48 protein-coding genes and 1 tRNA gene (2 of these 49 running past the window's edge) are annotated in these 57,671 nt (G+C 46.0%); 24 read left to right on the top strand and 25 right to left on the bottom strand.

Going from position 1 to position 57,671, the window contains the following annotated elements:
* Positions 1-886: the final stretch of a PAS domain-containing protein gene (locus GO755_RS41310; protein WP_157582958.1), read on the top strand. The gene continues 2,084 nt to the left of window position 1, outside the view; only the last 886 of its 2,970 coding nucleotides appear in the window; the start codon falls outside the window, past its left edge; its stop codon occupies positions 884-886.
* A gap of 214 nt (positions 887-1,100) precedes the next feature.
* Positions 1,101-1,547, top strand: coding sequence for a response regulator (locus GO755_RS02350; protein WP_157582957.1), 447 nt, complete (start codon positions 1,101-1,103; stop codon positions 1,545-1,547).
* Between the two features lie 102 nt (positions 1,548-1,649).
* Here the strand turns inward: GO755_RS02350 and GO755_RS02345 are convergent, their stop codons facing one another.
* On the bottom strand, positions 1,650-1,847 hold the full coding sequence (locus GO755_RS02345) for a hypothetical protein (RefSeq protein WP_157582956.1): 198 nt from the start codon (positions 1,845-1,847) through the stop codon (positions 1,650-1,652).
* Positions 1,848-2,274: 427 nt separating this feature from the next.
* Between GO755_RS02345 and GO755_RS02340 the strand changes: the two genes are divergently transcribed.
* Positions 2,275-2,601, top strand: coding sequence for a hypothetical protein (locus GO755_RS02340; protein ID WP_157582955.1), 327 nt, complete (start codon positions 2,275-2,277; stop codon positions 2,599-2,601).
* Between the two features lie 119 nt (positions 2,602-2,720).
* On the opposite strand, the gene GO755_RS02335 is transcribed toward GO755_RS02340, so the two are convergent.
* Positions 2,721-3,287, bottom strand: a complete 567-nt coding sequence (locus tag GO755_RS02335; protein ID WP_157582954.1) for a GIY-YIG nuclease family protein — start codon at positions 3,285-3,287, stop codon at positions 2,721-2,723.
* A gap of 67 nt (positions 3,288-3,354) precedes the next feature.
* Here GO755_RS02335 and GO755_RS02330 point away from each other — a divergent pair, with 67 nt between their 5' ends.
* Positions 3,355-3,603 (top strand): helix-turn-helix domain-containing protein, encoded by a 249-nt coding sequence (locus GO755_RS02330; RefSeq protein WP_157582953.1) that lies wholly within the window; start codon positions 3,355-3,357, stop codon positions 3,601-3,603.
* A gap of 91 nt (positions 3,604-3,694) precedes the next feature.
* On the opposite strand, the gene amaB is transcribed toward GO755_RS02330, so the two are convergent.
* Positions 3,695-5,230, bottom strand: coding sequence for an L-piperidine-6-carboxylate dehydrogenase (amaB, locus tag GO755_RS02325; protein WP_157582952.1), 1,536 nt, complete (start codon positions 5,228-5,230; stop codon positions 3,695-3,697).
* A gap of 137 nt (positions 5,231-5,367) precedes the next feature.
* Between amaB and GO755_RS02320 the strand changes: the two genes are divergently transcribed.
* The 6 genes from GO755_RS02320 (at position 5,368) to GO755_RS02295 (ending at position 12,715) form a co-directional block, all read left to right on the top strand.
* Positions 5,368-6,345 (top strand): fasciclin domain-containing protein, encoded by a 978-nt coding sequence (locus GO755_RS02320; protein ID WP_157582951.1) that lies wholly within the window; start codon positions 5,368-5,370, stop codon positions 6,343-6,345.
* A 216-nt stretch (positions 6,346-6,561) separates the two neighbouring features.
* Entirely contained in the window at positions 6,562-7,113 is a 552-nt protein-coding gene (locus tag GO755_RS02315) for a sigma-70 family RNA polymerase sigma factor (RefSeq protein ID WP_317165776.1), read from the top strand.
* Between the two features lie 12 nt (positions 7,114-7,125).
* A complete protein-coding gene (locus GO755_RS02310) occupies positions 7,126-7,959 on the top strand; it encodes an anti-sigma factor (RefSeq protein WP_157582950.1) in 834 nt (277 codons plus the stop codon).
* Between the two features lie 335 nt (positions 7,960-8,294).
* Complete coding sequence (gene msrB / locus GO755_RS02305) at positions 8,295-8,786, top strand: peptide-methionine (R)-S-oxide reductase MsrB (RefSeq protein WP_157582949.1); 492 nt, start codon at positions 8,295-8,297, stop codon at positions 8,784-8,786.
* Positions 8,787-9,051: 265 nt separating this feature from the next.
* Positions 9,052-11,628: a penicillin-binding protein 1A gene (locus tag GO755_RS02300; protein ID WP_157582948.1), complete on the top strand. Its 2,577-nt coding sequence runs from the start codon at positions 9,052-9,054 to the stop codon at positions 11,626-11,628.
* Between the two features lie 115 nt (positions 11,629-11,743).
* Complete coding sequence (locus GO755_RS02295; RefSeq protein ID WP_157582947.1) at positions 11,744-12,715, top strand: alpha/beta fold hydrolase; 972 nt, start codon at positions 11,744-11,746, stop codon at positions 12,713-12,715.
* 48 nt (positions 12,716-12,763) lie between these two features.
* On the opposite strand, the gene GO755_RS02290 is transcribed toward GO755_RS02295, so the two are convergent.
* From GO755_RS02290 to tsaD, 4 genes are all read right to left on the bottom strand, one after another.
* Positions 12,764-13,156 (bottom strand): VOC family protein, encoded by a 393-nt coding sequence (locus GO755_RS02290; RefSeq protein ID WP_157582946.1) that lies wholly within the window; start codon positions 13,154-13,156, stop codon positions 12,764-12,766.
* Positions 13,157-13,236: 80 nt separating this feature from the next.
* Positions 13,237-14,079 carry a UbiA prenyltransferase family protein gene (locus GO755_RS02285; RefSeq protein ID WP_157582945.1) on the bottom strand — a complete coding sequence of 281 codons (843 nt, stop codon included), beginning with the start codon at positions 14,077-14,079 and terminating at the stop codon, positions 13,237-13,239.
* A gap of 51 nt (positions 14,080-14,130) precedes the next feature.
* The gene (locus tag GO755_RS02280; protein ID WP_157582944.1) at positions 14,131-15,003 is read right to left on the bottom strand and encodes an MOSC domain-containing protein; all 873 of its coding nucleotides are present in this window, start codon (positions 15,001-15,003) and stop codon (positions 14,131-14,133) included.
* Between the two features lie 100 nt (positions 15,004-15,103).
* Positions 15,104-16,102 carry a tRNA (adenosine(37)-N6)-threonylcarbamoyltransferase complex transferase subunit TsaD gene (gene tsaD, locus GO755_RS02275; protein ID WP_317165775.1) on the bottom strand — a complete coding sequence of 333 codons (999 nt, stop codon included), beginning with the start codon at positions 16,100-16,102 and terminating at the stop codon, positions 15,104-15,106.
* A 132-nt stretch (positions 16,103-16,234) separates the two neighbouring features.
* Between tsaD and GO755_RS02270 the strand changes: the two genes are divergently transcribed.
* The 8 genes from GO755_RS02270 (at position 16,235) to GO755_RS02235 (ending at position 25,527) form a co-directional block, all read left to right on the top strand.
* Positions 16,235-20,920, top strand: a complete 4,686-nt coding sequence (locus tag GO755_RS02270) for a translocation/assembly module TamB domain-containing protein (RefSeq protein ID WP_157582943.1) — start codon at positions 16,235-16,237, stop codon at positions 20,918-20,920.
* Positions 20,921-21,324: 404 nt separating this feature from the next.
* On the top strand, positions 21,325-21,666 hold the full coding sequence (locus tag GO755_RS02265; protein ID WP_157582942.1) for a DUF6686 family protein: 342 nt from the start codon (positions 21,325-21,327) through the stop codon (positions 21,664-21,666).
* A gap of 23 nt (positions 21,667-21,689) precedes the next feature.
* Positions 21,690-22,043, top strand: a complete 354-nt coding sequence (locus GO755_RS02260) for a DUF6686 family protein (RefSeq protein WP_157582941.1) — start codon at positions 21,690-21,692, stop codon at positions 22,041-22,043.
* A gap of 66 nt (positions 22,044-22,109) precedes the next feature.
* On the top strand, positions 22,110-22,343 hold the full coding sequence (locus GO755_RS02255) for a hypothetical protein (RefSeq protein ID WP_157582940.1): 234 nt from the start codon (positions 22,110-22,112) through the stop codon (positions 22,341-22,343).
* A 115-nt stretch (positions 22,344-22,458) separates the two neighbouring features.
* Positions 22,459-22,950 carry a Fur family transcriptional regulator gene (locus tag GO755_RS02250; protein ID WP_157582939.1) on the top strand — a complete coding sequence of 164 codons (492 nt, stop codon included), beginning with the start codon at positions 22,459-22,461 and terminating at the stop codon, positions 22,948-22,950.
* Between the two features lie 68 nt (positions 22,951-23,018).
* Complete coding sequence (locus tag GO755_RS02245; protein ID WP_157582938.1) at positions 23,019-24,086, top strand: glycoside hydrolase family 43 protein; 1,068 nt, start codon at positions 23,019-23,021, stop codon at positions 24,084-24,086.
* Positions 24,087-24,140: 54 nt separating this feature from the next.
* The gene (locus GO755_RS02240; protein ID WP_157582937.1) at positions 24,141-25,283 is read left to right on the top strand and encodes a glycoside hydrolase 5 family protein; all 1,143 of its coding nucleotides are present in this window, start codon (positions 24,141-24,143) and stop codon (positions 25,281-25,283) included.
* A gap of 167 nt (positions 25,284-25,450) precedes the next feature.
* Positions 25,451-25,527 (top strand) — tRNA-Asp (locus GO755_RS02235).
* 312 nt (positions 25,528-25,839) lie between these two features.
* Here the strand turns inward: GO755_RS02235 and GO755_RS02230 are convergent.
* The 5 genes from GO755_RS02230 to GO755_RS02210 all read right to left on the bottom strand — a co-directional run bounded on the left by GO755_RS02230 (position 25,840) and on the right by GO755_RS02210 (position 36,477).
* A complete protein-coding gene (locus GO755_RS02230; protein ID WP_157582936.1) occupies positions 25,840-26,037 on the bottom strand; it encodes a hypothetical protein in 198 nt (65 codons plus the stop codon).
* A 247-nt stretch (positions 26,038-26,284) separates the two neighbouring features.
* Positions 26,285-29,191, bottom strand: a complete 2,907-nt coding sequence (locus GO755_RS02225; protein WP_157582935.1) for a glycosyl hydrolase — start codon at positions 29,189-29,191, stop codon at positions 26,285-26,287.
* Between the two features lie 331 nt (positions 29,192-29,522).
* Entirely contained in the window at positions 29,523-32,033 is a 2,511-nt protein-coding gene (locus GO755_RS02220) for a glycoside hydrolase family 2 TIM barrel-domain containing protein (RefSeq protein ID WP_198174730.1), read from the bottom strand.
* Between the two features lie 236 nt (positions 32,034-32,269).
* Positions 32,270-32,650 (bottom strand): hypothetical protein, encoded by a 381-nt coding sequence (locus GO755_RS02215; RefSeq protein WP_157582933.1) that lies wholly within the window; start codon positions 32,648-32,650, stop codon positions 32,270-32,272.
* A 47-nt stretch (positions 32,651-32,697) separates the two neighbouring features.
* A complete protein-coding gene (locus tag GO755_RS02210) occupies positions 32,698-36,477 on the bottom strand; it encodes a ThuA domain-containing protein (RefSeq protein WP_157582932.1) in 3,780 nt (1,259 codons plus the stop codon).
* A 129-nt stretch (positions 36,478-36,606) separates the two neighbouring features.
* On the opposite strand from GO755_RS02210, the gene GO755_RS02205 reads away from it, so the two are divergent.
* Complete coding sequence (locus GO755_RS02205; protein ID WP_157582931.1) at positions 36,607-37,383, top strand: NUDIX hydrolase; 777 nt, start codon at positions 36,607-36,609, stop codon at positions 37,381-37,383.
* Here the strand turns inward: GO755_RS02205 and GO755_RS02200 are convergent.
* Positions 37,380-37,739, bottom strand: a complete 360-nt coding sequence (locus GO755_RS02200; RefSeq protein WP_157582930.1) for a T9SS type A sorting domain-containing protein — start codon at positions 37,737-37,739, stop codon at positions 37,380-37,382. The two genes, GO755_RS02205 and GO755_RS02200, sit on opposite strands and share 4 nt — an antisense overlap.
* A 69-nt stretch (positions 37,740-37,808) precedes the next feature.
* On the opposite strand from GO755_RS02200, the gene GO755_RS02195 reads away from it, so the two are divergent.
* The gene (locus GO755_RS02195; protein WP_157582929.1) at positions 37,809-37,994 is read left to right on the top strand and encodes a hypothetical protein; all 186 of its coding nucleotides are present in this window, start codon (positions 37,809-37,811) and stop codon (positions 37,992-37,994) included.
* Between the two features lie 834 nt (positions 37,995-38,828).
* On the opposite strand, the gene GO755_RS02190 is transcribed toward GO755_RS02195, so the two are convergent.
* From GO755_RS02190 to GO755_RS02165, 6 genes are all read right to left on the bottom strand, one after another.
* Positions 38,829-39,383 carry an RNA polymerase sigma factor gene (locus GO755_RS02190; RefSeq protein WP_157582928.1) on the bottom strand — a complete coding sequence of 185 codons (555 nt, stop codon included), beginning with the start codon at positions 39,381-39,383 and terminating at the stop codon, positions 38,829-38,831.
* 517 nt (positions 39,384-39,900) lie between these two features.
* On the bottom strand, positions 39,901-41,997 hold the full coding sequence (locus GO755_RS02185; RefSeq protein WP_157582927.1) for a BatA domain-containing protein: 2,097 nt from the start codon (positions 41,995-41,997) through the stop codon (positions 39,901-39,903).
* A 185-nt stretch (positions 41,998-42,182) separates the two neighbouring features.
* The gene (locus GO755_RS02180) at positions 42,183-42,887 is read right to left on the bottom strand and encodes a metallophosphoesterase (protein ID WP_157582926.1); all 705 of its coding nucleotides are present in this window, start codon (positions 42,885-42,887) and stop codon (positions 42,183-42,185) included.
* A 246-nt stretch (positions 42,888-43,133) separates the two neighbouring features.
* Positions 43,134-46,601, bottom strand: a complete 3,468-nt coding sequence (gene infB, locus GO755_RS02175; RefSeq protein WP_157582925.1) for a translation initiation factor IF-2 — start codon at positions 46,599-46,601, stop codon at positions 43,134-43,136.
* 184 nt (positions 46,602-46,785) lie between these two features.
* Positions 46,786-48,030, bottom strand: a complete 1,245-nt coding sequence (gene nusA, locus GO755_RS02170) for a transcription termination factor NusA (protein WP_157582924.1) — start codon at positions 48,028-48,030, stop codon at positions 46,786-46,788.
* A 108-nt stretch (positions 48,031-48,138) separates the two neighbouring features.
* Positions 48,139-48,651: a ribosome maturation factor RimP gene (locus GO755_RS02165; protein WP_157582923.1), complete on the bottom strand. Its 513-nt coding sequence runs from the start codon at positions 48,649-48,651 to the stop codon at positions 48,139-48,141.
* 189 nt (positions 48,652-48,840) lie between these two features.
* Between GO755_RS02165 and GO755_RS02160 the strand changes: the two genes are divergently transcribed.
* Entirely contained in the window at positions 48,841-49,959 is a 1,119-nt protein-coding gene (locus GO755_RS02160; RefSeq protein WP_157582922.1) for an endonuclease/exonuclease/phosphatase family protein, read from the top strand.
* 65 nt (positions 49,960-50,024) lie between these two features.
* On the opposite strand, the gene GO755_RS02155 is transcribed toward GO755_RS02160, so the two are convergent.
* The 5 genes from GO755_RS02155 to GO755_RS02135 all read right to left on the bottom strand — a co-directional run bounded on the left by GO755_RS02155 (position 50,025) and on the right by GO755_RS02135 (position 52,944).
* Positions 50,025-50,435, bottom strand: coding sequence for a molybdenum cofactor biosynthesis protein MoaE (locus GO755_RS02155; protein WP_157582921.1), 411 nt, complete (start codon positions 50,433-50,435; stop codon positions 50,025-50,027).
* Between the two features lie 32 nt (positions 50,436-50,467).
* Positions 50,468-50,716, bottom strand: coding sequence for a molybdopterin converting factor subunit 1 (moaD, locus tag GO755_RS02150; protein WP_157582920.1), 249 nt, complete (start codon positions 50,714-50,716; stop codon positions 50,468-50,470).
* A gap of 135 nt (positions 50,717-50,851) precedes the next feature.
* On the bottom strand, positions 50,852-51,133 hold the full coding sequence (locus GO755_RS02145) for a hypothetical protein (protein WP_157582919.1): 282 nt from the start codon (positions 51,131-51,133) through the stop codon (positions 50,852-50,854).
* A 111-nt stretch (positions 51,134-51,244) separates the two neighbouring features.
* Complete coding sequence (locus GO755_RS02140; protein ID WP_157582918.1) at positions 51,245-52,258, bottom strand: S1C family serine protease; 1,014 nt, start codon at positions 52,256-52,258, stop codon at positions 51,245-51,247.
* A gap of 98 nt (positions 52,259-52,356) precedes the next feature.
* Positions 52,357-52,944, bottom strand: a complete 588-nt coding sequence (locus GO755_RS02135) for an RNA polymerase sigma factor (RefSeq protein WP_157582917.1) — start codon at positions 52,942-52,944, stop codon at positions 52,357-52,359.
* A gap of 175 nt (positions 52,945-53,119) precedes the next feature.
* Between GO755_RS02135 and GO755_RS40825 the strand changes: the two genes are divergently transcribed.
* On the top strand, positions 53,120-53,275 hold the full coding sequence (locus GO755_RS40825; protein ID WP_198174729.1) for a hypothetical protein: 156 nt from the start codon (positions 53,120-53,122) through the stop codon (positions 53,273-53,275).
* Between the two features lie 189 nt (positions 53,276-53,464).
* Here the strand turns inward: GO755_RS40825 and GO755_RS02125 are convergent, their stop codons facing one another.
* Positions 53,465-54,469: an NAD(P)H-dependent glycerol-3-phosphate dehydrogenase gene (locus GO755_RS02125; protein WP_157582915.1), complete on the bottom strand. Its 1,005-nt coding sequence runs from the start codon at positions 54,467-54,469 to the stop codon at positions 53,465-53,467.
* 234 nt (positions 54,470-54,703) lie between these two features.
* On the opposite strand from GO755_RS02125, the gene GO755_RS02120 reads away from it, so the two are divergent.
* Both GO755_RS02120 and GO755_RS02115 read left to right on the top strand, forming a co-directional pair.
* Positions 54,704-57,163, top strand: coding sequence for a DUF2339 domain-containing protein (locus GO755_RS02120; RefSeq protein WP_157582914.1), 2,460 nt, complete (start codon positions 54,704-54,706; stop codon positions 57,161-57,163).
* A protein-coding gene (locus GO755_RS02115; RefSeq protein WP_157582913.1) for a hypothetical protein crosses the window boundary here: on the top strand, positions 57,160-57,671 show its 5' portion. The gene runs 733 nt beyond the window's last position; 512 of the gene's 1,245 nt are visible here — the first part of the coding sequence; it begins with the start codon at positions 57,160-57,162; its stop codon lies beyond the right edge, outside the window. Before GO755_RS02120 ends, GO755_RS02115 begins: the two co-directional genes overlap by 4 nt.

Genomic DNA, 57,671 nt, shown 5'->3' with positions numbered 1-57,671 from the left:
GCAGCATATGCTGGAGAGGCAGGTGCAGGAGCGTACCGAAGAATTGGAAGCCATCAATGAAGAGCTAGCCGCTAATAACGAAGAACTAGCAGCTGCCAGTGAAGAAGTCGAGGAGGCAAACCGAGGGCTTGAAGAGGCCAATTTACATCTAACTCGTTCGAATCAAAACCTGGAGCAGTTTGCCTATATTGCTTCCCATGATTTGCAGGAACCCCTGCGCAAAATTCAACAGTTTGGCGATTTGCTCAGGAGACGCTATACCAATTCATCCGACGAGGAATTACTTTATCTGGAGCGGATGCAGTCAGCTGCCAGCCGGATGTCGCTGTTGATTAAGGACCTGCTCAGCTTCTCACGAATTTCAACCCGTCAGGTAGAACCTTATTCTGTAGCGCTTAACAATGTGATAGAGGAAGCGCAGGATAATTTGTCGGTCATTATTGAGGAGAGTAATGCGCACATCCAAGTCGGTATTTTACCCACCGTGCAGGGTGATAAGATCCAGTTAAGTCAACTCTTCCAGAACTTGCTCTCGAATGCGATTAAGTTTAGTCGAAGGGCTCAGGCCAGTGCACCAATGGTCCCTCAGATTATCATCCAGGCCAGCCAACTACGGACCGAAGATTTGCCAGCCAGTGTGAAGCCTACCCGGCAAACGCGGATGTACCATCACATTGAGGTAAAAGACAACGGGATTGGCTTCGATGAGAAATATACCGACCGTATCTTTCAGGTCTTCCAGCGTTTGCATAGTAAGAACGAGTTTGCTGGAACGGGAATAGGGCTGGCTATCTGTCATAAAGTAGCGGCCAATCATGGAGGAGCCATTACCGCCACTAGTCAGCCAGGGCAAGGGTCCACGTTTAGTGTATATCTACCAATCTGAAAGTCGGACAAATAAGCGATTATAGGTTTCCACTTGTATCTGGAGCAGTTCCGGATTATCCTGTCCGACCAGTCTATTTTCCTAATAGTACTTATTTTGTTTAAGCACTAGTTCAGTAGTGTTACTATAAGCCATACCGTTTAGTATCTTTTTGGAACTTACTATAGTATCCTGTACTAGCTGTTTTAGCTTTGTTTCAGTCTATAAGCAAGGTATGCCTCTCCAAACCAACCTATTCTACGAAGTCTTTCTCGTCGATGATGACGAAGAAGATGGCTATCTGTTACTAAATGCATTCCAATCGTATTCCGATCAGATCAATCTGCGCCAGTTTACTGATAGCGCCAGCCTACTCGCTTCGTTAGAAACAGCGCAGACTTTGCCTAGTCTATTACTTCTGGATATGCATATGCCCGGCATGAATGGCCTTGAGGTCCTGAGTTGGCTCAATCAGCATCAGTGGTACACTCGTATTCCTGTGGTGATCTGGTCGGGCTGGCTAGCCGAGGAGGAGACAAATCAATGTTATGAAGCCGGGGCCAGTTCTGTCATTCTAAAATCGACGGATTATGCTAGTTTACGGCGAACGATCACAAGTTTGTGTGACTATTGGTTTGGAGCAGTTCAGTTACCTAGCTCCGTCAGATCGTCCGGGCACTAAAGCCGTATGAATTGCTCACAGAAGCTGAGTCTGGAAAAGATGTACCCCCTTAGCTAAAAGCAACTAGTATACAAAAAGGGCTCCTTCACGTCTGAGGCTTTATCAGGCTTGTTCCGCTAATAAATCCTTGATCAATCGTAATGTCTTAAGGCTAGATTCATTGCCATTTTTGGCTCCGCGCATGGCCAGATTTATGCAGTTTCGGAGGGTTTTGGAGTTAGTCCAATGGGACGATTGCGATGTTGTTTGGGGTAGTTGTTGAGACCCGTAGAAATCAAGAAGTTCGCTGATGTCGCTCATAGTCGGTACTATAAATTTAAAAACTCATAGATTAAAACAGTAGCCTGGCTTCTAAACGGTAGGTGACGGTTACCACAAAAGCCCCTTCCTCACGGTCGGGGCTTTGTGCATAGGTTAGTACTCTTATGGCTTAGACTATTGGCTCCTATTTCTTAGATAACAGAAGTCTGATATGGTCACAAAAAAATGTTAACTATATGAGATCCAGCACTTGCGCATGATGTGCTAACAGATGAGTAATGAGGCAAGATGTAGTCATGAACATAGTGAAAGTAAATCATAGTTTATCATTGATCTAAAGGAGTAAACAACAGATTTACAGTTTTTTAGCTACCTCAAAATTCATGACAATTTTTCGCTCATTCATGCCATAAAATCGCAAGTTGGCAAGGTTTTGGCATTGTTTTCATGTATGAAAACTATACCCATGAGCGCTCCAAAAAACATCTATCTACTGAAAGAATATATCAAAACGTTGATCGCAACGGAGATAGTCTTTCCCGGTATTCTGCCCCGGCAGTGGGGTACGGCGTTTAGCCAGTCAGAACTAAACGCAATTTACTTTGGGCTAAAATTTGTCGTCAAAAAAGCTCATCCGCTTCGGGATATCAACATGATCAGTGCCTTTGAGTGGGTCGAAGAGTCGGAGCCACTAGGGCTGCACTGGTTCTTGAGCGACTACTGGCGCGAACTGGTATCCATTTTAAGACTCTACCCCGATTGGGCAGATAGCTATCTGACCAGCATGAATTAACTACGAATTTACTCCTGTGGATCAAGAGCAAAACGCAGTTTTGATAGGCTGACGTTTTGCTCTTGATCCGCACTATTCCTACATATGAGTAGGGATAACAGGTAGTACGATTTCCCCACTTATTGTTTGGTATAAACCTGAATTAGTTTGGTTCGGGTACTGATGCCTACTGCCACATACGTAGGCCTGGCCTGTAGCACATACCTCCCCGACCCCAGTAGCGCTTTGAACCGCTTAACCCAAGCCTCCACATCTTCGGGTTTGTAGTATTTCGTATTCCCAAATGCACTAATCGGATATAGTCGAAAAGCTTTCCGAAGCTGTTCAAAGGCAAGCGGTGTGATATTGTATTTCAGGCAGATCAACTGCTTGCTTAGGCACCCGGATGTCGATTTAGTTTTTGGCAGTTGATTAAACCGAGGTTTAAACCGAGCAAGGGCCTCCTGCTCCAGTCGATCCAGGTCGCTTGCTTCGCATGTATGAAAGCGAACCCGAACGAAGTTTATGCCCGCAACTCTATGCTCTAGTAGTCGGGACTGGAGATTTACCGTTTGTCCTATATAGACAATTTCGTGCGCGGCATCCATCAAATAATAGATACAGGGATGGGGCGTTACCAGCGCTACACTATCCAGAATCTGGCCTAAATCAAGGCACTTTTGAGGTGTTTTTTCGGTGATTTTCATGTATTAAATATAATACAAACAATACTTATATACAACAAAAAATACATATATTTTTTATCTTTGTTTTATGGCTGGAAGACGAGAAAAAAAGAGCAGTATTCAGGGAAAATGGCTCAAAGAAGCCTTAGCCGCACAAGACATGTCGGTCTACAGACTAGCAAAAGAATTGGGATATAGTAGGGAAAAATTTTACCGGCATATAGGCAATAAAACCTATTTGAGCAGTGAGTCACTGGCCGAAATAGCGGGCAAATTCCCGACTATGAATATGCGCTATGTACTTACAGGAGAAGGAGCTCCAATGATGGGGAAGTGAGTGAAGTAGTAAGTTATAAAGTAGTAAGTGGCTGTGGTATTAACAGGACTGACTCCGGCCACTTACTACTTTATAACTTACTACTCATTGCTTACAATTCAAACGTAATGCCCTGAGCCAAAGGCATGGTGGTACCGTAGTTGATCGTGTTGGTTTGGCGACGCATGTAGGCTTTCCAGGCGTCAGAGCCCGACTCCCGGCCACCACCGGTTTCTTTTTCGCCCCCAAATGCCCCGCCAATTTCAGCGCCTGATGTCCCAATGTTTACATTGGCAATCCCGCAATCAGATCCAGCCATCGACAGAAACCGTTCGGCTTCGCGCAGATTCAGGGTGAAAATAGCCGATGATAAGCCCTGTGGTACGCCATTCTGCTGAGAAATAGCGTCCTCTAACGTCGTGTATTTAAGCAGGTAAAGAATAGGGGCAAAGGTTTCTCGTTGCACAACTGGCCAGCTGTTTTTAGCTTCGGCAATACACGGGCGAACGTAACAGCCTGACTCAAAACCTAATCCGTCAATCACCCCTGGCTCAACCACAAATCGCCCACCTAATTCCCGTATCTCGTTAACGGTTACTAGATAACCATTGACTGCCTGCTGATCAATCACAGGTCCTACATGAAATGACTCATCGAGCGGATTGCCGATACGAAGTTGAGCATACGCTTTTTTAAGTCGGTTTTTCACATCGTCATAAATACTTTCCTGCACAATGATCCGGCGTGTTGTTGTGCAGCGTTGGCCAGCTGTACCTACCGCCCCAAACACGATGGCAGGAATCGCTAAATCCAGATCGGCGTGTTCCGAAACAATAATGGCATTGTTACCACCCAATTCGAGCAGGCTCTTGCCCAATCGACCAGCTACTGCTTCGGCTACAGCTTTACCCATACGTGTACTTCCCGTAGCCGACACCAACGCCACACGCGGGTCACGAGCCAGCCACTCACCGGCATCGTGCCCACCCGTAACCAGACACGACACCCCTTCGGGTACGTCGTTGTTACGCAGAACTTCGCCAATGATTTGCTGGCAGGCCAATGCCGTTAAGGGTGTTTTTTCGGATGGCTTCCAGATGCAAACATCCCCACAAACCCAGGCGATCATCGCATTCCAGGACCAAACCGCCACGGGAAAATTAAAAGCAGAAATAACTCCAACAATTCCCAGAGGGTGCCATTGTTCCAGCATTCGATGGGCAGGCCGTTCGGAGTGCATCGACAAGCCATAGAGCTGGCGCGATTGCCCAACGGCAAAATCGCAGATGTCAATAATTTCCTGCACTTCGCCTAAGCCTTCTTGAAGTGATTTGCCCATTTCGTAGCTCACCAGCGTGCCTAGTTCGCGTTTGTAGCGCCGAAACTGCTCCCCCATCTGCCGAACAATTTCACCCCGGCGCGGAGCCGGAACCAACCGCCATTCGGCAAAGGCTGTTTGCGCTGTTTCAACAACACGGTCATAATCGGCGCGGGTCGATACATGAACGCGGGCAATCAATTGCCCATCGGCTGGCGAATAAGAAGCAAGAGGTTGATGACTACTGGTTGTTTCGGTGGGCCAGAAGTTCTGCCCTGTGCTGGTACCCGGCTTAATGGGTTGAGTTGGCAGCGGAAGAATAGACTGCATAGATCCGTTTGTGGTTTGCTGAGACGCGGGCAAATCTACCCGCCTTTACCCAAACAATGTATATCAAACGGCAAACTTTTTACCGTCACGTCGGTTAAAACTGAACACTCAATTAATCGTACATACGATACAACGTTATGAAAATCAATCCATCTGTTGGCCTGTTTGCGTTGGGAATCGCGCTGGCCATTACCACCAGTTGGGCACAAACAACTCCCACCGGAACGGTTTCATCAACGACCTATCCACAAGGAGCCATTGCCCCCGACTCAATATCGTCAAAAGCCGCAGCACGCAACCAAAAACGAGCGATAAAGCAGTCACGACGAATGATGAATCAAAACGCCAGGGCTGGCAACAATAGCACAACCAACACCTCGCCCCAGGATGCCCGTTATCGGCAAAGTTCGACCAGCGATGGCACCACGATGAATAATAGTAATCTAACGAATTACAATACGAATAATGCGACCAATGCACCGACGGGTGTGGGCAGCAATCCGAACACACCAGGAACTACACCGAGTCAGTCCACTGGCCAGCAAACGACGAACACTGCTAATTCGAACGCTGGGGTTGAGGAAGCTATAAAGGGGGCTAAAATGACCGAAACGCCTGCTGTAAAAGCGGGAAGCACGGTTCGTAATACAAGCATTGGCGATTTTATGGCCTCATCGCCTAATTACAGTACACTTCAAAATACCCTTCAGTCGTCTGATCTCTTCGATATGTTTAAAGGCACTGGACCCTATACCCTATTTGCACCTACGAACAACGCGTTCAAAAAGTTACCTCCTGCCATACAGGCTGGTTTACTGGATGGCACCAATCGGGAAGCGGTAAAACAGTTGTTATCTTATCATGTCTTAACTGGTTCGTTAACGAGAGAAGATCTGATCCAGCAAATTAAAGCAGGCAATGGAAAAGCGAATCTTAAGACTGTTTCAGGAGGTACGCTTACGGCTTCACTTGATGCCGACGGGCAGATTTTCCTGACCGATGAGCAAGGCGGTACGGCCCATCTTGATCGTACTAATTATGGTCAGTCCAATGGAGTCGTTTATGGCCTGGACAACGTGCTTATGCCCAAAAGTGGCGTATCAGCTTTTCGATAAAAAAAGTGCTAAACGAGAACATAATTGCATTTACAAAGCATAAATACGTTATAGTTGTATAAAAATCGGTGCAAAGCATTTTGCACCGATTTTAGCGTATGATTTAATTTACTCACCAAAGACTATTTTTCGAATTTAATCCATGATCGTTGACGTATACCTGTCCGTTCATTTTTTAAAATTCTCTCTATATTTGACCAACTTAATACCTTCTGCGTGAAACGCCAGTCCTCTTTAGTGTCAGAAAGTGTTCTGATCGAAAAGCTTATCCAGCGCGATCAGCAGGCTTTTCAGTGGCTCTACGATCAGTATTCACCGGCTCTGTATGGTGTTGTGTTGCGCATCGTGCGCGATGATGAACAGGCCGCCGATCTCCTACAGGACATTTTTGTTAAAATCTGGAAAAATTTAGATGGATACGATTCCAGCAAGGGACGTTTGTTTACCTGGATGTTGAATGTTGCCCGCAATTCGGCTATCGATTCGTTGCGTGCCCGTAAAACTCAACCCTCCAATGCAATCCGAACTGATGAGGAGAACGTACATATTGTTGATCGGCAGCATAATACGGAACAACCGAATCCTGAGCATATCGGAATTAAGGATATAGTGGATCAGTTAAGACCTGAGCGCAAACAACTTATTGACCTGGTGTACTTCGGAGGGTACACTCACGAAGAAGCCGCCGAAAAATTAAATCTGCCCCTTGGAACGGTAAAAACCCGGGTAAGGGCTGCCTTACAGGAACTGAAACAACTATTTAAATAGTGAATGTAATTTATGAACGTCACGGAATACATAGCGTCTGGTATCTTAGAGTCTTACGTCATGGGCGCGGTGAGCGACCAGGAGCGACGCGAGGTCGAGTGCCTTTCGTCTATTTATCCTGATATAAAGCAAGAACTTGATCAGTTATCAGAAGCGCTTGAAAACTATGCCTTACTGCACAGCGTTGAACCACCTGCTTCTGTAAAAGACAAACTGCTCCAGCAACTTGATTTTGAGAAGCCCCAGGAAAAAGAACCAATTATTCGACCAATGCCGGTCGATATGACTACAAGCGATGCCACTACAGGATTAGCGTTTCGGACTACATGGGTGGTAGCGGCATCAATGGGCTTATTGTTATTGCTATTTTCCTTCTTTCTGTTATCGCAATTACGAACAAATCAGAAAACGCTGGCCGCAACCCGAACGACCAATGAAACGTTACAGTCGGAGATGCGTCAGCTACGCGATAATCAAAGCCAGGCCAATCAGGCATTGGCCATGTTGCGTCAGCCTGGTTTGCGAACGATAGAATTACAGGGCAATGAGAAAGCTCCGCAAGGCAATATGCTTGTTTTCTGGAATACACGCACTCATCAGGTAGCAGTCGATGTTCGCTCATTACCCGCCTTGCCTGCTGACAAACAGTATCAGCTTTGGTCGATGGTTGATGGTAAGCCAGTTGATGCAGGTGTTTTTGAAGCAACCAACGGAAATGCGTTAGTACAACGCCTGAATCGTTCCATCAGTCGGGCAGATGCCTTTGCGGTAACGATTGAAAACCGCGGAGGAAGCCCCACACCTACTATCACTACGCTACTTGCTCTGGCAACGGTCAATGCCTAAACGAGCTTCTTTATTTTCTTATTTTATACCGCAAGTGTAACTCTAGTTGGGAAGACTCGCCATTACTTATTGGCATTTGCCTCTGCGAAGGTGCGCCAGGTAAATACAGCGTAATGTGTCTCGTTGTAGCTTATAGGTTCCTCACATTGTTATTCTGAGGGTATTTGCCAAGTATCGACAGAGAGATTTATCACGAATTTATAACAAATCATCCTCCTGCCAGACATTTAAAACTTATAGGATAGTATTAGTTGTTTAACTAGTACGCAGTGTTGTCTCGTGAACAATCCAATAGATTAAAGACTGATAATCAACCCCTTTTAACTCATAAACCAATGAAAAATATCCTGCTCTTTTTATTACCTGCCTGTTTACTAACAAGCGTTGCATTCAAAAATTCTCGTTCATCTGATCGAGTACTGGATGATACTCCTCCTAAAAAGGTTGTGAAAACGAATGCAGAATGGAAGAAAATTCTGACTCCCGATCAGTATGCGGTATTGCGTGAACATGGTACCGAACGGGCTTTCACCAGTCCGCTAAATGACATTCACGACCACGGCACGTTTTATTGCGCTGGTTGCCACAACCCATTGTTCTCATCTGATACGAAGTTTAATTCGGGTACAGGCTGGCCAAGTTTTTATGCGCCTATCTCGAAAACCGCCGTGCAAGAAGACACCGACAAATCGTATGGCATGGTTCGCACAGAAGTTTTGTGCAACGTTTGTGGAGGTCATTTAGGCCACGTTTTCAATGATGGCCCTAAACCTACCGGACTTCGATATTGTATGAATGGAGTGGCCATGACATTTGAGAAAAAATAGTACTTCAATTAGTCTATTTACGGATTCGTCTACCGTTCATCGGCCAATTGTACCGTTTATATCGACCGTAAAATCTTATTTCCTAATAACTAGCCGGGCTGCACACACAGCCCGGTTTTTGTATATCACATCGGCCAAAAATACGTTATCTTTGACACCCCGTCCGGTCTGACCCGGCTAGGGTCAATTTTCTTCCGTTTAGGAAGCTACCTGTCGTGAGACGGTTACTTGTATCGCTAAGTAGAGTATTCTTAGAAAAAAAAGCATGAGTCAATATAGGGAGCGATTCCGCGCTGTTCGGCACGCTTTTGGAGCATTTCGCCAACGGATTCGACAACGCCAGATGATGGGCAATGTCAAACGCGGAGTAGGCCGACAAATCGCAAAAATCGCTGGTGAAGATCGTGTCAACTCGTGGGTGGCCGCCTACCGCGGCTATCGAGATCGCCTTCGCTCGTTTGTTCATCAGTATATCGATCCTGATTCCTGGTATTATCCCTATCTTAAAAATGGTATTAAGGGGTTTCTCTGGGCATTTTTGGCGCTGGGTATCTACGTCTTCATCCTTAACTATAACTTCCTTTACTTAACAGGCGCTATGCCCAGTGTAGAGGAGTTAAAAAATCCGAAACTCAATCAGGCATCGGAAATTTACTCACAGGATGGCGTGATGATTGGGAAGTTTTATGCCGAAAACCGGACGCCGATTAAGTACGAAAATATTCCAAAACAGCTCATCAATGCGTTGGTTGCGACTGAAGACGTGCGTTTTTACGATCACGGCGGAATAGATCCCCGTGCTATTGGGCGGGCAGTGATTACATTTGGACGTGATGGAGGTGGTTCGACTATCACGCAACAATTAGCCAAAAACCTGTTCAAAACGCGCCGAAAAACCAATACCGGGCTGCTAACCCGCATTCCATTTATCCGGAAAGTTATTTATAAGTCCAAAGAATGGTTGATGGCTCTTAAGCTAGAACGAAATTTTACAAAAGACGAAATCATCACGTATTATTTCAATACGGTGGATTTTGGCAGCAATGCCTTTGGTCTGAAAACAGCCGCCCGAACGTTTTTCAATAAAGCTCCCGACAGCCTGAACGTACAGGAAGGTGCAGTACTGGTAGGCTTACAAAAAGCGACAACGAGCTATAATCCTCTCAAAAACCCAGATCGCTCCCGCGAACGCCGAAATGTGGTACTTGGTCAAATGGCCAAGTATAAATACCTCACCAAAAACCAGGCAGATTCGATCAGCGCTTTGCCCTTAGTAACCGATTTCACTCCCGAGAACCCTTATTCTGGCCCTGCCAGTTACCTTAAGAACGCGGTTCAGGATTATGTAAAAAAGTGGGGTGAGGAAAACGGATACGATCTTAATACAGACGGATTGCGAATCATTACTACCATTGACTCGCGCATGCAGCGATACGCCGAGGATGCGACGGACGAGAAAATGAAGCAGTTGCAACACACATTCGATAATCATTGGCGCGACCGTAAACCCTGGACAGATGAAGACGGCAAAGAGATACCAGCGTTTATCGACTCAGTAGCCCGACGCACCGAACGGTATAAAACCCTGAGTCGGCGTTTTCTGCCGCTTTACCCGGACTCAATTACGTACTACATGAAGAACGTGAAGTACAAGATGCGCGTGTTTAGCTGGAATAATAAACGTCATTATGATTCTACCCAAATGACCCCCTATGATTCCATTGCCTATTACAAGCATTTTCTGCAGTCGGGAATGGTAGCTATGGACCCTCGCACAGGCTACATCAGGGCCTGGGTGGGTGGTTTAGACTACGACTATTTTAAATACGATCACGTAAAGCAGGGTAAACGTCAGCCAGGTTCTACCTTTAAGCCATTCGTTTATACGACAGCTATTGACGACACGCTTAGCAACCTCAGTCCCTGCGACCGCATTCAGGATAAGCCTTTCCGTAAAGAATACCGCGAAAATGGGGAGGATAAGATCTGGGAACCCCGCAACTCAACTGGCTTTTACTCCTATTCGAACATGACTCTGCGCCGGGCAATGGCGCGTTCGGTAAACTCCATTACGGCGCAATTAACGGACCAGGTTGGCCCCGAACGCGTAGCAGCATATGCACACCGAATGGGTATTAAGAGTCAATTACAAGCCGTACCTTCCATTGGCCTGGGATCGTCGGATGTGTCGCTGTACGAATTGGTAGGTGCCTATTGCACGTTCGTCAACGATGGAGAATCGACTGAGCCTATTATTGTTCAGCGGATCGAAGATCGGGACGGGAATGTAATCGAAACCTTTACCAGTCAACACAAACGGGCCATTAGTACAGAAACTGCTTTCCTGATGCGCTATATGCTTCAGGGAGGTTTGCAGGAATCGGGCGGCACATCGCAAAATTTATGGTCATTTGATTTGTTCAAGAACCACAATGAAATGGGTGGCAAAACCGGTACGACATCGAACAACTCCGATGGGTGGTTTGTTGGCGTTTCCAATAATTTGGTCGTTGGCGCCTGGGTAGGCGGAGACGACCGAAGTATCCACTTTCGATCAACCGATTTGGGCGAAGGAGCAAAAACCGCACTGCCTTTAGTCGGACGTTTTTTGGAGAAAGTCTATGCCGATCCGAAGTTTAAAAACCTACAGGGACCGTTTCCAAAGTCAGATGGAAGTATTACGAAGAATTACTTAAACTGCGGTCCTTCAGACGATGAAGAAACAACGGACGAGTCTGATTCAACCGATGTTTCTGGTGAATTTGGTGACTCAACGCTTGTGCCTGTGGCCCCGACACCTGATGTAACCACTCCGCCCGATACAACAGGCGGTCAACGGTAAGGTTGCAAAAAAATTGATCCGTTAAACTTCTCATACCGTTTTTGAGTTTCTCTCAATACGATATGAGAAACTTTTGGCCAATAATTTGCAGGGGAATTATCCACACTACATCGTTATGAAACGCTTTGCCCGAATCCTTAGCTGGACCTTACTAACGCTATTCGTCTTGGCGGCTGGTACAGTTGTGGTTGCCTGGTTTGTTGATTCCCGACAGACAAATGAAGAATTAACCGAAGAATTTGAAGGACAGCGCATTCGCCCAACAGTTCATTCGTATCATGTTGGTAAACAAGGCTTTCCAGGAGAACCCCGAACCATCCGCTTCATCGAAACGCCTGCTCTTGCTGGTGATTCAGCTTTGCCCGTTGTCCTGTTTGTACATGGAGCCCCCAGTTCATTATCGTTTTTCAAAGAATTTTTTAAGGATACAATGCTGCTTAACCGAGCTCAGTTAGTCGCTGTAGATCGGCCAGGTTACGGATATTCAGATTTTGGGCGGGTTGAAACATCAATCATTCGGCAGGCAGAGTTGTTACAGCCGCTCATTGACCGGTATCGGAATGCACCCTACTTAATGATTGTTGGCTCATCGTACGGTGGGTCTGTATCGGCGCGATTAGCGATGAATAACCCTGACCGAGTCGATCATGTCGTCTTTGTTTCATCGGCACTGGGGCCAGGTCTCGAGCGAACTTATCCCATCAGTTATTTTGCCGACAGCCCACTTATTCATTGGGGTGTGCCTCCACTACTTCGGCTGGCAAATGACGAAAAATTAGCGCACCGGAAGGCATTGGAAGCTATTTTGCCCGATTGGCCCAAAATTCGAGCGAACATCACCATGCTGCATGGGCAGCGGGATGAATTGGTATATCCGACAAATGTGTCGTTTGCTCAGCATCATTTAGTCAACGTACAGGTAAAACAGTTTTTACTCCCCGAGAATCGCCATGATATCGTGTTTAACAAACGCGAGTACATGACTCAAATCATCCTTGATATTTTGAACCGACGTGAAGTGAAAGAAACGGGGAAAGTAAAGGCAATGGCGGTGAAGTTAAAAGTGGACGAGACAACCCGGCTCTAATCGAATTGCTGTAGTGGGTATTTACTCGTGCCAGTTTTCCGGCTTTTTTTAAGCTGTTATCTCAAGCTGATTACCTTCCGGGTCTAGTATAACGCTTTCATAATAGCCATCACCCGTTCGGCGGGGTTCACCTGCAATTGTATAACCATCAGTTCGAAATCGTTCGGTAAGCTCATCGACGGCATTTTCACTACCTACCGAGAAAGCGAAATGAGTCAAGCCCATATATTGAGTAAGACCGTCGGTTGAATACGCTTCTATTCCCGGCATCTGCATAATCTCCAGGCGCGGACCATTGTCGGGGAATGTCAGGAAATAGGACGAAAAACCTTTTCTGGGGTTGATGTATTTATCATTGGCCGTAGCGCCAAAATACGTTTCATAGAAGAGTCGCATCTTTTCCAGATCGCGAACCCAAATGGCAAGGTGTTCGATATACATAGTGCAAAGATTGCGCTTCTACTGTATATGAAGCTACAGCTTGGTTATCCTAAACAACCACTGTATCTACCCATTGAAAATTATAACACCAAAGCTGGCATCCAGAATACCCCATCGCCCAGCCACCGGTACCGTTCGTTTTTGAGGAAGTAGGCAGGATATCGTTGAATGCCGTACAATGTCAGGCTCATGAGCGCAAGCATCAATGCCGAACGTTGGGCAAACCGATCCTTAGCCAGGAAACAAAGGGCAAGACCGGTAGCGATAATCACAAACGTAAGCCAGCGCAAAATCATATCACAACGATCAGCCCCCCACTCGCTCGCTAACGAAAACATGGGTTTTCGGGGAGACTCCAATTGCTCCATCACAGCAAACAAAAGCAGATTCTGAAAGGCAATCCCCGTAAACATCAGGCATTCAGCAATATCGACATTGCTTATGGTTGGGCGTTGTACCCACACACTGCCCCAGATACCAGCCGAATAAAGTGTGGCTACAAGCGGTTCTTTTAACAGCAAAGCTGGGTGATACGCCGGAAGTCGAAAAACGGCACCAACATAGGCAACGCAAACACCTCCCAGTACAATACCGAATTTCACCACACTACTCGGCAGAAAAAACGTTAGGATGACCGCTAAAACCGCACTACCAATTACCAAACGCCACAATACAGGCGCATGCTCGCGATGAAATCGATGCCGTGCCGTTAAGGGCTGCCCAGTCGCATTAATTTCATCTTTCTGAACATCAAGCAATCGGTCGACGGTATAGATAATAAATACCGCTAAAGCCAACACGATGGGAGTAGCCCAATGAATAGGATCAACGTCGGACAGTCGGGCCGCCATCTTATTCGACAGCACAGCCCCGATGACGACCGGAAAACTCAAATAGTAAAGATTTCGGATATAAGTGAACAAAGGATATAAATTGAATAAGTAGGCATTTCGGGTACTAACAAATAGTGACGATTATACATTTACTACGGGAGGAGCCAGCCAGGCTTCCTGATAGCGTAACACGTCGACAGTTTGCCCAACTTTCAGCGTTCCCAGAGTAGTATTGCCCGTCGATTTAGCTAACACATTCTGACCGAACAGGATTTTTGCATTCCATTTTCGATAGGTAGTTAGCGTGCGCAGGGGCTCTTTACCTTTCTCTCCCGTTTCGGGATCAATCGTGGTCAACACGCAACGGGCACAAGGTTTAACCCCATAAAAATCCAGATCACCCATACGAAATTCAGCCCAACTGTCCTCTTCATAGGGTGAACTCCCTTCCACAACCACATTCGGCCGAAACCGAAGCATCGACATTGGCTCTGTGAGTCGTTCGTTAAGCGTATCGAGAGATGCCTGGCTAATAAGCAGGTACGGATAGCCATCGGCAAAACTAACCGCATCGTCATCGCGTGCGTACTTGGGGTCAACAGTCCGATGCGTAGTTTCGGGCATAAACACCAGTCGGCAGGCAGTACCCAGAACATTCGAGAACCATTGATCAGCTTCAGCGCTAACCATCTGTGCCGGAACGTCTTTACTATCCCAGATATTCACTAACATCGTTTCGGTTGACGTCCCTCCCGTTAACGGCAGTTCCAGTACATCATCAGGCCGATGCCGATGCCACACCCGCAACAGGTCATCCGAAACGTCGGACCGCTGAATCGCCACATCGATTAGGGCCATCTGATGGTAAGTCCGCTGCGTTATAAACTCTCCTTCTGGCGTAACCAGCATAAACCGTCGGTCGTTTCGAAAGCCTTTCTCATCGACAATAACCTCCGGCACAGAGATACCACTCAGCGATTTGATGGGATAAATGTAGAGTTCAGAAATAGTCATAGCAGTCAAGTTAGTAGGTTGTAAGTTGGTAAGTGGCTGAGTACATGAATTGCTTTCGCGTCAGCCACTTACCAACTTACAACTTACTAACTATTTTATTTTAAAAACTCATTCTCGGCATTGGACTAACGGTTTGCGCCGTAAACTCAGCCTGTTCGTATTTAAACTGGGCTGCCATGGCAATCATGGCGGCATTATCGGTACAGTATTCAAATCGCGGAATATACACGTTCCAGCCCTGCGCTTCGCCAAGCTGGGCCAATGCAGTCCGCAAGCCACTGTTGGCCGATACCCCCCCCGCAATAGCAATCTCACGAATACCCGTTTCGCGTGCTGCCCGCTTTAGTTTCGTCAGCAACATTTGAATCAATGTATGCTGAATGCTGGCACAAATATCTGCCAGATTCTCGGCAATAAAAGCAGGATTATTTTTTGTGTTATCCCGCAGGAAATACATAATCGCCGTTTTAATGCCACTGAACGAAAAGTCCAGGTTCGGCATTTCGCTCATCGGGAATCGAAAAGCCAGCGGATTACCCTCCTTTGCATACTTATCAATTAGTGGACCACCCGGATACGGTAAACCTAGCAATTTCGCCGATTTATCGAAGGCCTCCCCTACAGCATCATCCATTGTTTGACCAATAACCGCCATATTGAGCGGTCCATCCACACGTACAATCTGTGTATGCCCTCCGCTGACGGTCAGACATAGAAACGGGAACGCAGGCTTTGGGTTTTCGATGAAGTGAGCCAGCACATGCGCCTGCATATGGTTCACTTCGATGAGTGGAATGTTGAGACCTAATGCCAGCGCTTTTGCAAACGAAGCCCCTACCAGCAGCGACCCAAGCAATCCAGGTCCACGGGTAAAAGCAACGGCTGATAACGCATTTTTTGGTAAATTTGCATCGGTTAATGCCCGTTCAACGACAGGCAAAATATGCTGTTGATGCGCTCTTGAGGCCAATTCGGGAACAACTCCTCCATATTGTTCGTGAATTAACTGGGTGGCAATTACGTTCGACAAAATATGCCCGTCGACTAAAACAGCCGCCGAGGTTTCGTCGCAGGAAGATTCAATGGCTAAAATATTCACTTTACAAAACTAATGGATAATGATTTCTCCCAGAATAGACAATGGAAGTTGCGACTAAACCGTTCCCTCAGTTAGTAGTCTAAACTACATTCCATTTTGTTATTCATTGTACATTAGGCATTTCCGCACTGGATGCGTCAGTTTTTCGCCATATTCCTTAAAACACTACTTTACCTCATTCTGACGGTATTGGTATTGGCATTGGGGATTTTGCTGAGTCTGCAAATTCCGGCGGTCCAAACGCGTTTAGCACAAAAAGGTGCTGAATGGCTCTCTTCCAAACTTTTGTTTCCTGTTGATATCGAGGGCGTTTCCATCAAATGGTTCGATTCAATAACCCTTGAGAAACTTACAATCAAGGATTATCAGGGACGACCCATGATTCGAGTAGGGCGACTCGATGCGGATTATCATCTCCAGCATCTCCTCGATTCGTCGGCTCATAACATCCATATAGACGAAATTGTACTGTATCGACCTGACGTTCAGATGATTAAAAATCCGAAGAATGGCGACACAAACCTCGACGATTTTATTGCCCGGATTGAACAATTAACCTCCGATCCAACCAAGCCTAGTGTGCCGAATCAGAATGTTCCGTTCACCGTCGGCCACATTCATTTAGTTGATGGTGCTTATACGCTCGAAGATCCACGCGAGCCGTTTATGCACGACAAAAAAAGTTTCGACCATAATCATTTTACGCTCCAGCATTTAACCGCCGAAGTCAGCAATTTTTTAGTGCTTGGCGATACGATCGCGTTCGATGCCAAAGGATTATCGGGTGTTGATCGCGACTCACGAATAAAAATTCGACAATTAGATACACGCTTTCTGTATTGCAATACCAAAATGGAGTTAGGGCGTTTGTATGCCCATATTGGGAATTCCATTATTCGGAATGAACTAGTCTTTCATTACGACAAACCGTCTGCATTTGGCGATTTTAACAGCCGCGTACTCATGCAGGCCCGGTTCCGCGACAGCAAGGTTCAGTCAGCCGATTTAGGCTATTTCTCGGATTATCTGCGCGGCCTGAACGAGACCTGGGTACTGACCACCAACTTCACCGGGACAGTTAATGATTTCCGGCTTCGTAACACTGACCTCCGCTTTGGGGCCAATGGGCGTAGTCGGTTAGCCGGCGATATTGCCTGGAAAGGATTGCCCGATATGGATAAAACGACGGTCAATTTTGCCTTTACGCCCTCCGTTGTCAACATGGCCGATATCCGGCAATATTATCCAGATTCCTCCTTCAACAAGACCATTCAGAAACTGGGTACAGCGTCTTTCGACGCGACTTTTGTCGGGGCTTTCGATGATTTTAAAACGAAAGGTACGTTCCGAACAAGCATCGGCAACGTAACGGGCGATTTGGCACTAAAGCTGGCCGACAAAACCGATCAGACAACCTATACAGCCAATTTAAAAGCCGATAATCTTGACCTTGGTCAGCTGATTAACGATCCCGACGAGTTCGGAAAACTCGATGGCGAAGGTCGAATTGCCGGAAAAGGAACTGATCTCAAACAGGCTGTTATTGATTTTGATGGGAAGTTTGAGCGTTTTGGCTGGCAAGGATACCCCTACCAACATGTAGCGGCACGCGGCAACTTACAAAAAGCTCTTTTCCAGGGTCAACTGAACATCAGCGATCCAAATCTGGCCTTTGATCTCAATGGTGAGTTTAAACTAAGCGGCCCCAAAAATCACTATGATCTTCGCGGTAACGTTCAACATGCCGATCTTCGGGCGTTAGGCTTCATCCACGACTCACTAGTTGTAAAAACAGCACTGGACGTTCAGTTAGAAGGCAGTAAACTGGATGATATTGTCGGGAAGGCGATTTTCAATAAAGCTACCCTCGGTTTGGATGGTCGGAATTTGGCCATTGATCAACTTACCCTCTTATCATCTATTGAGAGCCGGGCAGGTGGATCACCTGATTCTGCCGGAACTCAACGGTATTTCGATCTTGACTCTGACTTTCTGACGAGTCGTCTGCAGGGAAATTTCCAACCTCAGCGCACCATTGATGATCTGACCCGATTGGCCAATGAATACCTGCTCCATTTCAAAGGTGATGCAGCTGGCATGAAGGCTTATTATGAGCAGAAGCGAAAACTGGCGACCCGTACTGCTGGCCGACGATTTGTGACTCAGCCATTACGATATGGCGTTGACTATCAGATTATCACAAAAAACAGCACGCCTTTACTAGCCTTTTTAGGGTCATCAGATTTTATAGCGCCATCAACCCGTATCGAAGGTAGGTTTACGGAAGACAATACATCATTTCTAACCGGAACCGTCAAAACAGATTCATTGCGCATTGGAAAAATTAGCTTTGGGCCAAGTGACCTCGACTTAACCACATCCAAGTTTACGTACGGCGAAGAAGTACTGGCGTCAGCAGTTATTTCATCGAAACGGCAGTTCTTCTCTTCACTCCTGCCAACGCGTAACCTTCAGATTGAGGCTTCCTGGGATGTCGATCACATTGATTTTACGAGCGATATTGAGCAGGCAGATAGCAGCGGGCGCTACATCAACCGGGCTGATTTAAACGGTGAACTCCGATTTAAGGGCGATGCTATCGACCTGACGTTCCGCCAATCGAAAGTACGCGTTCTGGATGGCGACTGGATATTAAACCCCGAAAGTCTGATCCGGAAAGTAGGGAATGAATATACGATTCGAAACCTATCCTTACTGAATGAAAATCAATTGATTCAGGCATCGGGCAAAATCTCACCTGATTCCATTGAGCATCTCGATATAGAAGCCCAGAACTTTCTGCTGGCTTCGCTGAATTCTGTATTGAATACAACCTTAGGCGGCACACTCAATGGTTCGCTGGCGGTACGCAACATCTATAATACGCCGATTATTGAAAGTGGTATGTCAGTCAGGGCCTTGTCGTACCAAAACTCCTTGATTGGCGATGTACGTGGACAAGGTGAGTGGGACCAGCAAACCCAGCGGCTTAACGTCAATGCCAGCGTAAATCGAAATGGTGCCGATGTAGTTACTCTACTAGGCACGTATACACCTCAGCTAAAGACCAATCCACTTGCCGTGAAGGCGTATGTCAATAACGCGGATTTGAGTCTCCTGGAGCCTTTCACGACAGGTCTTTTCTCTAATCTTGGCGGTATTGCCAAAGGGGTTGTCGATGTTACGGGGAAACCAGCCGCTCCTGTGCTGAAAGGCGAGGTGGCGATACAAGGTGGCCGGGGTCGATTCGATTATCTAAAGGCCGATTTCGCCTTTGACGATAAAATTTATTTTGGCGAAAATGAAATCGTTACCCGTCAACTGACGTTGCACGATCCGCAGGGAAATACGGCACTATTGCGCGGAGGTGTTTATCATGATGGATTCCGGTATTTCACATTGGGTTTCGACGCCGATTTCAAGAATTTCAAAATCATGAATACGGTTGCCAAAGACAATGATGCGTTCTATGGGCAAGCCGTTGTGACGGGGAAAGCAGAGCTCTACGGCCCCACTAATAATCTAACAATTCGAGCCAACGTAGCTAGTAACAAAGGCACTCGGATCTATATTCCTCTCGATGGAGCAACGACAGTGGCGGCTGATGATCAGATCCGGTTTGTCAATCTAACTACCGGAAAGCCAGTTAGCCAAACAGCTGCCCATTCAGAAAACTCATCTGAGAGCGAAATTGATTTATCGCGAATTCAGATGGATTTCAACTTCGACATTACGCCCGATGCTTATTGCGAAATTCAGTTAGATCGGCAAACAGGTGATATTATCAAAGCGTATGGTCAAGGACGAATAGCCATGAAGGTGGATACCAAAGGCGACTTCACAATGACTGGTAACTATGAAATTCAGAAGGGAGATTACACCTTTACTTTCCAGAACATCATCAACAAACGCTTTCAGATTCGGCCCAATAGTCGTATCACCTGGACAGGTGATCCTTACGGTGCGCTTCTGGACGTAACAGCAGCTTATACTCAATATACCTCTCTGGCTCCGCTGCTCCCCACGCAAACAACCACAAGCACAGCAGACCAGGCACGCCGATACCCTGTTGACCTAGTCATAAAATTAACTGGCGAATTAGGGAGCCCAGCCATTAGTTATGATCTGGATATCAAAGAATACCCCTCCTCCTCTACCTATCGGCAAGCAGTAACTGCTTTCGAATCGCGGCTTCAAAGCAACGATCAGGAATTAACCCGACAGGTGAGTAGCGTGCTGCTATTCAATCAGTTGTTGTCTGAAGGCACTAGTCTGTTTGATCAGGGTCAGGTAAACACAGGGGTCGCCAATAGTGTAAGTGAGCTCATTTCCAATCAAATTAGCCGTCTGGCTTCCAATCTCAATGAAAATCTGGACGTGGGGGTTTCATTTGGCGGCTTTACCAGCGGTACGCAAAACGAAAATCTGCTCAATAATCTGCAACTTCGATTTTCGTATCGGCTGCTGAACGACCGTCTGCGTATTAGTCGCGACGGTGGTTTCACATATGGGCAAAGCCAGTACAATGCAGCCAGTTTACTTGGCGAATGGACTCTTGAATACTTCATTACGCCCGATGGCCACTTACGAGCCAAAGTTTACAATCGCAATCAGCAGAGTATTTTAAGTCAGTACAATCTGACCAGCAGCACCATCACTACCGGTGGAGGAGTGAGTTTATTGTATACCCGTTCGTTCAATCGCATCTTTGGTAGCAAACGCCCCACACCAGGCCTGATTCCTCCAGCTTCAACTGAAGACCCAACTCCTACTACGCCTAGCAGCACCCTTCTGAACGCTACCCGGAATTCGCTCTAACAGAGCAAACAGTACTATTTGGTCTAGAATTTGACTGTGTTAGGTGTGTTTATACCCATGGGTATAGCATATCCAGTAATTCAACAACTGCTCAGGTCAGCTATTCATCTCCCTTTACCATTTATTCAAACGACTGATATTCGGTCAGTTAGCCTTTACTTTAAAAATTTTCAGGAAACTTCTCTCTTAAATCCTTGCGTCAATACGATTACTAAATTATGTTTGTTTAAATTTAGTCTAAATAAATAATCATATAGCTTATTATCAACAAAGAACTCCCAAAACACATTGACTAATATTAAGCCCTGTGTGTCGGCAATATGAATTGCGCTGAGACGAGCTATTTAATCATTGCCGGCCACAGGCACTAATCAGCACTGGTAACAATAATCTGATTCCTAATTATGACGACTCCCTCCTGCAAACCAATTCTCTTAATCGATCAGGCTGATTTTTGCATAGCGCAGTGCCAACATTGTCAACGAGTTGGCCTAACCTTCAATAATCTGTTGTTGGGCTTCAAACAGGATGAGTTTATAGCATTATGTAAAACTATCGAACAAGTGAATTTTGAGCAGTCTAGTTCACTAATGTCTAATGGCCAACCTTATCTGATTGTCAACACGGGTCATCCTGATATTCAATTTAGTTTGTCTCAACTGGATTTTGATCGTTTTCGGGTTGGTTTGATGCAGGCATTACGGCGCATGAATCTCCATCAACTGCTGAAAATTCAATCCAATTAAGCAATTACTCAATACGATTACGCATGAACCATCAGCATCATCTAAAGAATTTAATTCAGCAGGAAAACGGCTATATCGGATACTGTGAAGGCTGCCAATCCTATAATGTAGCCTATAAAAATTCGCTGTTTATTCTATCTGAATCAGAATTTGCCTGTTATCGGCAAGTCATGGCCGACCGAATAGCCATGCGTCCTTTTTTTACGACTCACGACAAAGAATGGCTACTAAAAACGCCCATGCCGAATTACTACATGCTCTTCTCGACTAATGAGCTGGATGAGCTTATTCAAATGATGGACGAGGCTAGTCTGATGATGGAAGTAGACCAGATTTTACGGGCACCAACTGAAAAAAATAGCAAGCCAAACAGCTAGCTGATTGAGCAATCGATTTGTTTCTAGGATTCTTTTAGGCAGGTTATCACAACAATCCAACTTTCCATGATCGAGATTTCGTTTAAAGGCACGTTACTAAGGCTGAGTTGGCAGGATGTCGATATGCTGCTTAATTGTCGGCAACAATGGAGGTCTGTTCTTTACCAAATTGGGTTATTCGATGTGCGGGATACGTGCGTACGAACCGGTTTTCGGGGCCATAGTCTCCAGATAACGCTTCAGGAATATGATGAACTGAGCCAGGTTATACAGGAAGCTTATTTACAGTTCGACGGCTAGATTACGAGCATACTAAATGGAGCGAGAATCAAAGTCGCCCAATTCATACATAGGTCAGTAGGATAGTAAAGGGACTGGCCATTGACTGGTTCCTTTCTAATAAAATTTATACGATATGCAGGACTCTCATTCACTTCTCGCCACTGCCAGGGCCAAACTAGAAGAATCATTGCTGGCGAAAGGATTACGTCGATCATCGGAACGTTTTGCCATTTTAGAAGAAGTGTATTCTCGCAATGATCACTTCGACGCAGAAGACTTATATCAGGCCATGCAGCAGAAATCCTATCCGGTTAGCCGAGCAACGGTGTACAATACATTAGAGGTATTGGTTGACTGCGGCCTGGTAAGGCGTCATCAATTTGGCGATGAAGACAACACGAAAAGTCGTTACGAGAAATCGCTAGGGCGACAACAGCACGCGCACCTAGTCTGCGTAGTTTGCCATCGAGTAAAAGAATTCTGCGACCCACGTTTGCATCTGATCGAAACAAATGTGGGCAACTCCCTCCAGTTTCATGTAAAGTCGCATTCGTTGGTGTTTTACGGCCAATGCACAAATGATGACTGCGAAACCAAACCCGTCGAAGAACCGAAAGTAGATTGATTTAAAGAGGAATCAGGGGTAAAAACATCGATTTGGGTCTTTACTTAGAAAATACCCTTTTCTGTGTCATGCTTATCTCCCTCAGTAAAAGCTGGCTTTTAGGCGGTTTGCTTGGTTTCACGCTCTTTATAAGCACGAGCCACCAACTAGCAGCTCAGCGAACCTTTACAAATCCTATCAAAAACTCCGGCCCCGATCCCTGGGTGTTGCAAAAAGGCGACTGGTATTATTATATGAATACCACGGGCAGGAACCTGACGCTCTGGAAAACCCGCAATATGGCCGATCTGGCTACTGCAGAGAGCAAAATCATCTACACCCCCCCAGCAGGAAAACCCTATTCAAGAGAATTATGGGCGCCAGAAATTCATTCGTTCAATGGGAAATGGTATATCTATTTTTCCGCCGATTCGCTCAATAACTTATCGCACCGTGTCTGGGTAATCGAAAATTCATCGCTCGATCCTATGCAGGGCGAGTGGATAATGAAAGGAAAAATTGGCGACAAGGGTAACCATTGGGAAATCGACATGTCTGTTATGGATTATAACGGACAATTATATGCAACCTGGTCAGGTTGGGAAGGACCCACCAATGGAAGACAGGACATCTACATTGCCCGGCTCAAAAACCCCTGGACTCTTGACGGCGACCGCGTTAAAATATCGCAGCCCGACCAACCCTGGGAACAGCACGGCGATGTACCACAGGAGTGGCAAAAAAACGGCGAAGTCCCAAAAATTTACGTGAACGAAGGGCCAGAATTTCTGCGGCACGGGCGCAATCTATTCATTGTCTATTCGGCCAACGCCTGCTGGTTAGACTATTGCCTCGGCCTGCTGACTTATAAGGGTAAAGGCGATTTACTGGACCCTAAAAACTGGGCAAAAAGCAAAGAACCAGTATTTAGTCAAGCTCCCGAAAATGGTGTTTGGGCACCCGGTCATGGTGGTTTCTTTCGGTCGGCAGATGGAAAACAGGATTGGATGATTTACCATGCCAATTCCTCGGCCAATGATGGTTGTGGCAACAAACGTGCCCCTCATATCCAAGCATTTAGCTGGAATACCGACGGATCGCCTAATTTTGGCAAACCAGTGCCCAATAAGCCAATACCTGTACCAGCCGAGCAATAATAAAACGTACAACTCAATAATTTGTCCAATTCCAATAGCCACAATTCATTAATCATGAAGCGATTTTCTCTTTTAGTACTCCTATTCGTTTCCACCCTATCATTTGCGCAACAAAACGTCGGTCGCTGGCCAGCAGCTAAGGCGAACGCCTGGTATGCCAAAGAGCCATTTTTGGTCGGGTCCAATTATGCTCCTGCCAATGCCATTAATGAATTGGAAATGTTTCAGGCAGATAGTTTCGACCCAAAAACTATTGATAAAGAACTGGCCATGGCCGAAAGCATAGGTATGAATACAATGCGTGTGTTTCTGCACGATTTGCTGTGGCAAGACCCTGCCGGCTTCACCAAGCGACTCGATCAGTTCTTAGCTATCTGCGCCAAACATAAAATCCGTCCTATGCTGGTCTTCTTCGACTCCTGCTGGGACCCAAACCCGAAGTTGGGTAAACAACATGAACCAACACCCGGCATTCATAACTCTGGTTGGGTACAAAGCCCTGGTGCAGATGCCCTGACAGACATCTCGCAGTATCCACGTCTAGAGGCCTATGTGAAGGGTGTTGTAGGGGCCTTTAAAAATGATAAGCGCATTTTGGCGTGGGATGTATGGAATGAGCCCGATAACGCGAACGACAACAGTTACGGCCAGAATCATACGATCAAAACCGAAGTACCCAAAGCTCGAAAAATAGCGATTGTCACGCATCTGTTACCACATGTATTTCAATGGGCGCGGGAAGCGGGAGCAACGCAACCACTCACCTCTGGTGTCTGGATTTATCGCACTCCCGACGATTGGCAGAATCCGACAAAATGGTCACCCATGGAAAAAGTGCAATTCGAAAACTCCGACATCATCACATTTCACCAATACTCCAAACCCGACGATCTGGAAAAAGTAATTCCTGCTTTAAAAACGTTTGGTCGTCCGGTTATCTGTACAGAATATATGGCACGTGGTGTCAACAGTAAATTTCAAACACACTTACCTATTGCCAAAAAAGCAAAAGTTGGTATGATTAACTGGGGATTTGTAGCTGGTAAAACACAGACATTCCTTCCCTGGGATAGCTGGCAGAAACCCTACGTTAATGGCCGTGAGCCTGCAATATGGTTCCACGAAGTGTTTAAGCAGGATGGAACTCCCGTCGATCCGGCTGAGGTAGCAGCGATAAAACAAGCTACAGGAAAATAATTTTCTAATAAAATTTGGGCTCAAATCAGTTGATTACCAGTATATAATTCTGAATAGCCGGAAATAACCACACTTTTTTTAGGGCAGTCGCTTGCATGGAATAGCCTAAACGCCTACTTTTGTGCCACGATAAAGGAAGACGGCAGCGTCAACTGGCAATCAAAGTTGGTTCGGTAGTTCAGTTGGTTAGAATACCTGCCTGTCACGCAGGGGGTCGCGGGTTCGAGCCCCGTCCGGACCGCCAACAAGTAACATAAGCCTCTAATTCACAGCGAGTTAGAGGCTTATTTGTTTTGTAGGTAAAACATAGGTAAAACGGATCAAGCACAATACTTGGGATCAGTTCCCAAAGTTGTGGAGGGCGTTGTATTTTTCTAGGTTTGTGGTTTTGCCTAACCGTATTTGTCTTGGAGAGTTACTTGACACTCATCAAGTTTTTACTTGCCGAATTTATCTTAGAAAATTTTCCCTTATTGCTGTCGATAAAGAGGGTGATGCTTTTGTAAAAAGTATACTACTAAGTGCCCCTGTTTAGCAAAAACGAACTCCAAGGATTTTAAGCACAAATACGAACCCGAGACAGGCGGATATCCGAGCGATTGAACTGACGTTGCATTTCAGCTAATACCCAATCTATTGCTTCGTCCGGGTCAGTAGCAGCAACGGATAGATCTTCATCCATACGGATATTGTGTTTCATTTCATCTAGTACATCAAAGACGACCCGAATTAATTGTTTCTTTTTAGTGGCCATAGTAATCAAATAAATAGACAGGAATATGGGTCAATTAATCACAGTATTGATACTGTAGTTGAAAATTCATCCGTTTTTGTTGATTCTGCCAAGCAGTTGTTTACGGCATAAAAATAACACCTATCTATTATAGTTGTATTATATACAATAAAATAATATCATAATAAATACGCCATCACACATATACAAACGAACGCCCCTAAAACGATTCATTCTTTAATCAGCCTGTTTATAAAGGGATCATAGTCTATTGGGTTAATAGTAGTAGTTTAACAGGGCCTACCAAACCCGCCGACATGAGCTGATCCGTTTTATTTTTAAACTGTGAATAACGCTTGTCGCCAGTGGAGGCCTTGCCAATAAAACCATTCAATTCGGTTGGCGTGACTCGTACCTGGATTTGATTCGTTCCAGGCTGGACAAACGACGTTATATCCAACTGGTAAGGCGCAGAAAGTCGCTGACCAGCAGATTTCCCATTAATAGTTACCTCAGCAGTAAAATACACCTTGCCTAAATCCAGGAAATAATGGGCCGCTGTTTTCTTCACATCCAGTTGAAATGACGATGTATAGATACCTACGGCGGAGGAAAACTTGACCTCCTCGCGGGTCTTCCAGTCAAACAGAGGGCTATCCTTTATCGTCAGACTATCTGCCTGTATTGACCAGGTAGTAAGTTGACGAATTTCGGTAGCACCATCGGCTAATACAGGTGGCGCCGAAACCATATTGGCAGGAACAGTCTTTTTGGTGGAAGCATACAGGATTACTGAGCTGTAGGGCGCTATGCGATAGGTCAAGGCAGGGCTGCTGTTCTTCGTTATGGTTCCGTTCTCGGCGTTTAACCAATAGCTGCCAGTATATTTTTTATCCAGCGATAGGGAAATCGTCTGCCACTGATCGCTCTTGTTCCAGAGAAACTGAACCCGACTACCATCGCTCATGTCTCGCTTCATCTGACGAGTAAACCCAAACGTCCCATTAAATTTAACAGGTTGGCTCAGCGGCTGAATCCAGCTACCCGCATCGGTTGCCTGACTGATATGTCGGCTATTTTTCTGTTTTATGGCCGTTACGATCAGTTGGGTCGTTTTTTGATCGTTGATCTGCCAGTTTAAAAATGAAGGTTGTTTTGTTGGGAGTTTGCCGACAGCTAATAGCTTCATCCCCTTAACAGCCAGCGTATTGATTTGCTGGGCAGTCTGTAGCTGAATTGTCGAAGAATCTGCAATAATCAGGGCCTGATACCGATTACCCCGAATGGTGATTTGTTTATGGGGGTCAAGCTGGGCTTGCTGGAGGGATGCATCATTAACCCATCCCCAGCTAATGCCGTTTGCTTCCAGTTGATTGATAAGAGGATAAACGTGCTCAGCCCATGTCGATTTCGCCATGTCATGCGGTTCTTTAGTGGCGGGCAAAGGAGCCTCAACACCGGGACTATAGCCTTTCGTCAGGATTTCTTCGGGGTTATCTGGCATGCCATCCACGTTCGTAAAGGGGAAATAAATCAACACATCGGTATGTGGCTTTCCTGCTCGTAAAGCGTACTGAGTTCGGCGAATGTACTCGTTGATGTCTTTCTGGAATTTCCAGTACGTACTTCCTTCGCCTAAATGAGACGAAAAATTGACCGCACCCAGGTAGGGCGACGAAAACGGATACCAGCCTTCGGGACTAAACTCCTTGGGCGTATAGCGATACGGTACACCGTGGTAAATAATCTGATTGACACCAGCCGCAAAGAGTTTATCGACCGCCAGCCTGATTTTTTGTGGCGTAGTGGTATAAGCCCGGTTAATAAATACCACCGATTCGGCTGACAAAATGGGGCGATTATACAAATGAGCGCCTGAAGCCATAACCTTCAGAATAGCTTCGGGACCAAGCATACTTTCGGTTTCCGGAATGGAGGCCAGTCCGGCATTAGCCATCATATCCATATTCATCCCATACACCTGCGTACGGTGGAGCATACCCCGTTTCTCCAGATAGCTACTACTGGTTTTGATAAAATGCTCGCCGAGTAATTCACCTATTGTTCGGTCATAATCGTACCGTAGTCGCCAATCTTCAGAACCAAACGAAAATTCGAGAGGAGCATTGGGTCGTTTGTACGAGGCATAATTGTACCCCTTTTGCAGGTTAGCCGGAAGCCAGGGCGTTATATCGTAGCCGCGTTTTCGCTTGAAATACGCAATGAAGTCCGGCGAGTAATGCCGGTCTACTTCGAATTCATAACTGTCGTTAAAAATGGCACGTAGTGGATTACCGTAGTAAGGTTCCAGGCCCGTTCGGGGACCGATAACGTGCCTATAATTCTTGATCACTTTGACTGAATCAAAATGGTCGACTACTGGCCCTTGTGTGGGTCCAGCGGTCATCGTCCGTTGTCCACTGGGGCGGCTCCACAAGGCAATTAGTTTCCAGTCACCAGCGGGTAGTTGGCAATGAAGCGTATCGTTGCGAACTTGACCAGTCAACACCATTGGCGCTGCTGAGTCTAAAGCCGTTGTCTTTTCATTATCGCCGGGGCGGGAGGCCACAATTTTGGCAGCCAAAACAGCTTCTAAGTGCGGGATCACTCCCAATTTACCAGGAATGGTGGGTAACGGGAGACTAATCATTCTGCCTCCTTTTATATCCTGAGAGGCTGCTTGCAGGGTCAAAAAGCCGTCCTGCGGATCAAGAAACGGACCACCAGGAGGCCAGCCGCTTCCGTCCGTTAAATCGACTGTTAGCCCTCGCTTTCGCGCTTCCTCCATCACCGTTTTTAGATTTTCGTAGTACTCGGGTGTATCCCAGGTCATGATCTTGGCGGATAGTTCCGGTGATGATCGGGGTAAACCTAATGCTAGTGTCTGCACTTCGACACCCCCAAATGAGTGATCGGCAAAGAGGTTAATTTCCCGTTGAAGTTCTGGTTTTGTAACGTCGTTACCCGGCCACCACCAGCGAGCGTATGGCCCAAACGTAAGGGGCGGTTTCTGGAAGGTTACCGGGTCAAAATCGTATTGAGGAAACCACTTCGATCCCACTGGCAGAGGGTCAACTGGAACGAGTTTAGATTGAAAGGTGAATGCACCAATTATCAGGGTCAGTGCAAGCCCGCCCAGCCGAATTTGGGGAAGGTTATAGCGAGAAGTAGGCATTTTTTGGTGATTTAGGGAGGAAATAGTTTTAGCAAAACGACCCTTCAGATACGGTCTTTACACCTAAATCCCCGAAGAGGCTTTACTCTTGCTTGGATAGAGTCCCTTATTGATTTGAAAGAATAATCAACGATTTGAAAATTATCAGCCCACCGCTTTAGCTGTGGGTTAAGAGAAAGTAAGCCGACTAAAGACAACCGTTTCAACGGTTTGTTATCTGCTTAAACCATTAAAGCAGTTGCTGAAATGGCCCCCATTTTGCCAATACCCACAGCTAAAGCGGTGGGCTAATACTTAAAAGGTAATTGACTCAACAACTTCATCAACCAATCTACTTCAGTTCAACTTGCACCTTACCTGCTTTCAAACCATTGGCGGTTGCAGTTAACGTCACAGTTCCTTTCTGGCCATTAGACCGGAGAATGGCTAATCCGATTCCTTGGTAGACTTTTTTATGGTTTTGCTGAAAACTGGACAAGTCGGTCGGATTGCCATTGCCTACGCCAGCCAACGTTGCGTTCCCCGTCAGTTGGTACATGATTTCTGCGTCGTCAATCGAGGGAACGACATTACCGTTTTGGTCAATGATCTCGGCCCGAACATAGGCCAGGTCATTCTGATTCGCGTTGATTGTTACCCGATCTGCTACTAGCCGGATGGCAACTGGTTTTCCCGCAGTTGACAGGGTGCTTGAGCCAACTTCCTTTTCCCCATCAAACCCTCGGGCCGTTAGCGTACCCGGTTGGTAGTCTATGTCAAACGTAGTAGTAATCGAGCCATCCGGCACAGTCTGTTCAGCAATAGCTTTTCCATTCAGTTCCAGTCTCACACGCTTACTTCGGGTATACACGTTCACCTTCATATTTTTGCCTTCCATACCTGCCCATGTCCAGCTTTTCAGTTCATCCGGAAATCCCCAAGGCGATCTTGCCTCCTTCATACCATCTGGTATGGGCTGGTGAACCAGCATCTCAATCAGGCTGTTTCGCCAAACAACGTTTTGGTAATAAGACGCAGCTCTTCGGTTACCAATCAGGTCCAGGTCACCGCAATGGGCATTGAATACCGGCCAGGATGTAGGTTTAAAAAAGAACATCAGGCTCATTAGACCCTGGGGTATTTTGGTGGCCTCAGCGACGTAGGTTGGTCCACCAATGTTGGCCTCACCGATATAATCCATAGCCGTCCAGCTAAATCCGCCGATGACATACGGATGTTTTTCCGCTGCATCCCAATTTTCCAATGCGGCAGAAGGGTACGATTCAGTGGCCATAAACAGTTTTTGAGGATGTTTGGCATGTTCTGATTCATACCGATGGGTCGTAGCACTATCCCGTTGCATGGGGTCATATTTACCGCCAATGAAATAGTTATAGCCATCTACATCCAGGTTAGCCAAATGCGGGGCGAATGCCTCCCACTTGAATTTGATTTGTTGAGGCAAGTACAACATGGCTTCCGTTACCGCCCGAGTGGGATCTAACCGGCGCACTTCATCCGCTAATTGTTTAGCCATCCGATGCCCTGATGTGTCGGCCGCTTCCCAAATTTCATTACCAATTCCCCACATAATGATGGACGGATGATTGCGGTCGCGGAGCATCATCGCATCAATATCGCGTTTCCACCAAGCCTTAAAATACTGGTGATAGCTGTTTTTAAGACCCAGTTTCTCTTTCTCCCACGAATCGAAGGCGTCGGTAACGACCAGCATACCCAGCCGGTCGCAGGCAGCCAGTAAGGCAGGAGAGACGGGGTTATGGCTCAAACGGATGGCATTGTAGCCCGCTTTTTTGAGGAGCTCGATCTTTCGTTCCTCTGCCCGATCAATGCTGACAGCACCCAAAGGCCCATTGTCATGGTGAATGCAGCCGCCTTTTAGTTTGACTACTTTACCGTTGAGCAGAAAGCCTTTTTGTCCGTTAAACTCCAGGCTTCGAATGCCGAACGGCGTTATGGTTTGGTCAAGATTCTTACCATCAGCAACCAGGGTCACTCGGGCTGAATACAAAACGGGATTTTCCAGCGTCCATAAAGCGGGTTTGGTAAGCGTTAGTTGCTGTGTGGTAGAAACGAAACTGTTAGCAGCAATGGTCACGGATCGTTTCTGACTACCCACGACCTGACCGAACGGATTGACCATATCAACCCGTACATCAATCACTTTACTTTGGGAAGACGCATTGGTAAGAGAACTTTCAATTTTTACCTGAGCAGTACCCGGCAAGACGCTTGGTGTGGTTACATAATTACCGTTCAGTTCCGTGTGCAGAGCATTGAGGGGCACTAGCCACACATGGCGATAGATGCCGGAACCCGCATACCAGCGACTGTTTCTGCCCAGGTTTTTCGCCCGAACTGCAATGACGTTCGGCTTACCAATGGGATTCAGGAAAGTGGTGAGGTTGTAGGAAAACGAGGTATACCCGTTCGGGTGGTCGCCCAAATGGTGACCATTCACCCAGACATCGGCCTCCATATATACCCCATCAAACGTAATGTAGGTTTGCTTCCCTTCGTAGCGGTTGTCCAGTGTGAACGTTTTACGGTACCAGCCTACCCCACCCTCCGTATAACCAGTTGCCGCCTTTCCGATCGACGCTTTGGTGAACGGCCCCTGCACGCTGCCTTCCTGTTGATTAGGCAGGTCTTCGATGCTCCAATCGTGGGGCAAATTCAGTTTTCGCCAACCAGAATCAATGAATGTTGGACTTTCTGCCTGAATGAGGCTATCCTTTTTAAAGCGCCAGTCAGTATCAAACAAAACGGCTCGGGAATCTTGTCCGTGGGTATTAATGGCAAGTAATAGGAAGAATACGGTCAACAAATTCACTTGCCTCATAGACAGTGCCTTAGGAAGATGGATCATCGAATACCTGATTAGGATTTGTTACTGCGTTTTTGTCATCCCGACGCAGGAGGGATCTCAAGTGTTAAGCAAGCATGAGATCCCTCCTGCGTCGGGATGACAAAAACGAGCCTACTTTTATCTGATTCGTCAGGCAAAAGTGAAACCCTAAACAAATTCACTCCTTAGGGTTAAGGGCACAACCCATTCAATCCCAGCTAGTCTGATCCTCATTTTTTTCCGCGTACCGCTGTAGCCTCAAACATATTGTAAAGCATTCCTTTCAAGTGGTCATCGTCCACTTTGGTCAGCTCAATAGGGATATCACCAGCTTGAGGAGAATCGAAATGGATCGTTAGTTTAGTTGCTTCTTCCTCGACTTTAGTAATTGGAACGGCAGGTTTCACGCCCGCTGGATCTTTTAATTCGCCAGTTAGTTTACCGTCTTTTCGGGTCAGCTCAGTGACAAATTTCGCGTCGCCTTCAGGCGTGCCGACTACCAAAATTTCCCATTTTCCGGCAAAAAAATCGGTTGGTGGGGTGGTTTGAGAAAAGCTTTTGGCGCAAACGCCCAGGAGAAAAATGAATAGAAACAGGCTTACTTTTTTCATTGTGATTATTGATTTAAACGTGAAATTTTGAATAGAAAATCCTTTATTTATTTGACTCCTTTGAACGTCATACCTTGAACCTTGAGTGTTATGGACGTAGCTTTCTGGTCTGCACCAAGGTCGAATTTGACAACCGAATCACTCGCGCCTTTGAATTCATCGGCTTCCGATCCTGGCGTGAGTACCGATTCATTCTCGCCTGCCTTCATATACAGATGACCTTCTTTGGCTGTCACTTCGATATACTCAAAAGGAAGTCCTGTCATTTTGTATTTCCCCGCATAAGCATCCAGATTTTGAGTGGACGAACTGGATGGTGTTGTAGCTGGCTTTGTACTGGCTATCGCCGATTGGCTCGTTTGAAAATCCACATCCATGAGCACAAACAGGGCCTGACCGGCTGGGGCTTTATCATTCTTAAAGACCAGATATACATCGTGAACGCCTTTCACCTCAGCTAGTTTTGCAATTACCGGCGGTGGTAGATTGGTCATACTAGACCCATCTGCCGGTGCAATAAACACCGTTTCGCCAAGTAGTTTCCCCGTTGGTTCATCCAGCCGAACTTCAATAGTGCCTCCCGCTGCATTCAATTGAGCTTTGGGAGCCGACGCTGTAAATTTCAGTTGAGTAATGCCCGTTAAGTCGATGTTACTAAACCCAATACTGGACCCTTTCACCGAGGCTATGATAATAGTGCCGTACTTCATGACCCCATCTATCTTATCGGCTTTTCCGGCTGGCATTTTTGAGCTACGCAACAACAGTGTTTTTTCTGCCGTAATAGGCGGAATGCTTCCGTTGCCCTTGTCCTGATAAGCAGCCCGAACTAGGTAACGGCCTTCGCCCTTGTCGCTCGAAGGCAGAGTCATGGTATAGCTTCCCTTCACAGGCAACGAAGGCGCAGCCTGTTTCTTTTCGGCCAGACTCAGAATATAGGAAACCATAATTCCGGCATCGGCCTGCGACAGTTGCGGGTGTGCGCTCATGGCTACGTCACCCCACACGCCACTACCACCCGAAATGACTTTTTTAGTTAACCGATCGGCGGCACTGGCATCGCCTTTGTACTTAAGCGCCACCTGTTGATAGGCGGGTCCGATGGACTTTTTCTCGATACTATGGCAAGCTTTGCAATCATTGGCTTCTATCAGGCTAAGCCCTTTGCCTACCTGTGCGGTTGCATCGGCGCTGCGATGCCCTTGAGCAATTGTGACCAGGTCATAGCCTTCGGCCAGATAGTCGATGTTAACGGCGACCTGTTCCGGCTTGATTTTCCCTGGGGTCGCGCCCGACTTGGCGAGGCTACCATCTTCTTTGTCGGTAACCTTTACCTCATAGTCAAAGGGCTGACCCGGAAAGAAAAAAGTCTGGTTGCTGTTTTGGGTTTCGAACGTAAGCACAGGCTCTTCATTCCCCGCCATAATCTCGATAGCCCGGCTACTGCTGCCGCCCTTAGTATCGGTTACCGTCAGGGTAGCCTTGTAAATCCCGGCTTTGTCGAAAGCTACTGTTGGGTTAGCCTCCCGGAACGTGCGGGTGGTGCCACCTGCTGTGGGTTTTACCGTCCAGACATAGGTCAGTGCATCGTTGTCAAAGTCTTTCGTGCCAGCCGACGAAAGGCGAGCTTTGAAGGGAATCGATCCACCTTTTTTAGAGGTGGCTACCTGAACGATTGGCTTGCGATTACCACTGTTGTATTCAATACGTACTAATCGGGCGTCATCATTCTGGGTAAACCAGCCACTGCCGTATTCCAGCATATACAAATCGCCTTCTGGCCCAAACTCTATATCCATGGGGTTGGAAAATTTGTAGCTGGGCATTACCCGCTCCATCGACTTATAATTACCGGAAGCATCTAGTGTAACAGCCATCAGCCAGCCTCGCATCCATTCGTACGTCAGGAGTTTACCATCGTAATAATCTGGGAAAGGGCGCTTGGCGGCTTTAAATTGGTCTCGGTAGTAAACCGGACCTGCCATGGCCGAACGACCACCAGAACCCACCAGCGGAAACTCTTTCGATTCGGCATAGGGATACCAGATAAAGGCTTTCTGAGCTGGCGGCAATTGATTTAACCCTGTGTTATTGACCGACTTATTGATGGGCTGGGCCGGGTCGTACAACGGACCAGACTCGCCGGTAGCAAAATCGTAGAGGTGATAAGGTTTATTATCGCCCACAAAATAGGGCCAGCCATAATTACCCGCCTTTCGTGCCTGTCCAACCTCATCCTGACCAGCGGGACCACGCTTCTCATTAGGCTGAGAGGCATCGGGACCAATGTCTCCCCAGTAAAGGAAGCCGGTTTTGGAGTCTACGGAAATTCGGAACGGATTCCGGTGGCCCATCGTGTAGATTTCAGGACGGGCTTTCTCCGTCCCTTTTGGAAATAAGTTACCTTCGGGAATGGTGTACGATCCATCGGCCTCAGGATGAATCCGGATGATTTTACCGCGCAGGTCGTTCGTGTTGGCCGAGGTCATCTGCGCATCGAAGGGTGACCGCCCCGGCCGCTCATCCGACGGACTATACCCATTAGATTGCTGCGGATTAATATTATCACCGGTTGACAGGTATAAATTCCCCTTCGCATCGAAGGTTAACGAGCCGCCCGCATGGCCACTGATTTCCCGCTGAGTTGCTACTTCCAGAATGACTTTTTTCGACGAGAGTACCAGTTCATCTCCTTTCAGTTCATAGCGGGTCAGGATATTTTTAGCTGCTGACCCTTCGGGCGAGTAATACAGGTAAAGCCAGTGATTTTCAGAAAAATGTGGGTCTTTGGTTATTCCTAGCAAACCGCCTTCGTCTTCGCCAACTTTCCCCTCCTTATCGGTCACTTTAGTGTTTACCGGAATATGTGCAATCGTGGTAAGCTTACTGGTCGATGGGCTGAAGAGTTTGACAGCACCTTTGCGTTCAACGAGTAGCACACGGCTATCTGGCAGCACCACTAGCTCCATCGGCTCGTCGAGCTTCTCGGCCAGCACAACTTTTGAAAACCGGTTCTCGTCGGGCAGTAGTTTCGTTTTTGCCTTGGTATAGTCTAATGGTTTGGGTGAGTCGCCCCCCATCACATAATGTAAACCGGCCCCCAGATGCCGCAAGAACAGTGGCTCCGAGAAGGTTGCATCGGTATGGCCACCCGCTGTATAAAACGAACGTCCACCATCAAATTCCTGATACCAGGCCATCGGATGATTATCACCATTGGTACCGCCCTTATAAGTCTTTTCGTCAATGGTTAGTAATACATGCAACGCAGGGCTAATGTTTTTGAAGGAATAAAATTCATCTTCCCGCTCCCAGCGCTCCGGCAGGAAACTAGTTGCCGGGTTGTTTTTATCTACGACAACGAATGTCCCTTTCTGGACATTGTCGGGCATGGGGTGGTTGGAAAACCATGCACCAGCCAGTTGGTTGTACCAAGGCCAGTCATATTCGGTATCAGTAGCCGCATGAACGCCCAGATAGCCCCCTCCGGCCTGAATGTAGCGTTCGAAGGCATTTTGCTGCTGCGAGTTCAACACGTCGCCGGTTGTACTAAAAAAAACGACTGCCCGGTAGCGTTTTAGGTTTTCTTCGGAAAATCGGCTGGCGTTCTCGGTGGTGTCAACGGCAAAGCCTTGCTCTTTACCGAGTTTAAACAGAGCCTGTTGGCCCGCCCCGATAGATGCATGGCGAAAGGCGGCAGTTTTGCTAAACACAAGGATACGGGGCGGTTCATTAACAACCACATACGACCATAGTCCAGTGGACAGCAGACCGACTAGTGCTGTTCCAACCAACCAACGAAGGGAATTAGGAAGAAGCTGTAGCATCGAAAAGTAATTGATTATTTATCGAAAAAATTGAAGTAATCTCAAAACTGTAAATTTTACGGAATAAAGATAGGGCGCCTTTTTCTTAATTCGTAAATTTTACGGAATATTTTTTTTAGTTTTGATGATATGAATTCGCTAGAAGAAGTCGACGACTTTGTCAAGAACGGCCATAGGCATTATTTGCCTCATTTGAGTATCGACCCGGTCATTTTTGGCTACCACGATCAGCAACTCAAGATTTTACTCCTCAAATGGAAAGGACTTAATGGCTGGGGATTGCCCGGTGGTTTTATTCAGCGAAGAGAGCCCCTAAGTCAGGCAGCCCATCGCATTTTGCAGGAGCGCACAGGTTTGGAGTCTATATTTCTTCAACAGTTTCACATTTTTGGTGATTCGCCCTACCGACTTCAAGAGCGAAGTACGAGTGAGTTCAGAGCAAATTATGGCCTTGAGGTAAACGACGATAATTGGCTGTTCGAACGTACGCTGTCGGTTGGCTACTTCGCTTTAGTCGATTATTCGAAGGTTAGTGTCCGGACTGACTTTTTCACCGAGGATTACCAATGGTGGGATGTAAAACAGGTTCCTCCACTTTTATTCGACCAGAGTGAAGTCGTAGAAAAGGCGTTAGCTACGCTTCGGCTTCAGATCTATCACCAGCCAATTGGCTATAACTTGCTGCCCGAAAAATTTACTCTTCCAGAAATTCATACGTTGTACGAGACGATTCTGGGAAAAGAACTGGATCAGCGTAATTTTTCCAAAAAGCTCGTTGCCCTGGGCCTAATCAAAAAACTGGCAGAACAACGAGCTATTGGTCCACACCGGTCTCCTTATCTATATCAATTTGAGAAAGAAGCTTATGAGGATGCCTTGAAGCAGGGCATCGTGCATACCTATTAAAATTCCTGCACCATAAAGCTTTCATCGGGATTGGCCTGCACTACAAACGTCTTCGTAAGCGTCTCTGCGCCGGTTGCGATTGTCAGGTGATAAGTACCAGCACTCAAGCCTGAAATGTCGAATTGCTGACTTAACCCTTTTTGAAGGGCTACCGTTGAGGTATAGACCGATCGGCCGTTGGCGTCCTGAATTGCAAGCTGGGCTTTGGTCTGCAGGGGTTGAATGTAGAGTTTAATTTTATGCTCGTTGGTCATCACCAGACGGGTCTGAGCGGTTTCAGGTTGTGTAGTTGATTGATGAGCAAACGATGCGGTACTAGCTACTAGACCCAACATCAGAATAAGTATTTTTTTCATGGCTTTTTTTAGTAAGTGTTTATCTCATTTGACCGCACCGTTTCGGCGATCTGGTGAGACAAAGTTGCCATGTGCATAGGAAGCCCGAAACTAAAAGGCGACGATCACTTGAATCGGAAAGATGAGTATGGACTTTTGACTGATGAGCGATCACATCCATTTTCCTATAGTTACCAAACCATAGATAACCGATTACCTCAAATGGCTCTTCCCGCTGCTTATAACCTGCCGCAACAAGGCAAGATCGCCGTTTAGTTAATATAATATCAATTTGACCGATTTTAATCTTTCTGGTGGCAGTGAAGTAGTACCTTCAAACTAATAAAGTAGTCTCTGTGACCAATAGAGCCACTTTTAGTAACTCCGTAACTGCCTCTCACCATGAACTTTCTCGCTCTGCTCGCTGCTGGCAGCATCGCCTTTATAGCTTGTCTTATTTATGTCTTTCGAACAATTCGGCTTGAGAAGAAATGTCCAAGCTGTGGAAATCCCCATCCCGATCGCACCGCGAGGGCTGGACTAATGAAGTTCGTCTCTAGCAAAGCCTACCGTTGTACAGCCTGCGGCAAACGGTTCTATCAACTAGAAGGCAAGAGGACGTCCAATGCAGTCTAGTACTCTACTTCTCTATGAAAAAAACCGGACTACGATTTCTATCTTTCTTTTTACTGATAACTTCCTTGCTGCTTTTGGCTTGCTTAGTTTCTTTTCTTTATCAGCACCAGTTAAAGTGGGCTCTACCTGTTTTTCTAGCGTCGATTAGCTGTACATTTCTAGGCGCATTGTTGTCTGCTAAGATTGTCCATACTCCCACCAACAAAAATTCACAAAGTTTTGGCCAGAGCGTCAGCAGGACTGAAAATACACCATCAATTATAAAATCGAGCGACGAAGGCAGTTCCTTTGGCAATCAGGAATCACAGGCAATAGAAGCAGATCAACACACAATCACAACTGATTCGAATACGCAGGGGCTGCTCGGGCAGAATGATGTACTAGTGAACTAGTGAGGGCTAAAGCAAAAGCCCGCTATGAAGTGTCATAGCGGGCTTTGCAATCAATAAATCAGTACGTTTTGATAGCCTATACCTAACAATAAGCAGGCTGTTGAGTACACCATTGGTATACTCTTTCCCGGCTTCGCTTAAGTCGCATCTTAACAGCGCAGCCCTTAATATTGTACAATCCCGCAATTTCTTCGACAGTTAATCCATCTTCATATTTTAACTGTAGCAATGCCTGATCTTTTACCGACAGGCGTTCCTGCGCCTGCCTGATCAATTGAATCATTTCATCCTGTCGCTGAATTGCGCCTGTGTCTGGCACTTCCTGTTTCAACAAATTGTCTAGAGAGTCAACTGGAAGCCGCTTTGCCAGTCGAAGCTGGTCTGAACAGTAATTATACGAAATGGCATAGAGCCAGGTTGAAAAACTGGATCGTTCCTGAAAGGCGTCTATTTTAGCGAAAACTTTCAGAAAAATGTCATGCGTAAAATCCTGAGCCAGCTCATGGTTTCGAGTCATAGACAAACACCTTCGGTACACTTTGCCAACGTAGCGCTTATAAAGCATTTCGAAGCATTGCTTGGGTTGACTGTGGTAAAGCTGACGAATCACTTCCTCATCTGAACATAAAGTTAGCATAGTTAATAGGTTGAAATATATTAAACATCATTTATGGGTTCTAATTTGTACTGAGTATTCGTTCCAATTTCGTTCCGATGGTAGGCTTTGTGAGCGACCATCAGTAACATCCATTTCCATTAATCTTTCGATATGGCAAAAAGGGAACGGTAAGGAACTAAGCAGAACCAGAAAGCACATTGGCCAACTGATTTTGTTACCAAAATACGAAAAGTTGGATAAATCTAATTTTTCTTCACGTAGAAATATCTGGCGCAAACAATACCTCAAGCTCCTGCCTGCCTTATTTACAGGTAAGATAAAGCCTATCAGTTAATTACCTTAATTTTACCCTCAGAATAATGCATTCGGGATAGGAAGCGTTAACGACGAAAGGGGTCGCAGAAACGGCCATTCTATCAGAACAGCCAGAGAGGAATTTTGGCTGTAGCTTCTGGAAAGTCCTGAAAACCGCCAGAAACTAGCTTATCAATCCATCGAAGGCTAATTTTTATCAAATAGCACCTAAGGATCAGCGCTAGCCTTTCATAAACCGTACTAAGCCTGCCTCCACTAACAAAAACGCCAGTGCAGCCAGTAGGAAGTATTTCCAGAGGCTTTTGCCTAAGTTTTCCTGCTCCAGAACCTGTACAAAATCACCATCCTGAATACTGTCGAACACCTCTACATTAGGCTGGTTTGCGAAGGCTCGGCGTAGTTCATCGGCTGAATAAAAATCCATTGCAGATTCCTGATTGCCGTGGTTAAAGGCCAACAAGCGCTCGGTTTTTCCTTCACTATTCAACAAGGCATAATAGCCTGCTTCAATTTCCTGACCAGCCGCCAGTTCGTTGCTTTTGGGCATTTCGAGCAGAAGTTGATTACCTACTACCCGCTGCACGGGAATAATTTCCAGTTTGTCACGCTTCAATTTATATACCGAGCGTTCGGATGGGTTACTAACAGGAATCGTTAGCAGGTTGTCATCGAAGGAGTAGGCTGTTCGTTGTGCCCGAACGCTCAGGGCCGCCATTTTATACATGACCGGCACAAAAAGAGCATGTTCAGCTAAATTACCATAAGCAGATGACAGCGGACTGGCGAATATATAAACACTCCCCGGTGATGTACCACCAGCTTTTGACTGAGTCAGCAATGGATTACCATCGCGTAAAGTCAATAACCGTTCCCCAGCATTCCACCGCCAGACGGGAGCAGCTGTTGGCATATTCAGCGGCTCAGACTGATAGCTTTGCTGGAACACATCGCGGAAGAAAGGGGTACGTCGGTCAGGATCAGCCACCGGTACGGATGTTGGCGTGGTACTGGATGAAGCGAGTATTTGTACGTTACTAACTCCTAAAGTCTGCAAAAATGGCTGATATGATATTGTATTAGGTACAGTGGGCGGAATGATCGCTAAGCTTCCTCCCTGTTTTACAAAGCGTTCCAGTTCGGTTCGTAATGTACCGTTTACATCAGACACGCCCTCTAGTATTACTAAATCGGTTTCTTTTAATTGCCCAACATCGAAATTCTGGGCATTGAAACTCCGATGGACAAATAAGCTATCATTGGAGTAGACCGCATCCACATAACCTGTTGGCCGGCCCGAGGGACCAGCCTGTTGCTCATATAAATGCAACACTCGAACTGCCGGAGAGGCTTCTATTACAAAAAAATACTGGTTGTCGAAGGTGATTGGATAGTCTTCAAACACAATCCGTCCTCGATGATACCCTTTCGATGTCACGTTAAAATTAAGCGAAACTGTTGCTGAACCTCCCGGTGCCAGCACGGCCGAAGCCGTAGACGTTTGCGTATCATCTAAATACAATCGTATCGGAAGATTCCGAACATTTTCTCGGCCCGCATTATTGAGCTTCACGTTAATGCTGTTGTTCTGCATTTCCCGGATAAAGGGCGTGCTTAGCCAGACTGAATCAACATATACGTTTTTAGTGGCCTGCGCATCCAGAGGAACAATAAACAATCGATCAGTTGTATCAATTTTTAGTCGCGATAAATCACCAGCAGTACTCTTCTGAAAATCTGAAAACCAGAACAATTGATTTCGTCCACCCGGATTAAGCGAACTCAGCAAATTACGCTGCCGCCGATAAACGGTTTCGAGCGTACGGGGCGTATGAGCAAAGCGAATGGAAGTAACCCGATCGCGAACCGACTCAGCCGTTCCAGCCTGTTGCTCTGCCGCCGAAAAATCGTTGGTCAATAATTGAAGCGACGTCGCATTACGAAACAACGTCAATAATTCATCTAGTTTACCCGTAGCAATATCTAAGTACCGCTTAGTATTGCGCTCATTCTGCATGCTAAATGAGTTATCAACATATAGGCTCGTAACACCCTGCCGCGACAAACCCAATTTATTTTTACTAGGGATAAACGGTTGAGCGAACGCTAGTACGAGACATGCCAGAAACAAACAACGGCACGCCAGAATAAGCCAGTGTTTCAACCTTCGAAACGATTTGGTCTCGGTTTGAACACTCCGAAGCAAGGCTACATTCGTGAAAAATACCCGCCGTGTCCGCCGGAAATTAAACAGGTGAATGGCAATCGGAACCGATATGGCCATCAGGCCAAACAAGAAGGAAGGATAAAGGAAATTCATTCAGCGATGGTCAGGTGTTGTTGGCATGGTCAAGGATTGTCAAAAATTGTCAAATGTTGCAGGATCAGTCAAAAGTTGTTTATCAAATCCTGAGCATGTTAACTATTCTTGATTTGCCTAATCGTTTCCCAACAGTTTTATTCTTAACGCCCTGATATAGGTCTTTCGTTTCTTTAGTGCCTAAGTTAGTCAGGGATTGTGATTTCGTAAAATGCTGTTTTGGTTTGCAGTACATCCGTATAAGTAATTGAACCCCGCTCATCGCCCATTGTCATGAAATCGTCAATAGGCGTATGCCCAACAATCTGATGAAATCCTGGTAAATAGTCGACTTTTGTCTCTGAGCGATCAGCCCAAATAGGGCCACCGAAAGGATCATGCCCCCCTCTTCTGGAACTCACCTCAAACAGTAGATTCCGAATGTGATCAGGCTGCTCATGTATCTTATTCAATAATCCGGCCAGATTATAGTCAGGTGTGATCGCAAGCGTTTCATTTCCTGTTTTCTTCAGAAGTCGGGCCAGCCATTTAGTTGTAACGCCCGCATGTGTGAACAAATAAGGGCCCCGTTGATGCGCCATTTGAAACAGACTATGATATTTGACAAACAGATCTGTCAAATCGGATTGTGCCCACGCCCGAAATCCAGAACAACGGTAATTCGGAAAATGCATGTATTGTGCATCGTGATTGCCAACAAGCAACACGAGTTTATCTGGCTGACGAAGTTTTAGGTGGATAATCTCATTCAGATTCGTGTAAATTGTTTCATCATCAACAATGTAACTGTCTGTATAATCACCAAGGAAAATAACCTGGTCGTACTGAGTAAAGTTAGCTTCCTTCCAGACGGTTCGTCCGTGCAGGTCACTGATAGCAAGGAATTTCATGAACGATTTTTTCTCCGCCAGATAAAACCATCCGGCACATAACGGGTTGTTTGTGGCATTGCCAGTAAAGAAACTAACGTTGCTAGTAGATACGGCTCCCTAGTCAGACGAACTCATCCTACAAACCTTCTTCAAGATAAGCCAGAATACCGATCAAACTAAAAAATAATCCAATAAAAAAGCCCCAACTGGAAACCAGTCAGGGCCGAAGTCTGAAACGCTCCAAAGATGGGAGCATTTCATTTATTACAATGTCCGTTTCACTTCTTTCAATTCGAAGCTTTCTATTACATCACCCACTTCAATGTCGTTGAAGTTTTTGATACTCAAGCCACATTCGTAGCCGAATTTCACATCACTAACATCTTCTTTAAAGCGTTTCAGCGCACTTATTTCGCCCGTATGGATGACAATAAAGTCACGAATGATCCGGATTTTATTATTTCGTTTGATATTACCTTCCGTCACATAACAACCGGCAACTGTACCAATTTTGCTAATTTTGAATACCTCACGAACTTCAATGTTACCTACGATTACCTCTTCAACAGTTGGTGCTAGCAGGCCTTCCATAGCATCTCTCACCTCGTTGATAGCATCATAAATGATGGAATAGAGACGAATTTCGATCTGCTCTTGCTCGGCTAATCTACGCGCACTCGATGACGGGCGCACCTGGAAGCCAACAATGACTGCATCTGAGGCTGAGGCCAGCAATACATCTGATTCGGAAATCTGGCCAACTGCTTTGTGGATGATGTTCACCTGAACTTCTTCTGTAGAGAGTTGTAATAGCGAATCGGATAAGGCTTCAACCGAACCATCCACATCACCTTTCACAATTACGTTCAGCTCTTTAAAAGTACCGATAGCTTTTCGGCGACCGATTTCTTCAAGCGTAATGTGCTTACGAGTACGTAGCGTTTGTTCACGCAGGAGTTGTTCGCGTTTGTTCGCAATTTCTCGGGCCTCGCGATCCGTTTCCATCACATTAAACTTATCCCCTGCTTGCGGTGCACCCGGCAGACCCAGAATTTGAACTGGTGTTGCTGGACCAGCTTCTTTAATTCGCTCACCCCGGTCGTTGCTCATAGCCCGTATACGACCATAGTGTGCCCCAACAAGCATGATGTCGCCTTGGCGGAGTGTACCGTTCTCAACCAGTACAGTCGATACGTAGCCCCGACCTTTATCAAGTGAGGCTTCGATAACAGTACCCAATGCGCGACGGTCAGGGTTGGCTTTCAACTCAAGTAATTCAGCTTCAAGAAGTACTTTTTCCAACAGATCATCAACCCCTAAGCCGGATTTCGACGAGATCTCCTGCGCCTGATATTTACCACCCCATTCTTCTACGAGCATGTTCATAGACGCGAGTTCAGCCCGAATTTTTTCGGCATCAGCACCCGGTTTATCTACTTTCGAAAAAGCAAACACAATAGGTACCCCTGCTACTTGCGCGTGGTTAATTGCTTCACGTGTTTGTGGCATGATGCTATCATCAGCAGCAATCACGATGATAACTACGTCGGTTACTTTAGCACCACGAGCCCGCATAGCCGTAAAGGCTTCGTGACCCGGTGTATCCAAGAACGTAATCATGCGATCGTCACTGGTTTTTACACTATAGGCACCTATGTGCTGTGTAATACCCCCTGCTTCACCAGCAGCTACTTTCGCACGACGGATATAGTCAAGCAATGATGTTTTACCATGGTCAACGTGACCCATAATGGTCACAATTGGAGCACGGGGTTGCAGATCATCTGGCTCATCTGCTTCAACATCAATACCTGCTTCTGTTTCGTCTTCAGCAGATATAAATTGAACGTCATAGCCGAACTCATCTGCAATAACGGTAATGGCTTCAGCATCCAAACGTTGGTTGATCGAAACGAACATTCCGAGGTTCAAACAAACCGAGATAACTTCGTTAATCGAAACATCCATCAGCGATGCCAGATCGTTTGCCGAAACGAACTCAGTTACTTTCAGGATTTTTGCTTCCAGTTCCTCTTGTTCATTCAACAGACGGCGATCTTCTTCGCGTTGGCTCCGGCGATCACGTCGGCGGTCAGCCCCCCGATTAGGTGTATTACCCTGCATCCGGGCATTGGTCTGCTGAATCGCCTTCCGAACATCGGCCTGTGTTGGTGCTTCACGACGGTTGTTGTTACCACTTCCGCTCCGGTTAGCATTATTTCCTCCACCACGGTTTTGTCCCTGTCCGTTACCTCCTCGATTGGCGTTATTACCGCCCCCCGAACGATTATTGTTGTTGGCGTTATTTCCAGAACCTGCCTGTCCGTTTCCATTTCGATCCCGATTAGCAGTGTTAGCACCCGAGTTCTGACCATTGCCACCACCAGCGCGATTGGCTGGTGCCTGACTACGATCCCCCTCACGTGGGGTACCCTGACCTTGTCCCTGCTGACGATTTCCATCGCGCGGAGCAGTGTTACCACCAGTCTGGTTACGATCCCCCTGCGGGCGATCGCCTGAGGTGCGATTTGCCGGACTGCGGTCGCCATCGCGAGGAGCACGATCATTACGATGGTTACCGCCCTGACCCTGTTGTTGACCACCGCCACCCTGATTCGGTTGTCCTGTGCTTCCAAGAGCACCCTCACGACCACCACGAATCCGTTTGCGTTTTTTCTTATCGGCGTTGCTGTTTCCTCCCCCTTGCCGAGGGTTATTTACAGGCAATTCAATTTTACCAAGAATTTTCAGTCCACCAAGTTGATGGCTACCAGCTGCCCGAATAGTTTCGGTTGGAGCCTCTTCCTCGTTATCAGGCGCTGTTACAGTTGGTTTCACCTGCGGAGCTTCTGGCTTGGGTTTAACTTCAACCGTTGGCTTCGGCGCTTCAGTCCGAACAACAGGTTTTGGAATTTCAGGCTTAACAACGGGTTTTGGAGTCTCCACTTTTACTACCGGAGTCTCTACTATCTTTGGTTGAGCGACGACCACTGGAGGTGTCTCCTTAGGTACTGGCGGTGTTTCTACGGGCGTTGGTACCACCAGAATGGGCTGCACTTGAACCGGCGTCGGCTTCACATCAACGGGTTGAATAGGTACTACAGGCTTTACAGCTTCCACTTCTGGCTTAACAACAGGTGCAGTCGGTGGCTGCACTGGTATTGGTTTTGGAACTTCCGTTGCTACTGGTACCGGGTTAGCCGTTGGTGTCGGAGTAGCTATACTATCCGATGGTTTCGGTGTATCAACCGGTTTTATCTCTTGTGGTGGCGTTGCTTTCGCTTGCGGCACAGGAGGAGCGGCTACCGCTGGCTTAGCATTCAAATCAATTTTACCCACTACTTTCAATCCTGGCAAACCTGTCTGAGCAGTTTGCGGAATTGGTTTCGACTCGATTGGAGTCGTTTTGGGCAGTTCAGCTGGGGCTGATTCTGGTTTGTTTTCGACAATTGGACGTCTCGCATCATCACGACGGTACAAAACGACATCCTCCTCCTGAGAACGCGGTGGCTCGGCGACCGCGACCGACGGTTCGGCCCGGCGAGCTCCGTTCAGGAGTTCCGTTGATTTATACTCCTTCGCTAACACCTCCAACTGTTCCATGTTGATTTTGGTGTTAGGATTAATTTCGACCTTAAACCCCTTGGCAGACAGACTACTCGCAACAGAGGAAAGTCCTTTGTTGAGAATTTTTGCCACTTGGCTTAGGCGCATTGACTTTTCTTCTGCCATACTTCGGTCTATATTCCGCAAATTTAATGGTTGTTGGTATCTTATGAACACCACTTACAACAATAAAAATCCCGCATTTTGATAATGAAGAGCGAAAAGTTAAGAATGAAGAATAAAAGGTTGTCTAATTATTCTTCATTCTTAACTTTTCACCACAGGGGCGTCCCCGTCTTCATTATTAATTTTATTCAAACTCCTGTTTCAAAATATTCACAATTTCTTCGACGGTATCCTCTTCCAAATCGGTTCGGCGAACGAGTTCTTCTTTGCTAAGAGCCAGCACACTTTTGGCGGTATCGAGACCTATTTTACGAAGTTCATTGATCATCCATTCATCAATTTCGTCGGAGAATTCCATTAAATCAACGTCTTCGTCATCTTCCTGACCCTCATTATCGCGGAATACATCGATTTCCATATCAACTAGTCGACCAGCCAGCTTAATGTTCTGCCCACCCTTACCAATTGCTAACGAAACCTGATCAGGCTTCAAAAATACAGACACACGCTTGGTTTCCCGGTCGATCTGCATCGAGCTGATTTTAGCAGGACTAAGCGCCCGACTAATGAGCAGTTCCAGATTTTCTGTGTAGTTAATTACATCGATATTTTCATTCCCTAATTCACGCACAATACCGTGAATCCGGGAACCTTTCATACCTACACAGGCACCTACTGGATCGATGCGATCGTCGTACGATTCAACAGCAACCTTGGCACGTTCGCCCGGCTCCCGCACAATCTTCCGAATTGAAATCAGTCCGTCATAAATTTCAGGCACTTCAATTTCGAACAAGCGCTCTAAAAATACTGGAGAAGTTCGCGACAACACAATTTTAGGCGTTCCATTCACCATTTCTACGCGGCTAATAACCGCTTTCACAGCTTCACCTTTGCGGTAGCGGTCTTTCGGAATTTGCTCTGTGCGTGGCAAACTTAGCTCGTTGCTTTCTGAATCAACCAGAATTATTTCATGTTTCAACAACTGATATACTTCAGCGCCAACCAGATCACCAACCTGATCTTTATACTTCTGATAAAGGAGTTCTTTCTCCATATCCTTTATCTTCTGAATAAGGGTCTGGCGAGCTGTCTGAACCACCCGCCGTCCGAAATCTTCCAGTTTTACTTCTTCGGCAACCTGTTCACCTACTTCAAAGTCGTCCTGAATTTTGCGGGCTTCGGCAAGGGGAATTTTATCATAATCCCAAATATCTTCGGAGTTATCATCCACGATTTCGCGCGTACGCCACATTTCCAGATCACCACTTTCGGCATTGATAATGACGTCGAAATTCTCGTCGGTACCATACTTTTTACGAATCATTGTCCGGAAGACATCTTCCAGAATGGCGATCATGGTAGGCCGGTCAATATTTTTCGACCGAGCGAAATCAGCAAACGATTCGATTAATAGTCCACTGGTCATTTTTATTAGTAGTTTGTCGTTTGAAGTCTTAAGTTAAAAGTTCGTGGTTATCAGATGCGTCTTGTTCTTACATCTGTCAATTACAAACTTTAAACTTAAGACTTCAAACTATTTAAATGATACTTCTACATTCGCTTTTTTAACCTCCCCAAATGCAATCGGCGTTGGGCCAACAGGAACTGCCTCGGTAGTTAAATCAGCTTCTTTTTTCTTTTTACTCTTCGACTTCTTTTCTGGCTCAATATCCAATATGATCTGATCATCTGAAACTGATACCAATTTACCTTTTCGGATAGTGCCATCGGTAAGTGTAACAATTAGCTGTCGCCCGACATTACGAACGAACTGACGAGAAAACGTCAGCGGATAATCGACACCCGGCGATGAAACTTCGAGTGTAAATGGAGCTTCACCAAAAAAATTCATTTCATCCATTTGTGCGCCCAGCTTACGGCTGATATCAGCACACTCATCGATGGTGATTCCAGCATCACTATCCAGCAGAATGGTCACTTTAATGCGACCACCCTGGCGTCCAACTATCTGTACATCAACGATATATAGATAGTCATTATTCAGATACGGCTGAAGTAGTTCGGTTATTTTCGCTTTGTCGTCCATAAGGTAAGGCTAACAAAAAAGGGAGTGCGACTCCCTTTTTTGATCAATGCCATATGGTTTTAGTGTCACAAAGATAATATGTTTCTCTGTGCATAGCAAGCCCTGGATTTGGACTGGCAGTGGGCATTCCAGTCATTATGCCTTATTTTTGATCCCTACACAGTATTTGTCTTGCACAAAGACGACAGTATGACAATAAGAATGCGTGTTGGGCAGCTCATTGCCTTTTTTTTTCGGTCGTTGTTGTGGTCGCTCAACCTGTTTTTGGTCTTGTACACTTGTATGGCCTATTGGCTACTATATAGTTTACAAATCGAACATTGGTTAGCAGGCATGATCATGATTTCGATACCTGTAGCCTGGTTTTTGAATTTAGTTATTGTCTTTTTGTGGCTTATCACACGTCCCTGGCGGAGTTGGTTATCTGGACTTACCTTATTGATTGGCATTTTATTATTCGGTTCCCGAACGTTTGTCTGGCACCGACCAACAGAGATAGTCTCTCAGGGCACTCCGCTGAAAGTATTTAGCTATAATGTGCAGACATTTGGCGAGTTGGAGTATTGGCAGTTGCCTCAAAGTGTACCCCGTGTTCGTCGAACACTCAGTTATGTATTACACTACGACGCTCCAATTAAATGTTTTCAGGAATTTTATTCGTCGACCAAAATACCAGATTATGATATTGTTGGACGATTCCAAAAAGCAGGCTACAATTATGCAGCATTTCTACACCCGAAAATGGCTCATGCTGTAAATGGTGACATTGGTATTGCCATCTTTTCTATTTATCCTATTGTTGAGTCTGGACGTGAGGTATTTGACACACATAACGGAATTGTTTGGGCCAATATAAAAATAGGAAATGATACGATTCGTGTCATCAATGTGCATTTGCACTCAATGGGCATTCGAGTAGGCAAAGTCTTGAAACAAAAACAAATAAAAGGTGTCCAGCATGAAACCCGGGGGGTATTAAGTGCGCTACGCACTGGATTCATCGATCGGAATGAAGAAGTTCGTAAAGTTGAACAGTATATCCAGAATAGTCCTTATCCGGTAATCATAACCGGTGACCATAATGATACTCCCTATAGTGTAGTATATGAACGTCTGCGCCGGATATTACCAAATACGTTTGAAGAGGCAGGACGTGGGTTTGGCTTTAGTTATAATCGACTGCCGGGTTTTATCCGTATCGATCATCAATTTCATGATCCGAAGATACCCGTTCTAGACTTCGAGACAATCAATTATATTAAGTATTCTGACCATTACCCAATTGCAGGAACATATTTAATTAAATGAAGTAGGGTGTATGATATATGTAGAAAACAACCCACCTATCCTATTCTTTCTACTTTATACATAACCTACGGGTGTGCATTCACCCATTCTTCGCCATCTATAAATACTTCTTTTTTCCAGATAGGTACAGTTTTTTTGATGGTGTCAATAATGTAACGACAAGCCTCAAACGCATCGGCCCGGTGGGCGGTCGACACACCAATCAAGACGGCCATCTCGCCGATTTTCAAGATGCCTTTGCGGTGAATGACAGCATAGCGAATTATTGGCCAGCGCTGTTGAGCCTCATCTGCGATTTTTTGCATTTCAGTGATCGCCATACGATCGTAGGCTTCATACTCAAGCCGGTCGACCGGACGTTCCTGGGTATTATTCCGAACAATGCCCAGAAATAAATCAATTGCCCCTGCCTGATCTGATTGCAAATAGGTCATAGCTGCGGCAACGTCAATAGGATCAATGGTAATCGCAATCATGAAAATTAATAGAAAATGAAAAATGCATAAGGCTATCCTCCGCTAACAGGTGGAATCAAGGCAATTTCGTCGTTTCGATTCAATAGCTGGTCGGCTTCAGCGTATTCGCCATTAACGGCTACCAGCAACGACCGAATGCCAGTCAAAGGAGGAAATTGCTGGTGTAGCTGGTTCAACAAATCGCTAACCCGAGCATCCTGACTTAAGGAAATTGTAACTGCTGACTGGCCAGTTAAATCGCGGGTAATTCCAAACAAAAGTACTGAGACAGGTAAATCCATACATTGACTATAATCCGGTACTGAAACGTATACAAAGAACGTAACAAAGGTTGATCGAAGTTCGCACCGGGCCAATAAAAAAGGGTATCACTATCTTTGTGCAGTGACACCCTTTTCTAGCTTAGAAACTAACGTTTACTTCGAATTATTCATCTTCCGTTCAGCCTTTTTCATTTTCCGATTGGTCTTATCGAGGGCTTTATCGGTCCCCTCTTTTACATCTTCTTTCGTATTTTTAGCTGCTGTTGACACTTTATCGCCCGCTTTATCAGCCTCACGACCTATTTTCTTCCCAGCTGCTTTTGTCGTTTCCTTTGCCTGATGAGCGGTTTCCTTCGCTTTTTCTTTTGTATCCTGAGCAGACACAAGGGCTGTTGAAAAGGCCAGCGTAACAGCCAGCATAATGATCTTTTTCATGATTGTTGAGTTGATTAATACTGTCCTCAACAACACCTTAGAAGAATCAATTGTTTAACGACTGGAAAAACGCCTACAATAGAGTTTCTCTCTTTGAAGTATGAAGCTACCTTACTCTTTATGCTTGAATACTTTTACCTGATAGACATAGTCCTGCATCCGCTTGATTTGCTTTTTGCGTGACAGGTTCGCTAATGTATTTTTTCTATTCAGGCGTAGTGGTTGCCCTTTAAGCGAATCTGCGGGAATATTGTTGAGGGCTTCGAGCAGATAGTTCGTTTTTACCGCAAAGCTCACTCCTTCCGATGTAGTTTGCTTTCCACTAATTATCCCAATCACGTTACCCTTTTCGTCTAGTAGCGGGCCGCCCGAGTTACCGGGGTTCACGCCAATAGCAACTTGATAAGCAGTTGAGTCTCCCCGATAACCTGTACCGGAGCTTAGATACCCCTCGCCATAAACAATCTCTTCCCGAGGGTATCCAAGTGTATAAACTCGCTCCCCAAGATCAGATGGCTGCGCTTCGAAACTGTAGGGAACGGGCGGAAGTGTACGAAAGGCACTATCATCGCAGAGTTGCAAAAAGGCCAGATCATGTGTTTGATCGGCATATACAACCCGCGCTTTGTAAACCTCTCCTTTCGTACTTTGCACATACACAGAATCGGCATCACGAACAATGTGGTTATTCGTCACAAAATAGCCATCTCCAGTCAGTAAAAATCCAGAACCCGACACCTGCGCCGGATTGATGCTCAGGCCACGACCACGACCATTAAGGTCATTTTGCATTTTGCGCTGCGATGACTTAACCGCCTGAATTTCTTTACTTAACTGGCTGTACTGTTGCTCTTGCTGGTGACTTTGCTGATACGAACGATAGAGGAAAATGGAGCCGAATGTGGTAATAATAGCCGCAGATGCTGCCACAGCCAATGTGGTACGATAAGTTTGCCAAAGTGCACGAACTTTGCCCGACTGCTCCGTTTCAGACTGATAGGCATCAGCTTCCTGACGGATCGCATTCATATCGATCCCTGCCTGAATTTTCGCCAGCCGCTGCTTGAATCGAATTCGTTCGCCATAGGCATGTAGGGCGTTCTCAATATCTTTTTCCTCGTTCATCTCTGTAAAGAATTGCAAGTTATCAAGTGATAAGTCACCAAGCTGTTTCGCTGATAATGAATACATTATAACTTACATCTTGGCAACTTTATAACTCCTCATTGTCTGTATTCCGAAAAGAAAAGCCGCTTTAGCCGCATCAGGCATTTATATTTCTGCGTTTTGGCGTTGTCGGCATTGGTATAGCCAAACTTTTCGGTAATATCCTGCATACTTAAATGCTGGATGTAAAAATCGTCTAATAAAGTCCGGCAGGGTTCGCCAAGCCGGTCAAGTGAATCAGCCATCAGGTCAAACTGACGATCACGTTCTTCATGATCAATCAGGTCGTCGTTCAGGTGGTCAAGCGCTGTATCATCCGAAACAGGCGTTTCCACATCACGCACAGCAAACCGACTCCGCTGAGCCAACTGCTTGAGCCACAGCCGCCTGCCAATTGAATATAAATAGGTTTTCAGTTGGCAATGCAACTCAAGCGAACCACTCCGTACTTTCTCATACAGTACAATCAACGCTTCCTGGTAAATGTCCTTGGCATCATCTTCGCTCCCGCTATTCGTGGTTACAAAATGAAGTACCATTGGAAAATACCGACGGTATAACTGCGTCAATGCACTGTCGGAGCCATCGGCCAAACCCATCAACAATTCCTCATCCGTCAATATGGGTTGCCTACTTTCCTTCATAGGATTGCCTCATTACTTAATACAGAAACGGTTAAGACGTAACCCAAAAAAAAGTTAAAAAATAATGGGTTACCTTTTTCCCTATGGGGTATTAACGTTGACATTAATTAGTAATCACTTAAACGAAAACATTTTCAAAACTATGAAAGCAATCACGAAATCCGCCTTCTTTTTCATGGCTATGATCGCCCTGGCTACGTCTTGCAGCTCGAAAAAGACCGAAACCACCGAAACGACCACCACCACGACGGATTCTTCTTCGACGATGGCTACGGATTCGACGATGGCTACGGATTCTGCTTCGACGATGTCTGCTGATAGCGCGAAGTAATTTTTGCTAAGGCACAACTGCCGGTAAATTTTGCCGACAACGCTATAAACGATATAAGAACCTCCTGATAAGTCAGGGGGTTTTTGTTTTTTATAGGCATTAGTCGATAATCATTGGCGGCTGCGCGTACATATTGCTTTCGCGTCAGCAATTAATGACTATCGACTGCTACAGTGGCCCGGTGACGACTTATTTTAACACTTGTTTCAACGCATTCATCTCGCCAGTTGGGGCCGCCCGTTCATACAGAATGTTGTAGACTGCATTCGTAATGGGCATATCGACGTTGAATTTTCGGTTGATTTCGTAAATACTTTTGACAGCGTAATACCCTTCTGCAATCATATTCATTTCGGCTTGTGCCGATTGAATTGTATATCCCCGCCCAATCAACGTACCAAATGTTCGATTCCTGCTAAAGGGCGAATAGGCCGTTACGAGTAAATCACCGAGGTAAGCTGAGCCGCTCAAATCGCGATGTTTAGGATAGATGGCATCGACAAACCGTTTGATTTCCTGCATGGCATTGGATACCAGCACCGCCTGAAAATTATCGCCGTACCCTAGTCCTCGTGTGATACCGCAAGCCAGCGCAATAATATTTTTCATCACGGCACTGTATTCAATTCCATAAATATCGTCGACGGGGGTCGTTTGTACGAAACGACAGCACAACAGATCGGCCACGCGTTTGGCGCAATCGGAATCTTGTGAGGCAATGGTCAGGTACGATTGTTTTTCAAGGGCAACTTCTTCGGCATGACACGGCCCAGCAATGACCGACATTCGTCCAGTTGGTATGTTATACTGCTCACTGACCCAATCGGTTACTAATTGATTTGCCCCAGGAATCATGCCTTTAATGGCCGATACGACAGATTTTCCATTGAAATGCTCCGGTTTCAGTCCTGTTAGTGCATCACTTATAAATGCCGCCGGTACTGCCAGAATTATATAGTCGCTATCTCGAAATGCCTCCCGAATTTTCGTGCATACCTTCACTTTACGAGTGTTAATCTGCACGTCGCTGAGGTAACTGGGATTATGGCCAAATTTCTTGATATGTTCCGCATCGGCCGCTTTACGGAGCCACCATTTAACGCTGACGTTATTTTCGGAGAGGATTTTAACGAGCGCGGTAGCCCAGCTTCCTCCTCCTACCATCGTCAGCCGAACAGGTTGAGTTACTTTCATGGAGCAAAGTACGGAAGAAAGAGGGAGAGTAAGTATAAGCTCTTGATAGCGTCGATCCGGTTGTCCCTACTCCTAAAACAGATAGGCTAACGAATCCTATTCAATGGTCTATGCTTACCGAAGACTAAGTTGTGTGACCCACAGAAAAGTAGTTCATCAGTCAGGCGTCTATTTTTTGCATATTTGTCCGTTTACTATCTCGGATAGTGCTCTAAACCTGCCACTTATACTACCATGGAACTGTTTTTACTCGTCCTTTTACTCATTCTGGTCATTGTCGGCAACAACCGATTTAGTGCCGTCAAAGAGGCCGTTAATCTCCAGAATACAGTTATCGGTCAACTGCGTGCTGAGTTATTGGCGTTTCAGAAAGAGTTACGTAATCAACCTGCCCCAACAGCTGAACAACCTGCCGAACCCATAATTGAACAGACTCCAGTTATCGTTGTCGTGCCCCCCGCTCTACCGATAGTGGAAGAGGAAGTAGAGCCCATCTTTATGGCAGAAGCGGTTTCGGCGCCAGAAATCGAACCAGAACCTGTTCAAGCCTTTATTTCACAACCCGTTGTCCAGCCAGAACCAAAACCTTCATTCTTCCAGCGTTTTCTTGCCGAAAATCCAGATTTGGAGAAGTTCATTGGTGAGAATCTCATCAACAAAATCGGCATTGCTATTCTGGTGGCAGGCATTGGGTATTTCGTAAAATTTGCCATTGACCAGCATTGGATTAACGAAATTGGACGCGTGTTGATTGGCGTTCTGGCAGGTGGATTATTATTGGGCGTAGCCCACCGAATTCGGAATACGTTTGCTGCTTTTAGTTCGGTATTGGTGGCAGGTGGGCTGTCTGTGCTCTATTTTACAATTGCGATCGCTTTCTCTGACTACAAGATTTTTAGCCAAACAGCGGCCTTCTTGATCATGGTCATCATAACAGGTTTCGCTGTACTACTGTCGATTACGTATAACCGGCCAGCACTAGCTGTGATGTCGCTTATTGGTGGATTTGCCACACCCTTCATGGTCAGTACCGGACATGGAAATTATGTCGTGCTATTCAGTTATCTGCTTGTGTTAGACTGCGGTATGCTGGTACTGGCGTATTTCAAGAAGTGGAACATTGTTCATTTCGTGGCCTATGGATTCACGGTACTGCTCTATAGTTTGTGGCTCAGTACCGAAGTTCAGGAAAGTAAACAGGCACCTTACGGCGGTGCCCTGCTCTTTGCCTCGCTGTTCTATGTCGTTTTTATGGCCATGAATCTGATTTATAATCTGAAACATCAGGCAAAATTTTCAGCCATCGAGATCGGGTTGCTTCTTAGCAATACTGCCTTTTATTATGCAGCCGGAATGCTGATTCTGGCACATATGAATCAGGGTGCTTACCAAGGTTTGTTTACAGCAGGGTTAGCCGTCGTGAATTTTGGCATTGCGACTTCTCTTTATCGACGCGAGGTCGTTGATCGTACGCTCATTTACTTGTTGATTGGCCTAGTTGTAACCTTCGCCAGCTTGACGATTCCGGTCCAACTAGATGGTAATTTCATCACAATGTTCTGGGCGCTGGAAGCCGTATTACTACTGTGGCTGGCGCAGCGGTCGGGCTTAATACTGCTTTCAACTGCAGCTGTGATTGTCATGAGCCTTATGTTGATTAGCCTGATCATGGACTGGTCGGCGCTCTATTTGGATAGCGCTACTCCCCCACTCCATATCGTGTTTAATAAGGCATTCGTTACCAGTGTAGTAGCTATTATCAGTCTGATAACAACGCAGCGATTATTATGGAAGCAGCCGTCGCCGTTTCAGTTTTGGCTGGGTCAGTTAAGTGTGTCTGCCTATCAATATATCATTGGCTACCTAACGGTTATTATCTCTTATTTTGCAGGAGTCTGTGAACTTGATTATCAGGCTACTCATGCATTTGGTTTTGAGGCCAATCGCACGATTTTACTAGGCACGTATAATTTATTTTTCGCGGTTGGGCTGTTGCTTTTTGCCAGACGTTATGCGCTACGAAGTTGGTTGATCCAAGCCTCAATCCTGGGAATCATCCTTCTGTTTTTATATGTGACGTTTTTCGATTCGGCCACACATGATTTATTAGGCGCTTATTTTCAAGGAGACGAGACAAGTCTTATCGGCTTTCCTGTCCATTACCTGAGTTTACTTTGTGTGATCGGCCTATTGTTTCTGTTACATACGATTCAGCCACAACTGGAGCCACTTCCCTCGTTCATTAGCCGATTCTGGCCTTGGTTTATGGGATTCGTTCTGGTCTATATTGCCAGTTCAGAATTGTATTCGCATGTGGTATATTTTAAGTTTTCAGGAGTCGATCTGCCTACTACAGCCACCCAAAAACTCGATGTAGCTGATCGTTATTACGCGTTACTAGAGCAAATCAACAAAGTGGGGCTGCCGATTTTATGGGGTATTTGCGCCTTTGTGTTTATGTACGTAGGCCTTACGCGCCGGAACCGCCAGTTTCGTATCATCTCCCTCAGTTTATTTGCCCTGACGCTCTTAAAACTCTTCTTTCATGATCTCGAAGGTATTTCGGAAGGTGGACGAATCGCAGCATTCATTTCATTAGGTGCTTTGTTGCTCATTATCTCATTCATGTATCAGCGCATAAAACGACTAATTCTTGATACCGATGCCCCAAAACCCACTTCAGAAGAACTATGAATAAGCTAATCGGCCTACTATTATTGAGTTTACTGATACCAATAAGTGGACGAACTCAATCGTTTCGATTCCAAGCCTCTGTCGATGCTGTCCAGAAATCAGGTTTTCACCGGGTTCTACTGTCACCTGATGTAGTTGGTCATCTGAATGCGAGCCTGACCGACGTTCGACTTTACGATAGTCAGCATCAGGAGGTGCCTTACCTATGGGCCAGACAACACGCTACACAGTCAGATTCCTTCATTGATTATGAGCTTACTAGCAAACAATTGCGCCCAAATGTGTCAACAACTCTGGTCATTCGAAATCAGACGAAACAACGTATTAATTCATTAAATATAGTCGTCAAAAATACAAACGTGGGCAAAAAAGCTCGTCTCAGCGGTAGTTCGGATGCCCAAAATTGGTATGCAATTGATGACGAAATTTGGCTGCGCCCAACCCAGAATACCGTGAGCACAACGGAGGTAAAACAAATCGACTTTCCGTTAAGTGATTATAGCTATTA

This window comes from Spirosoma arboris (assembly GCF_009754945.1).
In the GTDB taxonomy this organism is placed as follows: Bacteria; Bacteroidota; Bacteroidia; order Cytophagales; family Spirosomataceae; genus Spirosoma; species Spirosoma arboris.
Note: the sequence above shows the minus strand (reverse complement) of the source record. Positions and strands in the feature narration are given on the sequence as shown.

Bases quoted from the DNA above. Each gene is read 5' to 3' on its own strand.
- GO755_RS02210 (WP_157582932.1), bottom strand. From the start codon at position 36,477: ATGCTACAGCTTCTTCCTAATTCCCTTCGTTGGTTGGTTGGAACAGCA.
- moaD (WP_157582920.1), bottom strand. From the start codon at position 50,716: ATGGATTTACCTGTCTCAGTACTTTTGTTTGGAATTACCCGCGATTTA.
- GO755_RS02220 (WP_198174730.1), bottom strand. From the start codon at position 32,033: ATGAGGCAAGTGAATTTGTTGACCGTATTCTTCCTATTACTTGCCATT.
- GO755_RS02180 (WP_157582926.1), bottom strand. From the start codon at position 42,887: ATGAAATTCCTTGCTATCAGTGACCTGCACGGACGAACCGTCTGGAAG.
- GO755_RS40825 (WP_198174729.1), top strand. From the start codon at position 53,120: ATGGCTATGATCGCCCTGGCTACGTCTTGCAGCTCGAAAAAGACCGAA.
- GO755_RS02335 (WP_157582954.1), bottom strand. From the start codon at position 3,287: ATGAAAATCACCGAAAAAACACCTCAAAAGTGCCTTGATTTAGGCCAG.
- GO755_RS02195 (WP_157582929.1), top strand. From the start codon at position 37,809: ATGTGCATAGGAAGCCCGAAACTAAAAGGCGACGATCACTTGAATCGG.
- GO755_RS02165 (WP_157582923.1), bottom strand. From the start codon at position 48,651: ATGGACGACAAAGCGAAAATAACCGAACTACTTCAGCCGTATCTGAAT.
- GO755_RS02250 (WP_157582939.1), top strand. From the start codon at position 22,459: ATGCAGGACTCTCATTCACTTCTCGCCACTGCCAGGGCCAAACTAGAA.
- GO755_RS02300 (WP_157582948.1), top strand. From the start codon at position 9,052: ATGAGTCAATATAGGGAGCGATTCCGCGCTGTTCGGCACGCTTTTGGA.
- GO755_RS02215 (WP_157582933.1), bottom strand. From the start codon at position 32,650: ATGAAAAAAGTAAGCCTGTTTCTATTCATTTTTCTCCTGGGCGTTTGC.
- GO755_RS02245 (WP_157582938.1), top strand. From the start codon at position 23,019: ATGCTTATCTCCCTCAGTAAAAGCTGGCTTTTAGGCGGTTTGCTTGGT.
- GO755_RS02160 (WP_157582922.1), top strand. From the start codon at position 48,841: ATGACAATAAGAATGCGTGTTGGGCAGCTCATTGCCTTTTTTTTTCGG.
- GO755_RS02350 (WP_157582957.1), top strand. From the start codon at position 1,101: ATGCCTCTCCAAACCAACCTATTCTACGAAGTCTTTCTCGTCGATGAT.
- GO755_RS02120 (WP_157582914.1), top strand. From the start codon at position 54,704: ATGGAACTGTTTTTACTCGTCCTTTTACTCATTCTGGTCATTGTCGGC.
- GO755_RS02345 (WP_157582956.1), bottom strand. From the start codon at position 1,847: ATGAGCGACATCAGCGAACTTCTTGATTTCTACGGGTCTCAACAACTA.
- GO755_RS02185 (WP_157582927.1), bottom strand. From the start codon at position 41,997: ATGAATTTCCTTTATCCTTCCTTCTTGTTTGGCCTGATGGCCATATCG.
- GO755_RS02280 (WP_157582944.1), bottom strand. From the start codon at position 15,003: ATGACTATTTCTGAACTCTACATTTATCCCATCAAATCGCTGAGTGGT.
- GO755_RS02200 (WP_157582930.1), bottom strand. From the start codon at position 37,739: ATGAAAAAAATACTTATTCTGATGTTGGGTCTAGTAGCTAGTACCGCA.
- GO755_RS02190 (WP_157582928.1), bottom strand. From the start codon at position 39,383: ATGCTAACTTTATGTTCAGATGAGGAAGTGATTCGTCAGCTTTACCAC.
- GO755_RS02340 (WP_157582955.1), top strand. From the start codon at position 2,275: ATGAGCGCTCCAAAAAACATCTATCTACTGAAAGAATATATCAAAACG.
- GO755_RS02125 (WP_157582915.1), bottom strand. From the start codon at position 54,469: ATGAAAGTAACTCAACCTGTTCGGCTGACGATGGTAGGAGGAGGAAGC.
- GO755_RS02290 (WP_157582946.1), bottom strand. From the start codon at position 13,156: ATGTATATCGAACACCTTGCCATTTGGGTTCGCGATCTGGAAAAGATG.
- infB (WP_157582925.1), bottom strand. From the start codon at position 46,601: ATGGCAGAAGAAAAGTCAATGCGCCTAAGCCAAGTGGCAAAAATTCTC.
- GO755_RS02295 (WP_157582947.1), top strand. From the start codon at position 11,744: ATGAAACGCTTTGCCCGAATCCTTAGCTGGACCTTACTAACGCTATTC.
- msrB (WP_157582949.1), top strand. From the start codon at position 8,295: ATGAAAAATATCCTGCTCTTTTTATTACCTGCCTGTTTACTAACAAGC.
- GO755_RS02145 (WP_157582919.1), bottom strand. From the start codon at position 51,133: ATGAAAAAGATCATTATGCTGGCTGTTACGCTGGCCTTTTCAACAGCC.
- GO755_RS02320 (WP_157582951.1), top strand. From the start codon at position 5,368: ATGAAAATCAATCCATCTGTTGGCCTGTTTGCGTTGGGAATCGCGCTG.
- GO755_RS02265 (WP_157582942.1), top strand. From the start codon at position 21,325: ATGACGACTCCCTCCTGCAAACCAATTCTCTTAATCGATCAGGCTGAT.
- GO755_RS02260 (WP_157582941.1), top strand. From the start codon at position 21,690: ATGAACCATCAGCATCATCTAAAGAATTTAATTCAGCAGGAAAACGGC.
- GO755_RS02135 (WP_157582917.1), bottom strand. From the start codon at position 52,944: ATGAAGGAAAGTAGGCAACCCATATTGACGGATGAGGAATTGTTGATG.
- GO755_RS02140 (WP_157582918.1), bottom strand. From the start codon at position 52,258: ATGAACGAGGAAAAAGATATTGAGAACGCCCTACATGCCTATGGCGAA.
- GO755_RS02225 (WP_157582935.1), bottom strand. From the start codon at position 29,191: ATGCCTACTTCTCGCTATAACCTTCCCCAAATTCGGCTGGGCGGGCTT.
- GO755_RS02255 (WP_157582940.1), top strand. From the start codon at position 22,110: ATGATCGAGATTTCGTTTAAAGGCACGTTACTAAGGCTGAGTTGGCAG.
- nusA (WP_157582924.1), bottom strand. From the start codon at position 48,030: ATGACCAGTGGACTATTAATCGAATCGTTTGCTGATTTCGCTCGGTCG.
- GO755_RS02205 (WP_157582931.1), top strand. From the start codon at position 36,607: ATGAATTCGCTAGAAGAAGTCGACGACTTTGTCAAGAACGGCCATAGG.
- GO755_RS02270 (WP_157582943.1), top strand. From the start codon at position 16,235: ATGCGTCAGTTTTTCGCCATATTCCTTAAAACACTACTTTACCTCATT.
- GO755_RS02310 (WP_157582950.1), top strand. From the start codon at position 7,126: ATGAACGTCACGGAATACATAGCGTCTGGTATCTTAGAGTCTTACGTC.
- GO755_RS02240 (WP_157582937.1), top strand. From the start codon at position 24,141: ATGAAGCGATTTTCTCTTTTAGTACTCCTATTCGTTTCCACCCTATCA.
- GO755_RS02155 (WP_157582921.1), bottom strand. From the start codon at position 50,435: ATGATTGCGATTACCATTGATCCTATTGACGTTGCCGCAGCTATGACC.
- GO755_RS02230 (WP_157582936.1), bottom strand. From the start codon at position 26,037: ATGGCCACTAAAAAGAAACAATTAATTCGGGTCGTCTTTGATGTACTA.
- GO755_RS02330 (WP_157582953.1), top strand. From the start codon at position 3,355: ATGGCTGGAAGACGAGAAAAAAAGAGCAGTATTCAGGGAAAATGGCTC.
- amaB (WP_157582952.1), bottom strand. From the start codon at position 5,230: ATGCAGTCTATTCTTCCGCTGCCAACTCAACCCATTAAGCCGGGTACC.